38 protein-coding genes and 1 pseudogene are annotated in these 52,202 nt (G+C 48.0%); 25 read left to right on the top strand and 14 right to left on the bottom strand.

All coding sequences use genetic code 11. The features are described 5' to 3' along the window. Positions 1 to 232 precede the first annotated feature (232 nt). From Q0620_RS06340 to Q0620_RS06330, 3 genes are read right to left on the bottom strand one after another with little or no spacing between them, the layout of a single operon-like run. Positions 233 to 1,282 carry a dehypoxanthine futalosine cyclase gene (locus tag Q0620_RS06340; protein ID WP_298783839.1) on the bottom strand — a complete coding sequence of 350 codons (1,050 nt, stop codon included), beginning with the start codon at positions 1,280 to 1,282 and terminating at the stop codon, positions 233 to 235. After that, positions 1,275 to 1,817, bottom strand: coding sequence for an NfeD family protein (locus tag Q0620_RS06335; protein WP_298783837.1), 543 nt, complete (start codon positions 1,815 to 1,817; stop codon positions 1,275 to 1,277). Before Q0620_RS06335 ends, Q0620_RS06340 begins: the two co-directional genes overlap by 8 nt. Then, positions 1,814 to 2,734: a stomatin-like protein gene (locus Q0620_RS06330; protein ID WP_298783835.1), complete on the bottom strand. Its 921-nt coding sequence runs from the start codon at positions 2,732 to 2,734 to the stop codon at positions 1,814 to 1,816. Before Q0620_RS06330 ends, Q0620_RS06335 begins: the two co-directional genes overlap by 4 nt. 117 nt (positions 2,735 to 2,851) lie before the next feature. Here Q0620_RS06330 and Q0620_RS06325 point away from each other — a divergent pair, with 117 nt between their 5' ends. Next, positions 2,852 to 4,042 (top strand): MFS transporter, encoded by a 1,191-nt coding sequence (locus tag Q0620_RS06325; protein WP_298783834.1) that lies wholly within the window; start codon positions 2,852 to 2,854, stop codon positions 4,040 to 4,042. 10 nt (positions 4,043 to 4,052) lie between these two features. Here Q0620_RS06325 and Q0620_RS06320 read toward each other — a convergent pair whose 3' ends face one another. Continuing rightward, positions 4,053 to 5,204: an MFS transporter gene (locus tag Q0620_RS06320; protein ID WP_298783833.1), complete on the bottom strand. Its 1,152-nt coding sequence runs from the start codon at positions 5,202 to 5,204 to the stop codon at positions 4,053 to 4,055. A 98-nt stretch (positions 5,205 to 5,302) separates the two neighbouring features. On the opposite strand from Q0620_RS06320, the gene Q0620_RS06315 reads away from it, so the two are divergent. Then, on the top strand, positions 5,303 to 5,896 hold the full coding sequence (locus Q0620_RS06315; protein WP_298783832.1) for a hypothetical protein: 594 nt from the start codon (positions 5,303 to 5,305) through the stop codon (positions 5,894 to 5,896). A 319-nt stretch (positions 5,897 to 6,215) separates the two neighbouring features. On the opposite strand, the gene Q0620_RS06310 is transcribed toward Q0620_RS06315, so the two are convergent. The 3 genes and pseudogenes from Q0620_RS06310 to murJ form a co-directional block, all read right to left on the bottom strand. Next, on the bottom strand, positions 6,216 to 7,937 hold the full coding sequence (locus Q0620_RS06310) for an ABC transporter ATP-binding protein (RefSeq protein ID WP_298783831.1): 1,722 nt from the start codon (positions 7,935 to 7,937) through the stop codon (positions 6,216 to 6,218). 1,081 nt (positions 7,938 to 9,018) lie between these two features. After that, positions 9,019 to 10,470: pseudogene (gene cysS / locus Q0620_RS06305) on the bottom strand (cysteine--tRNA ligase); the annotation flags it as partial. After that, positions 10,457 to 11,854 (bottom strand): murein biosynthesis integral membrane protein MurJ, encoded by a 1,398-nt coding sequence (murJ, locus tag Q0620_RS06300; RefSeq protein ID WP_298783830.1) that lies wholly within the window; start codon positions 11,852 to 11,854, stop codon positions 10,457 to 10,459. The gene murJ and the pseudogene cysS, both read right to left, overlap by 14 nt. Positions 11,855 to 11,934: 80 nt before the next feature. Between murJ and Q0620_RS06295 the strand changes: the two genes are divergently transcribed. From Q0620_RS06295 to upp, 14 genes are all read left to right on the top strand, one after another. Further along, the gene (locus Q0620_RS06295) at positions 11,935 to 13,038 is read left to right on the top strand and encodes an ABC transporter permease (RefSeq protein WP_298783829.1); all 1,104 of its coding nucleotides are present in this window, start codon (positions 11,935 to 11,937) and stop codon (positions 13,036 to 13,038) included. Continuing rightward, positions 13,035 to 13,805, top strand: a complete 771-nt coding sequence (locus Q0620_RS06290) for an ATP-binding cassette domain-containing protein (RefSeq protein ID WP_298783828.1) — start codon at positions 13,035 to 13,037, stop codon at positions 13,803 to 13,805. Before Q0620_RS06295 ends, Q0620_RS06290 begins: the two co-directional genes overlap by 4 nt. 476 nt (positions 13,806 to 14,281) lie before the next feature. Then, positions 14,282 to 15,211: an MlaD family protein gene (locus Q0620_RS06285; protein WP_298027139.1), complete on the top strand. Its 930-nt coding sequence runs from the start codon at positions 14,282 to 14,284 to the stop codon at positions 15,209 to 15,211. 2 nt (positions 15,212 to 15,213) lie between these two features. Next, positions 15,214 to 15,777, top strand: a complete 564-nt coding sequence (locus tag Q0620_RS06280; RefSeq protein WP_297943510.1) for a hypothetical protein — start codon at positions 15,214 to 15,216, stop codon at positions 15,775 to 15,777. Next, on the top strand, positions 15,774 to 16,328 hold the full coding sequence (ruvA, locus tag Q0620_RS06275) for a Holliday junction branch migration protein RuvA (RefSeq protein ID WP_298020223.1): 555 nt from the start codon (positions 15,774 to 15,776) through the stop codon (positions 16,326 to 16,328). Before Q0620_RS06280 ends, ruvA begins: the two co-directional genes overlap by 4 nt. Positions 16,329 to 16,351: 23 nt before the next feature. Then, positions 16,352 to 17,383: a D-alanine--D-alanine ligase gene (locus tag Q0620_RS06270; RefSeq protein WP_297881318.1), complete on the top strand. Its 1,032-nt coding sequence runs from the start codon at positions 16,352 to 16,354 to the stop codon at positions 17,381 to 17,383. A gap of 60 nt (positions 17,384 to 17,443) precedes the next feature. Then, on the top strand, positions 17,444 to 17,662 hold the full coding sequence (locus Q0620_RS06265; protein ID WP_177389042.1) for a type II toxin-antitoxin system Phd/YefM family antitoxin: 219 nt from the start codon (positions 17,444 to 17,446) through the stop codon (positions 17,660 to 17,662). Continuing rightward, a complete protein-coding gene (locus Q0620_RS06260; protein WP_298783825.1) occupies positions 17,652 to 18,383 on the top strand; it encodes an alpha/beta fold hydrolase in 732 nt (243 codons plus the stop codon). Before Q0620_RS06265 ends, Q0620_RS06260 begins: the two co-directional genes overlap by 11 nt. A gap of 677 nt (positions 18,384 to 19,060) precedes the next feature. Then, positions 19,061 to 20,857 carry a Mur ligase family protein gene (locus tag Q0620_RS06255; RefSeq protein ID WP_298783823.1) on the top strand — a complete coding sequence of 599 codons (1,797 nt, stop codon included), beginning with the start codon at positions 19,061 to 19,063 and terminating at the stop codon, positions 20,855 to 20,857. A 242-nt stretch (positions 20,858 to 21,099) separates the two neighbouring features. Continuing rightward, positions 21,100 to 21,780 (top strand): DNA alkylation repair protein, encoded by a 681-nt coding sequence (locus tag Q0620_RS06250; protein ID WP_298783821.1) that lies wholly within the window; start codon positions 21,100 to 21,102, stop codon positions 21,778 to 21,780. 98 nt (positions 21,781 to 21,878) lie between these two features. Next, positions 21,879 to 22,247 (top strand): pyridoxamine 5'-phosphate oxidase family protein, encoded by a 369-nt coding sequence (locus tag Q0620_RS06245; RefSeq protein ID WP_177389050.1) that lies wholly within the window; start codon positions 21,879 to 21,881, stop codon positions 22,245 to 22,247. Between the two features lie 275 nt (positions 22,248 to 22,522). Beyond that, the gene (locus Q0620_RS06240; RefSeq protein WP_298783818.1) at positions 22,523 to 23,296 is read left to right on the top strand and encodes an SDR family oxidoreductase; all 774 of its coding nucleotides are present in this window, start codon (positions 22,523 to 22,525) and stop codon (positions 23,294 to 23,296) included. 375 nt (positions 23,297 to 23,671) lie between these two features. Further along, entirely contained in the window at positions 23,672 to 24,265 is a 594-nt protein-coding gene (locus Q0620_RS06235) for a BON domain-containing protein (RefSeq protein ID WP_298783816.1), read from the top strand. 573 nt (positions 24,266 to 24,838) lie between these two features. After that, positions 24,839 to 25,465 (top strand): uracil phosphoribosyltransferase, encoded by a 627-nt coding sequence (upp, locus tag Q0620_RS06230; RefSeq protein WP_298783841.1) that lies wholly within the window; start codon positions 24,839 to 24,841, stop codon positions 25,463 to 25,465. A 1,230-nt stretch (positions 25,466 to 26,695) separates the two neighbouring features. Here the strand turns inward: upp and Q0620_RS06225 are convergent. Continuing rightward, positions 26,696 to 28,750 carry an ATP-dependent helicase gene (locus Q0620_RS06225; RefSeq protein ID WP_298783814.1) on the bottom strand — a complete coding sequence of 685 codons (2,055 nt, stop codon included), beginning with the start codon at positions 28,748 to 28,750 and terminating at the stop codon, positions 26,696 to 26,698. A 41-nt stretch (positions 28,751 to 28,791) separates the two neighbouring features. Here Q0620_RS06225 and Q0620_RS06220 point away from each other — a divergent pair, with 41 nt between their 5' ends. The 3 genes from Q0620_RS06220 (at position 28,792) to Q0620_RS06210 (ending at position 39,419) form a co-directional block, all read left to right on the top strand. Beyond that, a complete protein-coding gene (locus Q0620_RS06220; protein WP_298783813.1) occupies positions 28,792 to 32,382 on the top strand; it encodes a transglycosylase domain-containing protein in 3,591 nt (1,196 codons plus the stop codon). 47 nt (positions 32,383 to 32,429) lie between these two features. Beyond that, a complete protein-coding gene (locus Q0620_RS06215; protein ID WP_298783811.1) occupies positions 32,430 to 37,595 on the top strand; it encodes an alpha-2-macroglobulin family protein in 5,166 nt (1,721 codons plus the stop codon). Between the two features lie 273 nt (positions 37,596 to 37,868). Beyond that, positions 37,869 to 39,419 (top strand): flavocytochrome c, encoded by a 1,551-nt coding sequence (locus Q0620_RS06210; protein WP_298783809.1) that lies wholly within the window; start codon positions 37,869 to 37,871, stop codon positions 39,417 to 39,419. Positions 39,420 to 39,528: 109 nt separating this feature from the next. Here the strand turns inward: Q0620_RS06210 and Q0620_RS06205 are convergent, their stop codons facing one another. Beyond that, positions 39,529 to 39,798, bottom strand: coding sequence for a hypothetical protein (locus tag Q0620_RS06205; RefSeq protein ID WP_298783807.1), 270 nt, complete (start codon positions 39,796 to 39,798; stop codon positions 39,529 to 39,531). Positions 39,799 to 39,969: 171 nt separating this feature from the next. On the opposite strand from Q0620_RS06205, the gene Q0620_RS06200 reads away from it, so the two are divergent. Beyond that, the gene (locus Q0620_RS06200; protein ID WP_298783804.1) at positions 39,970 to 40,731 is read left to right on the top strand and encodes an EFR1 family ferrodoxin; all 762 of its coding nucleotides are present in this window, start codon (positions 39,970 to 39,972) and stop codon (positions 40,729 to 40,731) included. A 141-nt stretch (positions 40,732 to 40,872) separates the two neighbouring features. Continuing rightward, a complete protein-coding gene (locus tag Q0620_RS06195; protein ID WP_298783802.1) occupies positions 40,873 to 41,031 on the top strand; it encodes a hypothetical protein in 159 nt (52 codons plus the stop codon). A 559-nt stretch (positions 41,032 to 41,590) separates the two neighbouring features. Here the strand turns inward: Q0620_RS06195 and Q0620_RS06190 are convergent. The 4 genes from Q0620_RS06190 to Q0620_RS06175 all read right to left on the bottom strand — a co-directional run bounded on the left by Q0620_RS06190 (position 41,591) and on the right by Q0620_RS06175 (position 45,193). Further along, entirely contained in the window at positions 41,591 to 43,288 is a 1,698-nt protein-coding gene (locus Q0620_RS06190; protein WP_298783801.1) for a sensor histidine kinase, read from the bottom strand. Beyond that, complete coding sequence (locus Q0620_RS06185; RefSeq protein ID WP_298783799.1) at positions 43,272 to 43,934, bottom strand: response regulator transcription factor; 663 nt, start codon at positions 43,932 to 43,934, stop codon at positions 43,272 to 43,274. The genes Q0620_RS06190 and Q0620_RS06185 overlap by 17 nt, the downstream gene beginning before the upstream one ends. A gap of 325 nt (positions 43,935 to 44,259) precedes the next feature. Continuing rightward, on the bottom strand, positions 44,260 to 44,676 hold the full coding sequence (locus Q0620_RS06180; protein WP_298783797.1) for a hypothetical protein: 417 nt from the start codon (positions 44,674 to 44,676) through the stop codon (positions 44,260 to 44,262). Between the two features lie 13 nt (positions 44,677 to 44,689). After that, positions 44,690 to 45,193, bottom strand: coding sequence for a PepSY domain-containing protein (locus tag Q0620_RS06175; protein ID WP_298783796.1), 504 nt, complete (start codon positions 45,191 to 45,193; stop codon positions 44,690 to 44,692). Positions 45,194 to 45,400: 207 nt separating this feature from the next. Between Q0620_RS06175 and Q0620_RS06170 the strand changes: the two genes are divergently transcribed. Next, positions 45,401 to 47,017: a phosphoethanolamine--lipid A transferase gene (locus Q0620_RS06170; RefSeq protein ID WP_298783795.1), complete on the top strand. Its 1,617-nt coding sequence runs from the start codon at positions 45,401 to 45,403 to the stop codon at positions 47,015 to 47,017. Positions 47,018 to 47,219: 202 nt separating this feature from the next. On the opposite strand, the gene Q0620_RS06165 is transcribed toward Q0620_RS06170, so the two are convergent. Further along, complete coding sequence (locus tag Q0620_RS06165; protein ID WP_298783793.1) at positions 47,220 to 48,125, bottom strand: LysR family transcriptional regulator; 906 nt, start codon at positions 48,123 to 48,125, stop codon at positions 47,220 to 47,222. A 141-nt stretch (positions 48,126 to 48,266) separates the two neighbouring features. Here Q0620_RS06165 and sdhA point away from each other — a divergent pair, with 141 nt between their 5' ends. Genes sdhA through sdhE form a run of 3 tightly spaced genes read left to right on the top strand, consistent with a single transcriptional unit; the run spans position 48,267 to position 51,986 of the window. Beyond that, positions 48,267 to 50,147 (top strand): 8-methylmenaquinol:fumarate reductase flavoprotein subunit, encoded by a 1,881-nt coding sequence (sdhA, locus tag Q0620_RS06160; RefSeq protein ID WP_298783791.1) that lies wholly within the window; start codon positions 48,267 to 48,269, stop codon positions 50,145 to 50,147. Then, a complete protein-coding gene (gene sdhB, locus Q0620_RS06155; protein WP_298783790.1) occupies positions 50,144 to 51,118 on the top strand; it encodes an 8-methylmenaquinol:fumarate reductase iron-sulfur subunit in 975 nt (324 codons plus the stop codon). The genes sdhA and sdhB overlap by 4 nt, the downstream gene beginning before the upstream one ends. Positions 51,119 to 51,128: 10 nt before the next feature. Then, positions 51,129 to 51,986 (top strand): 8-methylmenaquinol:fumarate reductase membrane anchor subunit, encoded by an 858-nt coding sequence (gene sdhE / locus Q0620_RS06150; protein ID WP_298783788.1) that lies wholly within the window; start codon positions 51,129 to 51,131, stop codon positions 51,984 to 51,986. The last annotated feature ends 216 nt before the right edge of the window (positions 51,987 to 52,202 follow it).

Raw genomic sequence — 52,202 nt, 5'->3', positions numbered from 1 at the left:
CCGAAACGCCGCGCCACGGAATTTCGCGTCCGTAAAATTTTAAGGCGAAATTCCACAGCAAAATGAAATTTTACCGTGCAAATTCCGCTTGCGCCAGTAAATTTAAACCTATCCGATATCAAATTTTAAATTTCGTTCGAGAAAATTCGCTATCTGTTTTAAGGCAAAATTCTACCGCTAAATTCTAGCCGTAAGCGCATAAATTTCTGCCGCAAACACGCAAAACCCGCGCCTAAGCGTACGTCTCCAAAATATCGTAGTTGGTGTTGCGCTTGGCGGGTATTTCGCCTATGTCGCGGATCAGCGCTATCATCTCGTCCTTGCTCATCCGAAAGCTCGCGCCTGCCGCCTTTACGACGTTTTCCTCCATCATCGTGCTTCCAAGATCGTTCGCGCCGAATTTCAGCGCCAGCTGCCCGATGTAGCTGCCCTGCGTGACCCAGCTGCTTTGGATGTTTTTGAAATTATCCAAAAATAGCCGCGAAACGGCGAGCAGGCGCAGGTAGCGGTTCGGGCTTTGTTTTTTGATCTCGGGATGCTCGCGCAAAAGGCGGGTGTTTTGCCCCTGGAAGCTCCATAAAATGAACGCTCGAAAGCCGCCCGTGCGGTCTTGCAGCTCGCGGATTTTATCCCAGTGCTCTACGATCTCGCGCGTGCTTTCCAGCGTGCCGAACATCATCGTGGCGGTCGTTTTCATGCCGATGCTGTGCGCCTCCTCGTGTACTCTAAGCCACGTGGCGCTATCGCTTTTGCGCGGCGCTACTAGCTCTCGCACGCGGTCGCTTAAAATTTCGGCTCCGGCTCCGGGCATCGAGTAGAGCCCCTTGGCTTGCAGCCTGCGAAGCACTTCGAGCGTGCTGATGCCGCTAAGGCGCGCGATATAATCGATCTCGATCGCCGAGAAGCCGTGGATCGTGATGCTCGGATAATTTTTGCGAATGAACTCCACCAGATCCTCGTACCATTCGATTTTCAGCTTCGGATGGACGCCGCCTTGAAATAAAATTTGCGTGCCGCCCACGGCGATGAGCTCCTCGATCTTTTCACTAATCTGCTCAAAGCTCAGCACATAGGCGTCCGCGTCGCTTGCGTGGCGATAAAATGCGCAAAATTTGCAATCTATCATGCAGGCGTTGGTGTAGTTTATGTTTCGATCGATGATGAAGGTCGTGACGCGGTCCGGGTGCAGCTCGCGCTTGCGCGCAAACGCCGCGCGCCCAAGCTCGTTTAGATCGGCATGCTCGATCAGCTCTAGCGCCTCATCGGCGCTCATTCTAGCCATTGGCTCCCTTTAAATTTACATCGCTCGCGGCGGCGTTAGATTTTTTATCGTCGGCACTCGTGCCGTCCGCGTCGCCTAAATTTGCACCGCCGTCATTTAAATTTACGCTGTCTGCGCCGCTAGAATTTCGACTGTTATCTTTTTTAATCACGATTTGGCCGTTTTTTACGCCTAAAATTTCGACGCGGTCACCTTCGTCAAACTCTGAAATTTCATCGCTTTTCCAAAACGTGCCTTTGAAATAGACCATGCCGTTTTTGACGGTGCCGGTGCCGCTTTCGTCTAAAAAGTTATCCTCATGTTTCTCTTCGGGTTTGAAAAAGCGCGATTTTAGCGGCTTTTTAAATGCGATCAGAAGCACGAAAGAAAGCACGAACGAAAGCAGAATTTGCACGTCCCAATCAAGATGAAAGCCGAAGCTCAAAAGCCCCGTGATGAAAAATCCGGCGCTGAAAAATATAAAGGTAAAATCCATCACCAAAAGCTCGACGATCGCCAAAATCACGCCGATTATGATAAAAATCAGCGCGTTCATTTGAGCTCCTTCGCGCCGTTTTTGCCGAGGAATTCTTTAAGCACGCTAAGAGAGCCGAGAAGCTCGCTTGTTTCGTAAGGGATCAAAATTTTATCCTTGCTCGAGTTTTTGGACAGCTCGCTGAAGGCGTTTACGCGACCCTGCGCGAGCAGGTATTCCGCCGCAAAGCTGGAAGCACTCATCGCTAAATTTATACTGTCCATCGCGTCCTTTTGACCTTGCGCGAGCGCGATCTGCTCATATTTTTTCGCATCCGCCATACGCTCGATCGCCTCGGCTTCGAGCACCTTCTCCTGCTTTAGCGCTTCGGCGTTTCGGATGAGAGCCGCTTTTTCAGCCTCGGCTTTAAGCTCGATCGCGCGCTTTTCGCGCTCGGCCTTCATCTGCATATTCATCGCCTCTTCGATGCCGTGCGGTACCGAAATTTCGGAAATCTCCACGCGCATGATCTTTACGCCCCAGTTATCCGCGGCGTCGCCCAGAGCGATTTGCAGCTTGGAATTTAGCTGATCGCGCGAACTAAGCGTGCTGTCTAAGCTCATCTCGCCGATCGCGCTACGTAGCGTCGTCATCGCTAAATTTGAAATTGCGCGACGATAATCCTCGACGTTGTAAAGCGCCATCTTGCCGTCGATGACTTTTAAAAACACGATACCATCTACGCTTATGTTGACGTTATCTTTAGTGATGACTTGCTGCTTGCTGATGTCCACCAGCTGCTCGCGCACGCTCATCTTCGCGCGTACCGCGTCAAAAAACGGCACGATGATGTGAAAGCCGCCGTCGAGCACCTTGTGAAAGCGACCCAGCCGCTCGATGATTAAAATTTCCGATTGTGAGACGATCTTGACCCCCATCTTTAGAATTGCCGCGATGAGGACGCAAAATACTATTACCGTAGTTACGAACCCTTCCATTTTCACTCCTGAATTAAAATTTCGCAATTATAGCATTTTTAGCTTATTTTGGCTTTTAAGGCGCGCCGTGATACAATTTCGCTAGATTTTTTATATTAAATTACGGGATAAAATTTTATGATCAGATACATCGTGCTGCTTCGACATTCACGCAACTACCGCCTGCTCTTTTCGGCGGGTTTTATATGTATGTTCGGCTTGTGGTTTTCAGTGGTGGGGGTCGCTACGCTACTGATTGAACTTGGCGCGCCGGTGTGGGCGATTACGGCGGTGGGCGTCGTTTCGTTCGTGCCGAATGTTTTTTTAGCGCCCATTAACGGCATCATCGTGGATAAATTTCAACCAAAGCCGCTGATGACGGCGATGTTTATAACCGAGATGATCAGTATTTTCATGCTGATTTTTATCGATAGTTTGAATTATCTGTGGCTACTGCTTCTGATCGTGGTCGTGCGAAGCGTCGCAGGCACGCTGTTTTTTCAGACCGAATCTTCCACGCTGCCGAAATTTCTAAGCCGCCCTTATCTCAAGCTTGCTAACGAGATGACGGGCATTATCTGGACGATCACATATACCTTCGGAATGGCGAGTGCAGGCATTTTTATCCACTATTTCGGCGTGCGAGCGGCATTTATTTTGGACTTTTGTTTATACATTTTTGCATTTTTCATCCTGCTGCGGCTAAATTTTAAAGACCTTGCAAAAAACGCGCCAGGGCCCGTGTTTAAGATGCTCAAAGAGGGGTTTTCTTACCTGCGCTCGCATCCTTTGGTCGTGCATCTCATCGTCCTTCACGCCTTCGTCGCCGTCACCACCTACGACAATCTCATCGCGCTTCTTGCGAAGTATAAATACAAAGAAATTTTAAGCGCCTCGCTAGTCATCGGGCTTATGAATATGTCGCGCTCGGCGGCTGCGTTTTTCGGACAGATATGGTTAAGCAAGATCGTTAATAAACATACGTTTTTTTGGCTATTGCTGGGGCAGTTTGCGGGCATTGCGCTGTGGGCTGTGCTGGAGTTTAACTACTGGCTTTCGTTTGCGGGCATGATCGCAGCGGGATTTTTCATCACGACGGTGTGGTCATATTCTTTTACGCAGCTGCAAAGCCACGTCGACAGGGAGTTTTTCGGGCGCGTCATCGCCTACAACGACATGGCGTATTTCATCGTCGCGACGCTCGTGTCGGCTGCGATCGGATTTTTTTTCGAGCTTGGATTTTCGCTTTCGCAAATCACCTTCGGCATGGGCTTTATGTTTGCAATCGCGGCATTTTATTATAAATTTTTGATCTACGAAAAAATTTAAAATTTTAAAGCTATCTTTTCGGCGCGATCTCGGGGCGGAAGATAGCAAATATAAATAAAAAGCTCATCGCTGCGAAAAACACCCAAATAAAGCCGTTTGCGCCCAAAAATTTCATCATCGCGCCGATTATCAAAGGCGAGCAGAGCGACGCGCTCGAATAGATAAAGAGCATTGCCGCTGAAATTTGCACGCGAGATGCGCCCTCGCCGGTGATGGAGTCGTTTGCGCGCGCTATGGCAAGCGAATACAAAGGGAAAGCGCCAAATCCCAACATCAACGCAAGCGCGCACGTTAGGATGAAGCTTTTAGCAAAAAATAGCGCCACGCAGGAAATAAGACCTACGGCGCAAACTATCATTATGGCGCGTTTGCGACCAAACTTATCTGAAATAGTGCCACAGACGAGCTGCGCTAAGAAGCCTCCTGCCATCGCCGATCCCATAAATGCCCCCACCGAGCCGACTCCAAGCCCCGCGCTTAACACGAAAACGCTCGCCATCGAAAAAAAGCCGTTAATCAAAATGCCCGCGCAAACCACCGTCGCAAACGCAAGCGGCGGCACGATCGAGATTTGCGGCATCGAGACGCGCATGCGAGCGGGAACTCTAGGAGGGTTGAAGCGGATTAAATTTACCGGTAGCAGCGCCAGGATGATGAAAAATGCGCTTAGCACGAAGACCTTCATCGTTCCGAAATTTAGCGCCAAGATTATAACTCCTATCGCAAACGCGCCGTAAAAAACCGCTTCGTAGATCGCCAGCACGCGGGAGCGGATGGAGTTTGTGATCTTTGAGTTTATCCAGCTTTCGATTATCATCAAAAGCGCGTAGTAGCAAAAGCCCAAAATGAAGCGCAAAATTGCCCAATATACGAGGTTTGAGCCAAGATCGTGCAGCATCGCCGCGATGCCGAAAAGTGCCGTAAAGACCGCATACGCTCGCACGTATGAGAGTGCGCCGATTATCGAAGGCACAAAAAAGCCGCTAAAGATCGCACCTAAAAAGAAAAACGCCGAAATCGCTCCGATCTCAAGCTCGCTGTGGCCGGATTCTTTTAGCATGATGCCCGCGCTTGCGATGACTAGCGCGTCGCCGATAAACATAAAGAAAATCCCCAGAAATAGGGGGCTTAGCGAGCGTGCCGCGCGCATAGATTCAAACAATGACTTTCCCTTGGAATTAAATTTGGCGTATTGTAGCCTTTTATTGATTAAAGCTCGGTTTTTATGGCAAAATATCTGAAAAATTTTAAGGATCATGTATGAGATTAAAAATTCTAATCGCATTTTTACTAACGGCGATATTTGGTGGGTGTGCGGCGTTTCAAGGTAAGGCGTATAGATCGGAAACCCCCGAAGTAAAGAAAGCGTATAGCACAATCGAACTACCACAAAGCATTATGATAGATGGAGAAACTTTTACTCAAAAGTATAAAAATCTCGTGGCGGCATATTATTATTTAAGCGATGAGGAGGAATATAAATGGAGTAAGCTCGTGTCCATATCGTACTACGGCGATGTAAAAAGTATCGATGGGTATATATACGGGATATATGAAACGATAGCGAAGTCCAATGAAGTGAGAAAAAAAGATGAGTGGCGCTCCCTTGATATCATAAAAACTAGCCCTACGCAAGCCGTAATAGCGATCCTTAATCCGCCTGCCCCCGGAGATCCTAATTTCAATAAATATGAAGTCGATCTAATGGTTGCAGATATGCAAAGTTGTGGACTTATACTTGTGCAATACGCGAAAAATTTCGATTCGGATAGAGATTTTAAAAAGATGCGAAAATTTATAAAGGAAAATCAAGCCAAAATTTTATCGCAGATGCCTAAGATCAAGTGCAGGTAGTGCGCCGAAAAGCCCAGCGTACGATAAAATTTTACCGCAGCGGTTTTAAAACAGCGCGAGCGTTTAAATTTAGAGGCGGGCTCGCAACGAAGCGCTGAAATTTTAAGATAAAATTTTAATCCAAACGTTAAAGCTCTGGCAGTCGTGCCTCGTCGCATCAAAGAGACGAGTTTTATCAAAAAGCCCTGCAGCCAAAACCGCAATCCGCGTGGCAAAATTTCAATCTTTGCGGATAAATTTATGCGGTTTGCTTCAAAGATAAAATTTTAAAATTTCGTAGGGCAAAACCGGGGAGCAAAAGGCGCAGAATTTTAAAACTCTAACCGTTTTGCATTATCCCCTTTAGGCTGCGATACTCCTCGCATTCGCCCGTCAGCTTCACGTCGGTGCCGATGGCGAGAATGCGGCCGTTTTTCATCACGGCGATATTATCGGCGCGCTCGATCGTGGAGAGGCGGTGAGCGATTACAAAGACGATTTTGCTTTGTTTGATCTTTTCGATGACGTTTGAGATCTCCTTTTCGCTTGCGTTATCCAGCGCCGAAGTCGCCTCGTCGAATATTAAAATTTGCGGGTCCTTATACAGCGCGCGCGCGATGGCGATACGCTGGCGCTGTCCGCCGCTAAGATTTGCGCCGAACTCGCTAAGCACGGTGTAAATTCCATCCTTCATCGAGCTTACGAACTCATAGGCGTTGGCGAGCTTGAGTGCCTCTATGACGCGCTGCTCGTTAAATTCCGCTCCGTAGCTTACGTTTTGTGCGATCGTGTCGTTGAAAATATAGACGCGCTGGCTTACGAGACCGATATTTTCGCGCAGGCTAGGGATGCTAAACTCGCCGATCTCGTCGTTGCCGTTGAATAAAATTTTACCGCTGCTTGCGTCGTAAAAGCGCATCAGAAGGTTCACGACCGAGCTTTTGCCGCCGCCGCTGTTTCCCACGAGCGCTAAAATTTCGCCCTTTTTGACGCTAAAGCTTATGTCTTTCAGCGCCGCCTTGTCGCCGTAGTTTAGCGACACGTCGCAAAAGCTCACCGAGCCTATCTCGCCCATCTGCTTGCCGCCTCCGACGATCGTAGGCTCCAAGTCTATGAGCTCAAACGTCCGCTCGCTCGCCGCGATGGCGTCTTGCATATTGTTGTAGAGCGATGAGACCTTTTTTATCGGCGTGTAAACCATAAAAAGCGCCGTAAGGAAGCTGAAAAAGCTGCCGATGCTCATCTGGCCCGCGATGACCTCCTGTCCTCCGACGATGATCACCACGGCGATGCCCACGGCGCCTAGCATCTCCATGATCGGGCTTACCAGGCACGTCGTTACGACCGCCTTTAAATTTAGACCGAAAAATTTCTTGTTTTCGGCGTTAAATTTCTCCACTTCAAAGCTCTCGGCGTTGCTTGCCTTGACGATTTCGATGTTGGAGTAAATTTGGCTGAGCGCCGAGGAGATATCGGATGTTTTCTCTTGAGACTCGCGCGAAATTTTCTTCATCCGCTTTGCAAGGCGCGAGAGTGGATATATCGCGCACGGAAAGACCACGAGCGCGAAAAAAGAGAGCTTTGGGCTCTGATAGATCACGACGCCCAAAAGCCCCAAAATCGTAATGATCTGCGTGAAAAAATCGGGGATCATATTCGAAACCACGACGCGGATACGCTCGATGTCGTTGATCGTGCGGCTGATGAGCTCGCCCGTGCGGAATCGGTTGAAAAAATCCACGTCCAGCCGCACGAGGCTTGCGACGAGCCTATCGCGGAAGCGGCGCACCGTGTCTTGACCGATGAAGGCGGTGAAGTAGTTTTGCATAAACGCACCGCCGCTTTTCATCGCAAAAACCACGATGATCGCGATCGGAAGCGTGTAGAGATACGGCTCGTTTTTTTCGACGAAAATTTTATTTAAAACGGGCTCGACCAGCTTCGCGCTCGCAGCAGTCGCCACGCTCGTCATCACCATACCCAAAATCGCCAATGCAAACTGCGGCTTATAATCCCTAAAATAGGGCTTAAAGCGCGATAGTAAAGTTTTAAAGCCGTTCAAATGCTATCCTTTTTTATAAAATTTTTAAAATTTAAAATCCAAAAATTCATGAAATTTCAAAATTCATGAAATTTCAAAATTCTTGAAATTTTAGAATTTCCAACCCCAAAATTCTTGAAATTTTAAAATTTCGGCCGCGAGGCAGCACGAAATTTATGGGGCGGCGCGGGACTAATTTGCGCTTCGCAAGCTCGCTAAATCAACTCGCTCGCATGCGGCGACCGTGCGGACGACGCCGAGATTTAGCTTTTTTTGTTTGCCGCTTTTAAAGCGTTAAACGCTTAAAGCGAGCGAGTTTTTTATTCATCGCGATCTTTCGCTTTCGCACGCCATAAGCGTTAAATGCTTTGAGGCGCTACAAAAACGCTACAAAGTGCCGTATCGTAATTATATCGCGACTTCGCATCGCCGCGCCGCATTGCGCTTTTACTCACCGCGCTACCTAATAAAATCGCAGCCTGCCTTGTGGTTTTGCCGCTGCGTCAGCCGTATCACCAAATGAAATCGTGACTTTCATCGCTGCGCACACTATGTACGATATCGCCGAATAAAAATCGCGCCGAAATTTGCACGTCGCGGAGCGCATTCCATTATACCAGCCGTGTTAAAATTTACGCACAGGTGCGCTGCAGTGCTGCTTCCACTGCGCTACGGCACAACCCTGCATCGCCAATTGCCGATAAAAATCGCACTGAAATTTACGCACAGTCAGACACGTAGTGCTACCGCTGTACCGCGCTATATCACGCCGCCGCATCGTCCATTGCCGATAAAACGCGGTAAATACGCGCAGACACCGTAGCGTTACTCCATTTTGCCACGGCTATATCGCACCGCTGTATCGCGATACCACAAATAAAATTGTTCCAAAATTGCGCGCGGATTAGCGTTCGGATTTACGCTTCGCTTCATAAAAATCATAAAATTTAGCGTAAAATTTTATGCTAAATTTTATGGTCTACTCCGCTGCGACCTCCCAAACGGTGCCGCTAGGCGTATCCATCACTTCGATCTTCATATCAGCAAGGCACGCCCTGATGGCATCTGCGCTCGCAAAGTCCTTTTCCGCTTTCGCCTGCGCGCGCTGTTTTATCAGCTCCTCGATCTGCGCTCTTTGCTGCTCGCTCACGCCGAAGCGAAAGTATTCGGTCTCATCCTCATATAAAATTCCAAGGGTCTGCTTCGCAAACTCCAAATTTGCGGCGATCTGAGCCTTTAGCGCCTTGTCTTTTGGTGCGCGATCGATAGCTTCGTTCGCGCTTGCTACGAAGCTATCAAGCACCGCAAGCGCGCCTGAAGTATTGAGATCATCGCTTAAAAACTCCATCATCTCCGATCTAAATTTAGCCTCCGCAGCAGGCAGTTCAGACGCAGAATTTTTAGGCTTGGAATTCGGCGCCGTGTTTGGGCTTAAACTTTGAGATCCGTTCGAAGCTAAATTTTGCCCCGCAGCTCCGCAAGCCCGCGCAGAGCTTGCGGATGAAATTTGCGCGGTATGTTCAGATACGCATGTCGCGGAATTTTGCCCCGCAGCGGGAGTTAAAACGTCACGGACACGCTTTTTAAGGCGGTAAATTTTATCGAGCCTCTTTTTACTCGCAAGCAGATCGGTCACCGAATAATTAAAATTTGCCCTGTAATGCGAGCTTAAGAGATAAAATCTCAGCGCCTCGCCGGGTGCGATTTTTAGGGCGTCTCCTACAAAAAAGGAGTTGCCGAGGCTCTTGCTCATCTTTTCGTTATTTACCTGCACGAAGCCATTGTGAAGCCAGTATTTGCTTAGCGCTCTATGGCGGGCGCAGCGGCACTGCGCGGCTTCGTTTTCGTGATGAGGGAAGAGCAGATCGGCGCCGCCTGCGTGAATGTCGATGCAAAATTTCGGATCGCCGCTATCAAGGTGCGCTAAAATCATCGCTACGCACTCGCTGTGCCAGCCCGGGCGCCCTTTGCCAAACGGGCTATCAAACCAATTCTCGTCAAATTTCCACAGCACGAAGTCCTTCTCGTCGTGCTTGGCATCGTTTGAGGCGACGCGGGCAATGTTTTTGCAGGCACCCTCTTTTTTGCCGCTAAGGCTTAGATAATCCCCGTCCTTGCGCGTGTCGAAGTAGATACCATCCCCTGCGATCTCGTAGGCAAAGCCTTTTTGAAGAAGCGAGGATATGAGCTCGCAGATCGCGGCGATATTTTCGGTCGCTTTGGGCGAAATGCTCGCGTCCGCGACGTTTAGCGCGCTCATATCCTGCAAATATCTGCTGGTATAAAATTCCGTGATCTCCCCCAGACTCTTGCCTGTTTCCGCCATCTTTTTTAAAATTTTATCGTCTATATCGGTGAAATTTCGCGCAAATTTAACCTTATAGCCCTCGGCTTGCAGTACGCGGCGCAGCAGATCGAAGCTCACGGCGCTTTTTGCGTGCCCCAGATGCGCGTCGTCATAGACGGTCGGGCCGCAGGCGTAAATGCGCGCTAACCCCTCGCTAATGGGCTTAAAAGGGAGCTTCTTTTTGCTCAAACTATCATAAATTACCATAATACAAGCCTTTTAAAATGTATAAAATCGCCGCTTCGCCCGCACAAAGCGCCGCGATCGCAATAATTTTTTTTGCGCGGATTATAGCCAAAAAGTTATTAAATCCAAAAAAATAGAGGTTGAAGCCGAACAGAAACGCTCCCGTTATCGTGCTTGCAAACGCAAGCCCCACCGCACCGAAGGGTTTAAAAAACAGCGCGCACAAAGCGACGTTTATAAAGACGCACCAGATCGAAATTTTCGCGCTTAGCTTCTGCTTCATATTCGCATACAGCCAGTGCGAAAAAATCCTAGACAGCCCGAACGGCACGAGCCCCACCATATATGCGCCGAGAACTGCGGCGCATTCGATAGAATTTTGGCGGGTAAATTCTCCGCGCTCAAACAGCAGCTGCGTGATCTCGTTTCGCAGCATCACGCCGCCTATCGCAGAGAGCCCGAGTAGCGCCAAAAGGAAGTAAAATCCGCGCTCGACAAGCGCCAGAGCTTGCGCGTCGTCGCGAGCTTTTACAAATTTGCTCATGCGCGGAAAGATCGCCGTGCTAAGCGCGATCGCAAAAAGCGCGAGCGGCAGCTGAAATATGCGGTTGGCGTAGTATAGATAGCTGATACTGCCGCTAGCAAGGAAGCTCGCAAAGAAGGTATCTATAAACGAGCTTAGCTGAAGTGCCGACGCACCGAGCACGCCTGCGAAAAAATTTTTATAAAAGCCCTGCGTCTGCGGTTTATCGCCTCGCGCAAGCCGCGCAAAGCCGCCGGCTAAGACGCGCAGCATGCCGGTGAGCTTCAGCGCATAAACATGCACCGCAAGCTGCAAAAGTCCGCCTGCTACGACGCCGAAGCTAAGATAGAGCACCGCCGTGGCGCCGTCTTTGCCGCGAGCTAGCAGAAGCGCCGCGATCATCGCTAAATTTAAAAGCGCGGTCGAAAACGCCGTCGTAGCGAAGTGGTCGCGATACTGAAGCAGCGAGGCAAAGAGCGTAACGACGAAGATAAACGTAAGGTAGAAAAAATTTATCCGCACGTATGGCACCGCAAGACCGATCTGCTCGGCGCTAAATCCGTATGCCAAAACTTTAGTAAAAACGGGCGCGGCAAGCAGCACGAGCGCCGTTAAAAGCGCGATGAAAATGCTAAATTTAATAAGCACCGCTGCGGCAAAAATTCCTTTTTTGCGCGCGGCGGTAAAACTAGGCAAAAACGCCTGCGTAAAGGCTCCCTCGCCGAATAGTCTGCGGAAAAGATTGGGCAGTTTAAACGCTACGAAAAATAGATCGCTATAAATCCCCGCGCCCAAAACCGATGCGGTAAGCAGGTCGCGCACGAAACCCAAAACTCGCGAAACCAGCGTGCCTGCGCTATTTGTAAAAAAGCCTCTGAGCATAAATCTCCATTAAATTTTATAAAATGCCAAGGTTGATTATATTATAATTTCCCCTATTTTTTGATTTTGGAGAGAAATTTTTGCGGAATTTAGCCTTTTCGCTCGAAAGCTCGGGCGGGAAAAACACCTTATCGCTACGCGGGCAGTGGAACTACAAAAGCTCGCGCTCGCAGTTACTTGCACTAAAAAAAGCGGTAAAAAATTTAAACGAGCTGGAGCTAAGCTTAAGCGAAATTTCAAATTTAGACTACTTCATGGCGTTGATGATCAAAAACGCCCTTGCCGGCAAGCGGGTTAGCCTTGTGGAGGATAGCAGTAAAGCCGCCAAAATTCTAAGCTTTATGGATGATAAAACGATCGATTTTAGCTACGTACCCGAATCTCGCAGGCTAAATTTTTTAGCGCAGATCGGACTTTATTGCCATCTTGGAATTCTAGGCTTGCTAAGCCTTGCAAGCTTTTTAGGCGAGTTTTTTTCTAAACTCGCGGCTTTTGTAATTCATCCGATGAAATTCCGTTTCAAAGAAATCGTAAATTTCATCAAAGATAGCGGTATAGACGCGCTTTTCATCGTCTCATTGACGGCATTTTTGATCGGCATCGTGCTTGCTTACATCGGCTCGGATATGCTTTCTAAATTTGGTGCCAGCATCTATATCATTGATATAATGGGTGCTTTGACGCTTCGCGAGGTAGCACCTCTAATCGCCGCTATCGTTATCGCGGGTCGTTCGGCTTCGAGCTTTACGGCGCAGATTGGCGTGATGAAGATCACAGAAGAGATTGATGCGATGAGGACGATGGGCTTTGATCCGTTTTATTTTCTTGCGATGCCGCGCATTATCGCGATGGTACTAATCATGCCGCTAGTTATTTTTATCGCAGACGGCGTGAGTATCCTTGCGCAGATGATTGTGTGTGACGCGTATTTAGACATAGCCTTTAGCGATTATTTGGATAGATTTAAGGCTTCTGTAGAGCTTAGGCATTTTTTAGTAGGTATGATTAAAGCGCCGTTTTTCGGGGCATTCATTGCTATCATCGGCTGCATGCGGGGTTTCGAAGTAAAAGGAAATACCCAAAGCATCGGCGAATACACCACGATCAGCGTCGTAAATGCGATATTTTGGGTCATCGCGATCGACGCGGTATTTGCGGTTTTGTTTTCGGAAATCGGGCTATGAGCGAGCAAATGCAATCCAGCGAAAGCGCTAAAATTATCGTCGCGCGCGACGTTACTACCGCGTACGGATCGCGCGTTATGCACGATTGCGTGAGTTTTAGCGTCAAAAAGGGCGAAATTTACGGCTTTTTAGGCGGCAGCGGCAGCGGTAAAACGACGTTAATGAAAACCCTCATATTTTTAAAACGCCCGCAAAGCGGCGAGATTAAAATTTTCGGGCGCGATATTTGGCGCGCGAGCGAGGCGGAGCAAAACGAGATCCGCCTAAAATGCGGCGTGATGTTTCAGTTCGGCGCGCTTTACAGCTCAATGAGCGTGCTCGAAAACGTAGGTGTGCTACTGCGCGAATACTCTAAATTTAGTGAGCGCGAGATAGATGAGCTATCGATGTTTTGGATCCAAAAGGTGGGGCTTAAGAAGGAGGCCGCCGCGCTTAGACCAAACGAGCTTAGCGGCGGTATGAAAAAGCGCGTGGCGCTGGCTCGCGCGCTAGCACTTAGCCCTGAAATTTTATTTTTGGACGAGCCAAACTCAGGGCTTGATCCGCTCAGCGCCAGAGCCCTTGATAGGCTTGTTTGCGAGCTTAGAGACAGCCTTGGCGTCACGGTCGTGATGGTCACGCACGACGTGGATAGTATCTTTGACATTTTGGATAGGTTTTTGATCGTGGATAATCAAAAAATCGCCTTTGAAGGAAGCATCGAGGAGATTTCAGGCTTAAAGAATAACCCGCTTGAAGAGCTATTTAAGATGCGGCAAAGGGATTGAGCTTTGAAATTTACCGAGCTAAAATACAGCTCGCGGCGAGTAAAATTTAGATAGGTAGGAGCTGAAATTTTAAAATAGCAGCGGAAGAATTTTAAATTTTAAACCTAGCGAGGAATTCCTGGCTTCGCAGGGCTTAAATTTTAAAATTTAGACTTTAGCGGCTCAATCGAAATTTTAAAATTTAGGCGGGTCGTATTTAAGGGCGCATTTATTGGATAGTGCATTAAATTTTAAAAATTTAAACGAGCAAATGGCGCTAAATTAAATCGGGGCGGTAGAATTTTACGCTAAAATACGGCGCGGCGATATTTTGAAATTTCAAAATGCACGCTAAGCTTTAAAATTTAAACTCAGATGATTCTGCAAATTTTGCGACTATTTGAGAAAAGGCTAAGTTTTAAAATTTAAGCTTAAACGGCTATTTTTAAGGCATATCGCAGGGCTTAAATTTTACACTCTGAAATTAGGAGAAAAGATTGGAAAATAGAACTTCATACACGATAGTAGGCGCATTTGTTATGATCTGCGTCGCGGCTCTTACGGCATTTATGTGGTGGATGCTTACTAAGACCGACCGCAGCGAGAGCTACCGCTCCTACTATATCCACACAAAAGAGCTTCCCGTAGGCATTAAGGAGAATTCCGAAGTTAAATTTATCGGCGTAAATGCGGGCATCATCAAAAGTATCGACTTTGCCGATATCGAAAATGCGATTATTGAGATTGAAATTTCGGTAAAAAGCAAGCTACCGATCTCGCAAGATAGCGTCGCCAAGGTAGAATCTCAAGGCATCAGCGGAATCGCGTTTATAAATATCACGAAAGGAAGCGGCAAGCTTTTCCCGCCGAATGATAAAAAGCCGATAATTGCGCTGGATAAAACGCTTCTTGATAAAATCGGCTCTAAAGCTGAAGTCATCACCGATAGCGTGAGCGAGATGATCTTTAAGATTAATGGGCTGTTGTCTAAACAAAATACTGATAAAGTGGATAGAATTCTATCTTCGATGGATAAATTTAGCGCTGAGCTAAGCGATGAAAAAAAATTCCAAAGCCTAGACGCACTGCTTGCTAATGTAAATACTCTCATAGCAAATTTAAACGAGCGCGAGAAGGAGCTAGACGCGCTGCTAGATAATCTAAACGCCTTTGCCGTGAGTGCTGCCAATCTATCGAATTCACTGGATAAAACCGCAGGTATCATCACTAAGCGTATCGATCGCGGCGAGTACAATCTAAAAGCGATCTTGGATCCTACGCTTGAGGAGGCAAAAAACACTCTTGGCGAGCTGAAAAAATCGCTTAGAGAATTCCAAGGCGCGATGTTTAGGCTAGAGGACAATCCTTATGATTTCTTTTTTAAAGACACTTCTAAAAGCGCGGATCGCGACGATAAAAAGGAATAAAGATGAAAAATTTTATAAAGTTTACGCTTGCTGCGACGCTGGCGGCGATATTTTTAGGCGGCTGCTTAGCTAAGCAGGCTAAGCCATACACCTACTACGAGCTGCGTTATGATCAAAAGCGTTGCGTAAATCCTAGCGGTACGCGCAAAAATATCTTTATCGACACCATCACGGCGACCGATCTCGTCGATAGGCGGGATATTTTAATAGTAGATTTTAGAAACCGAACGCGGTTCGCAAGCGACGCCAAATTTATCACGATGCCTAGCGAGATGGTATATAAGGCGCTGCTTGATGCGGCATTTTCCACCTGCTCGCTAAATCCGATATTTGTGCCAAAAGAGCGGGATTTGCGCCTAAAAACCAGTATCGTAGCGCTTCAGGTCAATAACGATCAAGCAACTGTCACGATGGGGTATGAAATTTTGAATTCTTTAGAAAGCATAAAATCAGGCATCGTCACTAAGCGCGTTTTTGTGCCTGATCCTAGCTCGCAAAGCATTTATAATGCTCTAAATTTAGCGCTTAATGAGAGCATAAACGAAATTTTAAAGGCTCTTAGATGATAGCGGCAATCGAAGGAATTATCACGCGCAAGGAGCCCACTGCTTGCGTCATTAAATGCGCTAGCGGCGTAAGCTACGCCCTTTCATTGTCATTAAATACCTCCGCGAAGCTCACGCAGGGCAGGCTGACCGAGCTTGCGTGCGTACAAATTCTGCGCGAGGATGCCGATTCGCTGTATGGGTTTTTAGACGAGAGTGAAAAAAGGATGTTTGAAACTCTAATCAAGCTTAGCGGTGTAGGTGCAAGCACGGCGATGGCGGTTTGTTCGACGCTCGCTCCGCAGGATTTCGCGCGTTGCGTAGCTACGGGGGATGCTGCGACGCTAACTTCAGTTCCGGGCATCGGCCCAAAGACCGCTAGACGGATCATTGCCGAACTAGGCGATGCGAAGCTAATGGAATTCGGTCCTAGCGAGACTTATAAAAATGAAGCGGCGTCCGCGCTACAAAGCCTTGGATTTAAGCGCGATAAGATCAATCAAATTTTAGCGGGCTGCAGCAGCACGAATACGTCAGATCTTGTCAAAGAGGCGTTAAAAAAATTAGCGTAGAAAATAAAATTTGAAGGAAAGCAATGAAATTTGGCATAGTTTTTGGAGCTCAAAGCTACGAGCACGAAGTAAGTATCATCTCGGCAATTGCCGTCAAAAATGCCCTAAAAGGCTGGGACTTGGAGTTTGTATTTTGCGATAAAAATCGTAAATTTTACCGCATTGAGGATAAAAATATGCGCGCGGCGTATTTTAAGCAGGGCGGCTATGCTAAAGCAAAAGAGCTTAGCATCGGTGCGGGCGGATTTTTTGAGAGCGGAATGTTTAGCAAAAGCATGCTAGAAGTCGGCACATATATCAATCTAATCCACGGCTGCGACGGCGAGGATGGCAAAATGGCAGCGCTATTTGAGTTTTTTGGCATCCCTTATATCGGACCTCGCATAGAAGCTAGCGTGCTAAGCTATAATAAAATTTTAACCAAGCACCTAGCTGCAATCGCAAATGTAAAAACCCTGCCGTATGAGATCGTAAATCGTACTAGTCTGCCTAATTTTAATTTTCCGATCATCGTTAAACCCGCTCATTTGGGCTCTAGCATCGGAATTTCGATAGCCAAGAACGAAAGCGAGTTTAGCTACGCGCTAGATCAGGCTTTTGAGCTGGACGACAGCGCGATCGTAGAGCCATACTGGGAAAACGTAAAGGAATTCAATCTCGCAGGCGCTAAAATAGACGGCAAAATCGTATTTTCGAATATCGAAGAGCCGAAAAAAGAGGGCTATTTAAATTTCGATCGTAAGTATTTGGATTTTTCGCGTAGTGGCGCGATCGAGCCCGCTCGTCCTGGCGCTTTGCTAGAGGGTAAGATGAAAGACGCCTTTACGCGGCTTTATAACGCAGGATCATTCGATGGCGCGCTCATTCGCTGCGATTTTTTTGAAAAAGAGGGCGAAATTTATCTAAATGAAATAAATCCGAACCCAGGCAGCCTCGCAAACTACCTATTTGATGATTTCTCCGAGGTTTTAGCAGCTCTTGCTTCGTCGCTGCCGCCGATGAGGCAGATCCCTGTAAGCTACGAGCTGATCACCAAAATCACCGCTAATAAATAGCCAATCGTTTAAAATTTTACGCTAAATTTTGCGTAAAATTTTACTCCAAAAGGTCGAGTTATGATAAATCAAGACGAAATTTACACCGCTACCGAGATCGTGCGCAACTTCAGCACCGTTTTAAACAAGATCAAAAACCAAGAGATTAAAAAAGCCCTGATCGTCAAAAATAACAAATTCGAAGCCGTGATGATCAGTATGAGCGAGTTTGAGCGGCTCGAAAAAGCAGTCGAGCTACTCAAGGCCGTTTACGCCAAAAGGAGCGGCGGTGGCGAGTAAGGAGCTCGTCTGCGGCGGCGAAAGCTACAAGATCAGCTACGAAATTTCAAACCTGCAGCGCACCGAATATATTTTGGTGTTGCACGGCTGGGGTGCAAACAAAGCGCTTATGTCTAGAGTTTTTGCGGATAAATTCCGCCGTTACGCGTTAGTGTGCATCGATCTGCCGGGATTCGGCGCCAGCTCGCAGCCCGCGCGCGCCCTTGGCAGCGAGGATTACGCGGAGATTATGCGCGCCTTTATCGCAGCTTTTGGCAAGCAGCCCGCAGCGATTATGGGGCACAGCTTCGGCGGCAAGATCGCTGCATTGCTAGCTCCACGCAATCTCATACTGCTAAGCAGCGCCGGTATCATCGAACCCAAGCCCTTTGCCGTGCGCGCCAAAATCGCGATTTTTAAAATTTTAAAAAGATTTGGCCTGGCGGGGCTTTGGCGTGCGTTTGCGAGCAAGGATGCCGCAGGTATGAGCAAGACGATGTATGAGACGCTAAAAAACGTCGTAAATGAGGACTTTCGCGATATTTTTTCCGCGCTAAGCCCGCAAAATGCGCTCATCTTTTGGGGCAAGGACGATCGCGCCACTAGCCTAAAAAGCGGCGAGCTGATCCACTCGCTCATTAAAAACAGCAAATTTTATCCGCTGGCGGGGGATCACTTTTTCTTTTTGCAGAGCGCGGATTTTATCGGCGAGCAGATCGAAAAGGAGCTTGGCGGCAGCTAAATTTAACGATTTGGCGCCGCGCGTTTTAAAATTTTGCAATCTGTTTGCGCCAAAGATCGCAAACCGAAGCGTAAATTTAAACATAAAAGCCGCGAAGTATGCGGCATATATTTAAAATTTAGCGACGCAAAATACGCTCTTTGGGCGCGTAGTTCAAAACGCAAAGCTCAAATTGCAGCGTGCCGCGTTAAATTTTAAAATTTTAACGCAGCAGCGGGTCATTTCCACTCTGTGCTTGCGGTTGCGGCAGCCGTATAAATGAGGCGAAACCGCGTGTGTGCACCGAAAAGCGGACGATTATTTGGTCGCATAGCTGCGTCATGTATTTGTCGCGATACAAGGCCTATATTCCGCAAATAATACAAACATCGCGCGAGGTGGGGCTAGATATCGTAAGATATACAGCATGCGAAAATTTCAGGTCGCAAGAGATGAGTGCGGCACAGTATCAATAACGAAAGAGCCGCGCGGCAGCGTAAATTTATCTAGCGCGGCTCGTGCAGCTTTTGCGAGAGCGTGAATTTGCGAGCTAGCGAAGTTTGTAAAATAGAATTTGCAAAGCGAGAATTCGTAAAAGTTGCAAATGAAGTCGAATGCCTGTTAGTCCGAACTCGCCGCGTTTGCCCGCACAGGCTCGCAAAGCGGGCGCGTAAATTTATAAAAAGGAATTTTAAAAGATGAATATAATATTTTTGATCGCGCACGCGGCATTCGTCCTACTGCTGGGCTTTTATCTGATCACCTGCCTGCAGTGGTTTTCGTACAAGCCCGCGCGCATCATCTTTCACTTCACCAAGCCTGCGTGGCACCTCTATTTTTTGATTTTGCCGTTAGCGGCGTATCTTGGCTGCGAGGTCGCGGCGAGCCTCTGCGCGGCTAAATTCGGCGCCGCGTCCCTCTATGCTCTGCACGCCGCTAAAATTCTAATCGTCGCGGTCTATGCGCTAGCGCTTTATTTTTGGCAAAGAGGGCTTGATAAAAAGCTCGTCTTTACGCCGCGCGTGAAGCGATTTTTTGCGATTTTGGCGGTTTGTGTGTTTAGCTTTAACGCCGCGTTTTATGCCGCGGGGGGCCCAATTTTGCCGATATTTTTACCGCTTGGCGCCGCTCTTGCGGCGAGCTTTGCTTACGAGCGGGCGCAGGCTGCGAAATTTAAGGCCGCCGCGCGCAAAAAACTAGCCCAGATGCCCTCCCTTACGATCATTCAGATCACCGCAAGCTACGGCAAGACGAGCATTAAAAACTTCTTGTATCAAATTTTAAAAAACGACTTTCGCTGCTACAAGACGCCGCGCTCGGTAAATACGCTAGCGGGGCTAGTGCGCGACATAAACGAGGCGCTACCCGCAGATACGCAGATCTACATCGCCGAAGCAGGCGCCAGGCTAAGCGGCGACATCGCCGAGATCACCGAGTTTTTGGCGCCGCAGATCGTCGTCGTGGGCGAGATCGGCGCGCAACACATCGAGTATTTCAAAAGCATCGAAAACATCCGCAAAACCAAGCTTGAAGCGCTAACAAGCGCGCGGCTAAAGCATGCGTTTTTGCACAGCTGCACGCAAAAAAGCCCGAGCGAGTGCGTCACTATCTACGACGAGGGGCTGGAAATTTACGATGCGGATATGGACGGAATAAAATTTAGCCTTAGCTTGAGCGAGGATGAAAGCGGTGCGAGCGGCGAAAATTCCGCGCCGCATGCAGACACATCTGCCGCAGGTGGCGAAGGGCAGGGCGATTTGAGCTTAGACGCAAGCAGTGCGGCATGCGCGGAAAAAGACAAAAATTCTAAAAATTACGGCGCCGATTTTGACGATGCAAATTCCATGTCCCGCGCCGAACGGAGCGAGCAAGAATTTTGCAAACAAGCCGTCCGCGCCGCTAGCGACGATAAAATTTGCAGCGACAAAGAGCAGGGCTCGCAAGAAGCTTTGAGTGAGCGTAAAATTTTAAACGGGCGGAGAGAACTATGCGAGAGACATGAGTTTTTTGCGCCGATTTTGGGTAAATTTAACGCCGCAAATCTCGCCGCGTGTATAAAGATCGCGCGATTTTTAGGGCTTAGCGTTGATAAGATCAAAAGCCGCGTCGAGCGCGTCAGCGCCGTCGAGCACAGGCTCGCGCGTCTCGATGCGGGCGGCAAAATCATCATCGACGATAGCTTCAACGGCAATCTAAGCGGCATGCTGCAAAGCTACGAGCTGATGCGAAGCTACGGCGGGCGCAAGGTCATCATCACGCCGGGCATCGTTGAGAGCACGCGCGAGGACAACGAGACGCTCGCTGCTAAAATCGATGAAATTTTTGATCTCGCGATCATTACGGGCGAGTTAAATTCCGAGGTTTTGCAAAGAAAGATCGATCCGGCAAAAACTATCGTTTTGAAGGACAAGCGCGATCTGCAGCGGGTTTTGAGCGAAAATACGCACAGCGGCGATCTAATTTTGTTTTCAAACGACGCGCCGAGTTTCATTTAAGCGGCTTTGGCGATACGGCTTGCTCTGCTTAGCGGCATATGGCGCGATTTAGCAGGCGTATTTTTGAGCAAAAGGCTTTAAGTGGGTGCGGCGAGCGATTTAAACGCGATCTATCGAGCGATTAGTTTGAGCTGCATCGCGATCCGTTTAAATAAATAATCTGGTGCGGCTAAATTTCGGCGCGCCGAGATCAGCTTGCGCCTGGTGAGTTAAAATTTGAAATAAAAATTTAAAGGAAAGCTATGGATTTACGAGAAAATATGCTAGGACAGTTGCGAGCGCTAAGCGAGGAGAAGTTGGCGCAATTTTCGCAGCGCCTGATACCGGCGCCGCAGATTTTAGGCGTGCGCACTCTCGCACTGCGTGCGCTTGCTCGCAAAAGCTTCGCTGCTTTGGGCGGGGCGGATGAAGCGCGTCGCAAGCTGCAAAATTATGAGCCGGTTTTTCACGAGGAGTTCGTGCTAAAAGGCTTTTTTATAATGCTTTTTAAGCAGGATGAGACGAAATTCGCGCTTGCGAGTAGTTTTATCAAAACGATGCCTAATTGGGCGGTTTGCGATATGTTCGCTCCGAAATTCAGAGACGCCGCTTTTGCGGACGCGCTGCTAAAGCAGGCTAAAAACGGCGCGGACGAGTTTGAGAGGCGATTTTTCTACGTTTATTTTATGCGAAATATGGACGCGATCTCGCCCGAGGAATTTTTTGAAATTTGCGCCGCCGAAAGCGACGAGCGGTATTACGTGCAGATGAGCGCGGCGTGGGCGATAGCGGAGATGTTTATCAAGCAGCGCGAGACCACGCTTGCGTTTTTAGAGAGCAAGCGGGCGGTTAAATTTATCCAAAACAAGGCGATATCGAAGATCCGCGATAGCTTTCGCGTAAGCAAGGCCGAAAAAGACGCGCTTTTGAAGTATAAAATTTAACCGCGGCGGAAAGTGGCGGAGGTAGTTAAAATTTCAGTTGCGCGCGGGGCTTGTCAGCCAAAATCGCGAGCTTTAAAATGTAAATTTAAGGAGAGAAAATGTTTAGCAAGGAATTTTTGGAGATTTTGAATTATGAATGCGCCGTGGGTATCGCTACCTGCGCGCAGGGCGAGGCTCATATCAGCAATACGTGGAACAGATATCTCGTCATTAAGGGTGATCGCATCCTTATCCCCGCTGCGGGTATGAAAAAGACGCAAAGCAACGTGGAGGCTAATCCGAACGTCGAGCTTAGCGTCGCAACGAAGGAGCTAGCAGGCAGGTTCGGAGCGGGGCGTGGCTTTGTAGTGAAGGGCACAGCGCGTTTTATTGATAGCGGTGCGGAGTTTGAAGAAACGAAGGCGAAATTTCCATTTGCTACGAGGCTACTTGAAATCACGGCTAGTAGCGTAAAACAGGTGCTGTAAGCCAAGCGGCGCAGTTTGGGTGGAATTTACGGATGAAATTCCCGATGAAATTCCGCTGCGAGCTTTACGATGGAATTTTGCCGTGAAATTTTATCGATGGAATTTTAAAATTAGTAAAATTTTATCGACGAAATTTCGCTTCGCCGTAAAATTTTAAAGCGAGCGAAATTTTAAAGCGGGTAAAATTTCAAAGCCCGCAAAATTTCAAAGTTTGCAAGATCCGTAAGTCTCGCTCAAATTTTTAGAGCATAAATTTACGCATTAAAAGGAAAAGTATGAAACGATTAGAGGGAAAAACTGCCGTAATTACGGGCGGAAGCGACGGAATAGGGCTTGGCATCGCAAAGTGTTTCGCCGAAGAGGGCGCAAATTTGATCCTGCTCGGCAGAAGCGAGGAGAAATTAAAAATCGCGCAGGAGACCTTGGACGGTTACGGCGTGAAAGCTTACGCGGTAGAGGCGGATTTGGCGCAAAGCAAAACGATAAAAGGGCTTTGCGAGCGCATTTTAGCACTACCCCTTAAGATAGATATCCTTGTAAATAACGCCGGGTTGGGAAAATTCGTACCGTTTGAGGCGACCGACGAAGCGCTGCTGGACGCTCATCTAAACCTAAACGTCAAAGCGCCCTATCTGCTTACTCAGGGGCTTTTGGGCGCGCTTGCGGCTAGCAAGGGCTGCGTGATCAATATCTCGTCGTATTTCGCAAACAGAATGCTCGTGGGACGCACCACGACGGCGTATTCGATCACCAAAGGCGCGCTAAATTCTTTTACCAAATCGCTTGCCTTCGAGGTCGGCAAACTCGGCATTCGCATTAATGCCATAGCGCCCGGAAGCGTGCTAACGTCGCAGTTTGAGCGAAATTTAAGCGCGCTTAGCCCGCAGGGACGCGAGGCGTTCGAGCAGATGGTGCAAAATATCTACCCGCTCGGCAAAATCGGCAGCGCGCAGGACATCGGCGATGCGGCGGTGTTTTTGGCGTCGGATGCGGCGAAATGGGTCAGCGGCGCGATATTTGCGATAGACGGTGGACTCACGACGAATTAGCCCCGACCGGGCGGATTTTGGGCGCGGATTTTGAAATATAAAATTTTACAGAGGCGAATTTCGCCGCGAGAAATTTACCCAGTAGAATTTCGCAGCGGCAAATTTGCAATTAAATTTAGCCACGTAGAATTTTACGGCGACGAATACTGCGCGTGAAATTCCGCCGTGGCGAAAGCGCAAAATTCTGCAAGCCGTGCGAATTACAACGTAAATTTTAAAATTTGCGTTGTAAAATTTTACAGCGTGCGGTTTGGATGAAATCTCACGACGCAAAATTTGAAGCTGCGATAAAACGGTGCCTGCGGGGTTAAATTTAAAAAGCGGCGCCGGCAGCTGGCTTGAGATAATTAGAAATTAAACGAGATTGGAGAGGGTTTGAGGGTTTTGTTTCTGGCATTTTTGTCGGTGTTTTTGCTCTCTTGCGCGGCGCTATTTAGCTCGTGCGCGGCTCCGCTGGCGCCCGCTGGCAACGCGCTTAGCGTATACGACATCTACTCCGTAGCGCGCGACCGCCGCAGCGTAAGCGAGGTCGCTAGCGACAAGCTCATCCAGACTAAAATCCAAAGCAAAATTCTATTTACCAAAGGCCTTAGCAGCTGGGATCTGGAGGTCGAGTGCTTCTACGGCGAGGTCTATCTCATCGGGCTGCTTGAGAGCGAAGCGATGCGCGAGCCGCTGCTTGCTTTGGCTCGGCAAACCGAAGGCGTGCGGCGCGTGCATACCTATCTGCGCGTCAAAAAGCCCGAGTATCCGTGCAATTCGTTTGAAATTTTTGCAAATTTAAAGAAAAATCTCTTTTCCGACACCGACGTTTCGGGCACTGCGGTGCGCGTGGCGATTGTGGGTTGCGACGTGGTATTTAGCGGCGTGGTGAGCGACATCGAGCATGAAAAGCACGCGATCTGGTACGCGACGCACGCACCCGGGGTGCAGGACGTGTATTCCTTTCTGCGCGTGGTGAAGGAGTAGGGCTGTTAAATTTGATTGCCCGCGGCACGTTAAAATTTAACAACTTGCGGCGAGTTAAATTAAAATATACGCGCTCGGTTTGTTTTAGCTTGCTTGCGCAGCGCCCGCATGCATGAAATTAAAATTTTATCGGCGCGCAAGATAGCGGGGAATTTTAAAATTTGGATCACGAGCGCGAGCATTAAGTAAATTTAAAGCCGCCTCAGACGATAATTTCGCAGATAAAATTTACATCGCAAGCGCTCACCGAAAAGTAGCGCCAGCGTGCCGATAGAAAGCGCGCCCTGTTTAAATAGCGACCAAATCAGAGGCGGCTCAAGTGAGCTAAATTTAAAGCGCTGAATTTAAAGCGAGTCACCGAGCTAAATTTTGAGCGTCAAAACGCACATATCGTAGGCAAAGACGCTTTAAATTTAAAATCGTGTTGCCATTATCGGCGAAATTTCAGCGACGTGACGCAAAAGCTCGCGCTAAAATATACGATCAAAATGCCCTAAAGGGCGCAAAATTCAGTAAATTTAAGGAGAGAAAATGAGCCAAAGCCAAAAATGTATATACCAAACTGCGTGCGAGCTGCCTAACGTGAGGCTGATCAAGCACCCGCTGATCGAGCATAAGCTCACGATCCTGCGCGATCGAGAGACCGATCCGTTTCAGTTCCGCATGCTCGTCGATGAGATCAGCTACCTGATGATGTTCGAGGCCACGCGCGATCTGGCGCTGCGCGAGGTAAGCGTGCACACGCCCGTGGCGCAAACCAGCGCGTATAAGCTCGCCACAAAGATCATGATCTGTCCGATTTTACGCGCCGCTCTGGGGATGCTAGATAGCGTATTTAAGCTCATGCCAGACGCCAGCGTGGGATTTTTAGGCTTTCAGCGCGACGAAAAGACCGCGCAGGCGGAGTTTTTTTACGCCAAACTGCCCGCAGACGCCGCAGAGCGCACCGCAATCATCATCGATCCGATGTTTGCGACCGGCGGCACAGCGATCGATGCGGTGGAATTTCTGCTGAAAAACGGCGTTAAAAAGATCAAATTTATCTCCATCATCGCAGCGCCCGAGGGACTTCATAAATTTAGCGAGATCTACCCGCAGGTCGAGGTTTTTACCGCGGCGATCGACGAGAGATTAAACGAGCAAAAATATATCGTGCCGGGTCTCGGAGACGCGGGAGATAGGGTGTTTAATACGATGTGAATTGCCTGGCAAAGGACTTTGTGAGGCGTTAAATTTGCGTGGGATAGTATATTTGTGCGGCGATAAATTCATCGGTAGCAAGCTTTAACTGCAATGGAATTTTACGCGACGCGAAATCTATTTATAAATATGCGAGTTGTCGCCGCTCGGAATTCCGTCGCGCCAATAAATTTGGCAGGGCGCGTATTTTTACAGTGTGCGCAATACGTAGTGAAATTTTAAATTTCGCAGCGCCGTAAATTTGATGCGCTTTAAAATTTTAACTCGTCGTAGAATTTGCGGCATTTTTGGAATTTATCAAATAAATTTTAGCTCCGCGATGTATAAAACACGTAAATTTCAAAGTAAGAGAAAGATGAAATAGGGCGGCGGAATTTTATTGCCGTCGAATTCTGCTGCAAAATTCTAGCCGTGCGAGATTTCACGGGGAATTTACCGCATCAAAACTCTACGGCAGAGCGGGAGCTAAATTTTAAAATTTGGCTCGCATTTGCGGCGTAAAATTTTGCAACCGCCCGCGCCGCAAATATCACCATTTTAAACCGCCTTTGATTGCACTGCCACATAGCTCGCGCGCAGCTCGCAAAAAAATTCCGAGCAGTCACGCTTTTCATAGCAGCTTAAAACCCAGCCGTCGCCTACAAAATTTATCGAGCCGCAAAAATAACAAGTTTAAAGCCGCTGTATTTTGCGACCAAGAGCGATTTTACGCTTGCGAGCCGTGGAAATTTTGCGCCGCTATGTCGTTTTAAGCGCGATTCCGCCCTACTGCCGCCCAGTGCGAGCGCGACGAGCGCGAAATCTTACAACTCGCAGTGAGCTATCGGTAAAATTTCAAGTAAGAGTAAAATTTCGCCGCTATAAAGTTAAAATCGTCCTTAGGCTCGGGAGAAATTCTAAAATGGCGGACGGGGGTAAAATTTTATCGCTAGGCCGTATGTCGGGCTCGAATTTGGGCAAAATGTCGATAAATTTTGGCTCGCAAAAGAGCCTGCCACTTCGCAATTCTAACTACGCAAAATCACGCTCATATTGGCGTCGTAGCGCCCGCACCACAAAAATTTACAAATCGCAAAATTTACAAAAATCGCGCGGCGAAATTCTTGCCCTAACGATCCGATAAAGAAGCCGGGGCAGCGGCGCGCCAGACGTATGCGAGGAGTAAAATTCTTACTCAAGCGATCCGCCCGCGCTAAAAATAAAATTTAAAATTTAGCGAGCAAATTTCGCTTACTTCACCAGCCCCGCTTCCCTTAAAAAGCAGCTCGGCTCGTAATTAATCTTTCTGATCTTATCAAATTTCGCGTAGCTTAGCACCAGCTCGTCGCGCGCTCTGGTGACCGCCACGTAAAAGAGCCGCCGCTCCTCCTCCAGGCTGCCGCCCATCGCCATTAGCTTGAGGTTCGGGAAGCGGTTTTGCGCCAGGTCAATGAGATAGACGCTGCAAAACTCAAGCCCCTTGCTTGCGTGCACGCTGAGCAGATTCACCCCCTCGCCCTCGCTCATCTCCTTTGCGCCCAGGGTTATGAAGTTATAAAAGCTCTGCGGATCCGCGTATTTGCCCGCGATCTGCTCTAAAATGCCGCATTTATCGTAGATGCGCGCGGTCTCGTCCTTTTTGCGCTCGTCGTCTATCTTGCCGTTTTTTAGCGTCGCGCGTTTCGTCGCGATAAAGTCCGCTACGAGGGCAAAAAGGCGCGAGTTTTTGATCTGCGAGATCAGCGTAGCAGACCTTGCAACGGAGCCGCTTTTTTTGAAAATTTTATAAATTTCGTGCAAAAACACTGCACCGCCTTCGGTGATTTTATTATGTTTTAGCACCGGATGCGAGCGAAAAAACTCGTCAAATTCCAAAGCCTCAAAGCGCGATACCGAGCCGATTATATCGACATCGTCAAAAAGCCCGAGCTGATAGTTTTTCCTCTTTTTTTCAAAAATTTTAACGCTCTCGTCGGGGCGCAAAAGTCCTGCGTGAATGCTTCCGTGCCCAAGCGCGATTAGCGCGTCGAAAAGCTCCTTGCTTAGCGCGCTGCCGACGCCTCTTGCGTATTCGCACGTGCTCATAAATGCCATCATATCTTTTGGATTTATTATCATCGCGAAAATGTCCGTAAAGGCCTTGATCTCGCGGCTTTCAAAAAAGCTCACGCCGCCTTTTCGCTTCGCGCCGATGCCGAGCTCCTTAAGCGCAACCTCGACGCCGTCGGCGCTGGAGTTGTTGCGAAAGATGACGGCGATCTTTTCGCGCGGAGTGCTGCTTTGCGCGATCTGTGCGGCTACGTGGGCGTATTGCGCCGCCGTATCGTCGTAAACATGCAGCCTAGGCGCGCTAAATTTTCCCTCGCGACCCACGATCAGCTTCTTTTCGTAAAGGCGCGGATTGTTCGCGATAACGCGATTTGCAAGCGCTAAAATCGCCGAGCTTGAGCGGTAGTTGATATTCAGCGCGTAAATTTTGGCGTCCGCAAAGCGCTTGCCGAAGCTGCCGATGATATCGATGTTTGCGCCGTTGAAGGCATAGATGCTCTGATCGAAATCGCCGACGCAAAAAAGGCTTTTCGTCGCGAAGGCATCGATGAGGCTTCCTTGCAGCGAGTTCGTGTCCTGATACTCGTCCACTAAAATTTCATCAAACCGCAGCGGCGCGCCCTTTTGCAGCTCGCGGCGCATCTTTAGCAATACGTCGTTGAAATCGGCGTAGTTAAATTTTGCCTTTTCCTCTTCAAACTCGCGCAAAATATCTGCGTAAATTTCGGCGAATTCCGCCTGATCCTCGTAGTTTTTGCTAAACCAAGTCCCAAAATCCGCGCTCATCTCCTTGTTTTGATACAGTGAGTACACGTCGTACAAATATGCCCCGCCGTAGGGGCGCGCATCGCTTACGTGATAAAATTTGCGCTTTTCTACGAGGCTTTTTAGCAGCGTCTTTAGCTCGGCGGGCTGCTTTAAAATCACGCCTTTGCCCAGCTCGCGAAGTAGGGCGTAGGATACGGCGTGGAAGGTGCCCGCGACGATTGCGGAGGTGATTTTTTTATCAAAATGCCGCTGCAAGCGCGCTATCATCTCACTCGCGGCCTTGTTCGTAAAAGTAAGAAGCAAAATTTTTCTAGGGCTCGTGCCGAGATTTAGCAGATGAGCGATGCGCGCGACGATGGTGCTGGTTTTGCCCGTGCCTGCGCTTGCGATTATCAGATTGTGCCCCGCAGGAGCGGTTGCAGCGGCGTATTGTTCGGTGTTTAGCTTAGCTAGAGCGTCCAAGATTATTCCTTTGCAAAAAGGCGCCATTATAGCCTAAAATCATTAAAATTCTTTGATATAATTGCGCGATGAAATTTCTAAAATTTACGTTAAAAATCGCGCTATTTTGCGCATTTGCATTCGCTCTGTTTTTGATCCTGGACGCGCTTTATCCGCTAAATTTGGATATGCTAAATAAGCAGAAAAGTAGAATTTTATATGACCGAAACGGCGAAATTTTGAATATGCAGATCAGCGACGATCAAATTTGGCGCTTCTACGCAGCCGCGGACGAGATACCGCCGCGGCTGAAACAAAGCGCGATCTACTTCGAAGATCGCTATTTTTACTACCATTTTGGCGTCAATCCAGCCTCGATCCTGCGCGCGGCTACGTATAATTTTACGCAAAATTTTACTAAAAAAAGCGAGGGTAACGTCGAGCGCGTCGGAGCCTCGACGATTACGATGCAGGTTGCGCGTATGATGCGCCCCAAACAGCGCAGCTACAAGAACAAAATCATCGAAATTTTCAACGCCTTTCAGCTGGAGTGGCACTTCAGCAAGGATGAAATTTTAGGAATGTATTTCAACCTCGCCCCATACGGCGGCAACATCGAGGGAGTCAAGACCGCGGCGTATTTTTACTTCAAAAAGGACCTGCGCGAGCTTAGCAACGCTCAAATCGCGCTTCTTAGCGTGATCCCAAAAAACCCGAACAAAAACCGCCTAGACCGCAGATCAAACATCAACGCGCTTAAAAACCGCCTAATTTCGCAGCTGCGAGAGGGCGGCGTGATCTCGCAGAGCGAGTACGAGCGCGCTCTTGCCGAGCCGTTTTCGCCCAGGCGCTACGCAGCGCCCAATTATGCGCCGCATTATGCGCTGTTAGCGTTTAGCAATTATAAAATGCAGAATTTTACCGCCAAAGATGATGCAAATTTCACTCAAAATTTTGATTCTAACGGAGCGCCCGGCGGAGCAGCGGGGCAAGCAGGCTCGTCTGCGTACAGAGCCGCGGCGGCGGTAGAATCAAAATTTTCGGACGCGGCTGGTGCCGAATCAAATTTTACGGCTGCGGCGAAGGTTGGGCTGAATTTATCTAGCGCCGCAAACACGCAGACGGGAGTGGATTTAAAAGAAATGAATCCCAAAGAGGCGGATTTTAAAACGGATGCTCCGAAGAGTTTAAATTTAGGCGGAACGAGCTTAAATTTAAACGAGCGCGAAGGCGCAGAATCACAGGCGGGCGCAAAACCGAATGAACCGAAAAATGTAAAACCAAATGAACGAGAGGGCGCAAACTTGGATGAGAGGCAAGATTTAATTAATGCCGCCCATCCGTCGCAAAATACTCAAAGTCCAAATTTAAACGAGCAACGAGGCGCTACGTATTCGCCGCAGAATTATAACGCAGATGCAAATTCAAATAAAGGGCAAACCGAGTATTCGCCGCAAAATCCGAGTGCGGATATAAATTTAAACAAGCGGCAGAATGTCGTCGGTACCGCACATCCGCATCAAAACTCGCAAAATCGGCAAAATCTAAATTTAAATAGTCGGCAAGATACCGCGCATCCGCCGCAAAATCCGCAGGCAGACGCAAGCTCTAGCGAGCGGTCGAGCGCAAATTTTAGTGCGCAGACAAACTCCGTTTCAGACGCTAGTACGCAGGCGGATTTCGCTTCGTCGGACGCTAGTACTCAGACAGATTCTACTCCGGGCGCCAAAATACAGACGGGTTCCGCTTCAGGCGCTAGGGCGCAGACAAATTCTTCTTTGAGCGCCAAAGCGCAGATAAATTCCTATCCGAACGCTAAAACGCAGGAAAATTCCGCAAACTCTAAAGCGGGCTCGCAGCCCAAGGAGCAAACTGCGCGAGCACAGGAGCTTGCGCGTCTAAACGAGGGTAAAATTTATTCGAGCTTGGATCTTAAAACTCAGATCGCGCTTGAGGTTTTTTTGAAAAGCGAGATCCTCTCTCTACGCGATAAGGGCGTTAGAAACGGCGCTGCGGTGCTGATCGACAACGAAAGCATGAGCGTGATCGCCTATGTCGGCAGCCACGATTTTAGCGCCAATGAGGGGCAAAACGACGGCGTGCGCTCGCAAAAAAACGTAGGCTCGACGCTCAAGCCCTTCATCTACGCCAAAGCCCTTGAGTACGGGCTCATCACCCCTTCAAAGAAGCTGATCGACGCGCCGATAACCTTCGCGGGCTACGTGCCGCGCAACTACAACCAGAGCTTCATGGGTGCAGTGAGTGCGACTGACGCGCTAAGTCTGAGCCTAAATATCCCTGCGGTAAAGCTAAATTTAATGCTTGGTGACGACGGGCTGTATGAGATGCTTAGCGGCGTGCATCTGGCGGAGTTTAGCAAGGATTATTACGGCGCAGGTATCGCGCTTGGCAGTATTTCGATGAGCCTAATGGATCTTGCTCGCCTATACAGCGCGTTTGCAAACGGCGGCAAGCTGCGGAAGCTCGAAATAGCGGGCGCAAAGATCGGCGACGATGCCAAAATTTTAACCCCGCAAAGTGCCTACATCGTAACGCAGATGTTAAGAAACGCGCCGCGCTCCTACCTCGGCTCGGTGTGGCAAAACACCCTAAATGCGCCGCCTCTGATGTTTAAAACGGGTACAAGCGCCGATGCGCGCGATCTCTACACCGTCGCGCTCACGCCGAAATTTACCCTCGGCGTCTGGCTGGGAAATTTCGACGGCTCCAAAACTAGGGATCTTAGCGGCGGCGTCAGCGCGGCAAAAGTGGCGTTTAATATGTTTGCCTTCCTCGATAAATCGGGCATGCTGGGCGAGGTGGAGTTTGCGCGCCCCGCGGGCGTGAGCTTGCGGCGAGTATGCACCGACGCGTACCGCGAAAAGGAGTGCGCGCAAAGCGCCGAGGATCTTACGATCGATGGGATTGAGCCCAACGAGGAGTGCGAAATTTACGGCACGAGCGAGCTTTTTTATCTGCTAAAACACGGTCTAGTCGATCCGCAAAAGGTACGCGCAGGAAGGTGCGCAGCTAAATTTGCCGCCGTAAAGCCCGTGTTAAACGACATCAACGCCAAAACCTACGAGACCGGCGCGGACGGTACGCTGCGGCTAAAGGTGCAGTGCACGGCGGTTTTCGGCGAGCGGGTATATATCAGGCTAAGCGGCGGTTCGCGGGAGTTTATAGCGCTAAATTCCACCGCGTTTACGAGGGAGAATTCCGCGGATTTGGATTTCGAGCATTCTAGCACGGCGCAGCAAGATAATTTAAAGCAAAATTTTACAGCACAAAATTCTATGCGACAAAATTTAGCGCCACAGAATTTAAAATCACAAAATCTTACGAAGCAAAATTCTGCGGGATTGAATTTTATAGCTGAAAATCTAGCCACACGAAATTTGGCGTCGCAAAATTCTATCTTGCAAAATTCTACAGAGCAAAATTCGGAAGTTCAAAATTTCACAGATCAAAATTTCTCGCAACAAAATTCTGCGGCACGAGATTTCACCACGCAAAGCCTAGCGCCTGCAAATTCTAAAGTTAAAACGGGAGAATATTTTGCGCGCACTAACGGTGAGGCTTTTACGCTAAGTCTTGGCGCAGGGGATTTCGAGCTTGGCTGCTTGGACGAAAATGCAAATTTCGCTAAAGCAAATTTTAGAGTAAATGAAAGAAAATAAAAGGTTAATTTGTATATAATTTCGTAAAATTTTTGCAAAGGAATTTTATGAAGACAAAACTACTAAGCGCAGCGCTATTTTGCGCTTTGGCTAGCTTTGCCGCGGGCGTAGAGATCAAATACGCTAGCGGGGCTTACGAGATTAGCGGGGTGGACGGCAGTGGATTTAGTGTCACGCAAAAGCAGATCTTAAAATGCACTCCCAAAATCACGGGCACCTACGAAAGCGTGAGCGAGAGCTCAATCAGGCTCTATCCTAAGCCGATGCTTAGCGCCGGGGTTAATTATTCGTGCGAGGCGCGCGGGGTGCGCTTTGAGTTCGAGACAGAGCCTTTTAGCACCGAGCATATCGCGATTCTGCGTCCGGGGCTAGTGGCAATTAAATTTAACGATGCGGTTAGCAAGGACGCGCTACAGCAAGCGACTAGAATTTACCGCGCGCAGAATTTAGCCCAAAACGATATATCCTACGAGCTTAGCTCGCACGATGATCGGAATTTTTTATTCAGCTTCGATCCTAAGGCGCAAAACGTCGTATTGCAAATAGAATCCCTCACCTCAAAAGCGGGCGCAAAGCTACAAAATCCGGTGGAGTTACGCACGGACGAGGAGCCTTTTAATGATAGCATTAACGCTTCAAATTTAAGTGGCGTGCAGATCCGCTCCGCGGCTCTAAAAGATGGCTCACTCGCAGCTAGAGTGTGTTTTCCTAACTATATGGACGAGCTGTCCGCCAAATACGTAAGAATCGCAGGCGTGAGTAAATTTAGCCTCACTCAGCCGCGATATTATTATTACGACGAAGATGAAGAGGGCGGCGAAAGCGACGATCCTTCATGCTACTACTATGCAGATATAGTAAGCGACGAGTTTATGCCGAATAAAAGCTACGAGATTAGGCTGCTAAAGGGCTTCGGAGATAGCTCATATATTTTGCGTGACGAGATAAAACAAAGCGTAAAAATGGGCGACAGGCTGCCTTTCGTAGCCTTTAGCGACGAGAAAAATTTCATCCCAAAATCCGCTTCGTTGGCATTTAAAAGCTCAAACGTAAATGAGGTTAAAATTTCGATTGCCAAAGTCCCTGAGCAAAATTTTAGGTATTTTTTAAACTTTGAAAGCAACGAAGATAGTGTAGGTGGGCTAGCTAGCGAGATCGCAGTTAAGAGCTTTGATATAGGAGGCGCTAAAAACGCCGTCGCGGAGCATAAAATCGCGATGGATTTTAAAGGCTATGAGGATGGAATTTATAAAATCACGGCGTTTTACAAAGTGGGCGAAAAGATGCAAGAGATTTCGCGCGTAGCCTATCTTAGCGACATTACGGCTCAAGTGGTGCTGCTTGAGCGCGGTGCGCTAATTTATACTTCTAGGCTTAGTAATGGCGAGGAGCTAAGCAGAGCGAAGGTTAAAATTTACAGCGATAAAAACGAGCTAATTGCAGAGGATAAAACGGACGGAGATGGAATTTTGCGATTAGAAAATATGGAAATTCTAGCCAAAAATCCGCGCTCTATCGAGATTAGCAAGGGGGATGAGCATGCGTTCGTGCTGTTTAATAACGCCGTAGCAAGCGTCGAGAAAACGATTACTGCAAAGCGTCCGTTCGTTTATCTTGCAAGCGAGCTGATAAGTCCGAACGAGCGGCTTTTAGGCACGATCGTGATGAAAAATCGCGATTTTAGCTCTTTAAAAAATACGCCGATTAAATTTAAAATTTACGATCCTAGCGGCACTGTGGTCATCACGCGCGCGCAAAACACCGATGAGTTCGGCAGCGTTAAAATCGACGAGCTGATAGGCGAGAAAAGCGGCACTTACCGCCTGGATCTCATCTATGAGGACAAAATCATCGCTTCTAAAAGCTTCAGCGTAGAAAATTTCCTCCCAAACCGCATTAAAAATGAAATTCTCACTGCTAAAGACGAATATGGCGCGGATGAAATCATAACTTTAAAGCTAAGCTCAAACTATCTTGCAGGCGCGCCGGCTGGAGATTTGAAAGGCTCGCTGGAAGCAAACGCCTATGAAAAAGAGCTAAAAATTAAAGGCTACGAGGGCTTTTCGTTTCTAAACGATCGCTTAAAGAAAAAGGGCGCTACGCAGCTTCGCAGGGCAGAATTTACGCTAAGCCCCGCCGGTAAAAAGGAGCTTGCACTCTCGCCGGCAGCAGCTGATCTTAATGTCTCTAACGCCATAAATATTCTACTAAATTTCAGCGTAACCGAGGAGGGTAAAAACGTAAGTGCATATCGCAACCTAAGCTATCTGCCTTATGATCGTATCGTAGGAATTCGCGCGAACAAGGATTTTATTTCAAGCGGAGATAGCGTAAAATTCGGCTTTGCGCTACTAGATTCCAAAACTAAAACCGACGTCAAAGGCAAGATCGACGTTGAAATTTACCGAGACGATTTTACTTACGTTTATGACGGCAACAGATACGTCGAGCAAGAAAGCTTTAATCTCGTAAGCGCCGTTAGCACCGATGCGCGCGAGTTTGAGTATAAATTCCAAAACGGCGGCAATTATCTAATCGTCGCAAACGATTACTCAAGCGGCGCGAGTGCTGGCGTGCGCGTGGACGTAAGCGGCTGGGGATATTATGGACGGGTAAACGCTAAAGACGTGCAAAGCGCTAAAATTAAACTCGCAAGCGACAAGGTTAAAGCTGGAGATAAAATTAAAGGCGTCATCAATTCGCCAGTAGAAAGCGGCGTGCTAAATATCTCGCTCGTAGGCGAGCAGGTTTACGACTATAAAATTCTATCCATAAAAGGCGGTAGCGCGGAATTTGAGCTTAGCGTGCCGGATAATTTCGTTGGCGGACACATCAACGCTGTAATCGCGCGCGCCGCGACACCCGCTGCAATGCCGCTTAGAGCCTATGCAAACGTGCCGGTGGCGCTAGATGCGAGCTCGCACAAGGCTAACGTGCAAATTTTAGCCGAGAAAAGCTATAAAAACGGGCAAAATGCGCAGATCAGCGTAAAAAGCGAGCCGAATTCCAAAGTGGTGCTCTACGCAGTCGATCTTGGAATTTTAGATATCGTCTCACAAGAGGAGCTTGATGCATTTAAGGCGTTTGACGTTAGCGCGTATTTTGCACTACGGTACTTTGATATTTACGATGATCTTAGCGTGTATCAAACTACTGCTAAAGAGCTAAGCTTCGGCGGCGACGGCGTGATGGCGAAGGCTAAACGAAATTTAAGCCCGGTCGAAAACAAAAAGCAGAAAAAATTTATCAAAATGCTGATCGCAAAAGCGGATGCAAACGGCGAGGCGAAATTTGAGCTTGCGATGCCGAAAAATTTTAACTCCACGATCCGACTAAGCGCCATGGCTATCGGGGAGACGGCTACGATCGGCTCTGCAAACGTCGAAGCCAAGGTCCGAGACGACGTGATCATAAAGCCCGCCGATCTAACCTACATGGTGCGCGGCGATGAAATTTCCGTGCCGCTAACGCTCATCAATACGACTGATAAAGAGCAAAAGGCGGTCTTAAAAATCAGCTCATCTCCTTCGGTCGCTATAAGCGGTGGTGAGGCAAATTTCACGCTCAAACCGCTTGAGGTCAAGCATACGAACTTCACCGCGAGCGCACTTGATATTGCGGATGCGAACATTAAATTTGATCTTGACGCAAACGGGCAAAAATTTAGCAACGACGTGGAATTTGACATAATCAGCCAGTTCCCGCGCTCGAAGCTATTTCACGTAAGCTATGGCAATAAGCCGGTAACGCTCAAAATCGATCCGAGTTATAAAGAAATTTATACTCACATCAGCGCTACGCCTAATGCTTTTAGCCTAGCGGACGAGCTATATCTCTATCCTTACGGTTGCACCGAGCAGCTTACTTCAAAGATGGTAGCGGTTGATTATGTCGCACGCAAAGACTCCAATAAAACCTTAACCAACCGCGTAAACGAGTATGCAAGTAGAATTTTATCTCGCCTCAAACCTAGCGGCAGTTTCGGCTACTGGAGTGCTCACGGCGTTACTAATTACTACGCTTCGATTTACGCAAGCGACGTTTTATTAGAGCTTGATGCGCGCTATAAATTCCTTAGCAATAAGCAAAGATCGCTGATATTTAGCGCCTTAAAATCAGACTACGAAGATCAAGCGACGCTTCGAGTATATGCGGATTTCGTGCTAGATCAATACGGCAAGCTGGATGACGATGAGATAAATTTCATTTACGACAATGGCCTTTATGACAACTCGCCGATGGCTCGCATCGCTATGGCTGCGATACTTAAAAAGCACAATATGACGACCGAGTTTAACTTCATGCGTGAAAAAATAAACCAAATGGATTATGATTACGCCGAAGACGGAGCGGGCTTGACGTTTGCTAGCGACATAAGAGACGCCGCCTTTAAGCTCTACGCATTCGGCAAGGCGGGCATCAAAGATGATAGCACGGCTCGCACGGTCGATGCGATCATTCGCGATCTAAAAAATATAAACAACACGCAGGAGCGAGCGAGCATCATACGCGGATTTGATGAGTATTTTAAGGATTCGAAAAAAGAAGCCCATTTTGCATTAAAATACGACGGCGAGACGAAAAATTTCAATTCGCCGTTAGATACCAAACTCGCGGTTAAAGACGGCGCGATAGAATTTACGCCGATGAGCGGCAATGGCGAGCTATTTTTTACCGCTCTTGGCTTTGGATATGAAAGCGCTGCGGTCAAACACAATCCGCTTAGCATAAATAGACCGTTTGATAACGACCGAGATAAGAAGGTTGAAATTTATCGCGAGTTTCTCGATGCTCGCGGCAACATCGTCGATCTAAACAAACTCAAAGTAGGGCAGAAAATTTACTCTAAGATCAGCTGGCGAGCGAATCATTATCTGTATAATTTTGCAATCGACGAGGCGATGCCTAGCTGCTTTGAGGCGGTAAATGAGCGCCTGGGCTCGGCCGCACAGGCTCGCCCGGAAGGCTTTGTGGATAGCGTAGCGATCGAGTATACGGAGTATCTGTACGACCGAGTACTTCACTTCCCGAAAAGCGGTTATTTTTACTACGATCCGCAAGAGGGCTATAATAGTACCGGCGTCATCTACACGCCGATAAACGTGATTATGGCTGGCTCGTGCGCGCTTCCTGCGATCTCTATCGAGGATATGCAATACGAGCGAGTAAATAATTACGATCTGCAAACGCTTAAATTTAAAGTCGCTCGCTAAGGGCGTAGCGATTTTAAGGCTCGGTGCGAATTTTGCATTCATTGCGATTTTCGTGCCGAGTGCGCTTTTGCGTTCACAAGCATTTTGCAAACGAGCGCCTGATAAAATTTTAAAATTTTAATTCCGCTCGCCCGCCGAATTTCAAAATTTTATATCAATGCCTATATTTCATAGCTTTTTACTATCTATTTATAAAGTTATTCTATTTGACTTACATTTAAATTCAAGTTATCATTTCTTTTAAATATACACTTTCAATTAAAGGAGTTGCAAATGCAAGACGTATCAAGACGTAGTTTTTTAAAGATTAGCGCAGTGGGCGCCGGAGCGCTTGCGCTAGGGGCTAGTAGCGCAAGTGCGGCGCAAAACGCTAAGGATGTCAAATTTGACGAGGAATACGATATCGTCATCATCGGCACCGGTTTTGCGGGACTTGCTGCGGCGATTAAAGCTAGCGGGCGCGGTAAAAAGGTGCTTATCTTAGAAAAGATGGGTCGCGCGGGCGGAAATTCCGTCATCAACGGCGGAAATATGGCCGCTCCGATGAATAAATTTCAAGTCGCACAAGGCATCAAGGATAGCAAGGAGCTTTTTATCGCCGATGCCGTAAAAGACGGACTCGGACTCAATCATACCGATCTTTTGGGCGTGATGTTTGATCGCGCAAACGACGCCGTGGATCTTTTAACTAGCTGCGGAGCGGAATTTAGCGATAAGCTGATCTTTGAAAGCGGCCATAGCGTCGCAAGAAGCTTACAATCGACCAACGGCTCTGGCTCGGGTTATATCCAACCGATGATGGGTAAACTTCAAAACGATCCTAACGTCACGATCAAGACCCGCACGAAATTTGATGATTTCATCGTGGATGACAGCGGACGCGTCGTGGGCGTAGAAGCGCGCGAGGAGTATAAATTTGATCCGAAGCTCTTTAGCGACGATCTGGAAAATAAAAGCGGCGAGAAAAAGAGCTATAAAGCTAAAGACGGCGTTTTGCTAGCCTCGGGCGGATACGGACGCGATCTATGGTACCGCCAGATCCAAGATCCGCGCGTAGTGCCTAGCATAGACAGCACCAACCATCCGGGAAGCTCGGCAGGAGCGATGCTAGCGGCAAACAGAATCGGCGCATTTACCCTTTTAACGTCATGGATTCAGTTCCTTCCGTATTGCTCGCCCGACGAAAAGGGCTTCGGCGCTGCGGTAAACTTCACCAACCACTGCTGCAACACCTACGGTCTAACCGTCGATCCAAAGACCGGCAAACGCTTTATGGATGAGCACGCAGGGCGCAAGATCAAGGCGGACGCCTGCTTTAAGGTTATCGGCGAGAGTGAGAAAAACGACAACTATCCGGTAAACGTCTGCGACTCCCAAGCCGTCGCCGCGCGTAACCCGGTCTATACTTCAAGGCCACTGGAAGCGGGCGTCGTGAAGAAATTTGACACGCTAGAGGAGCTTGCGAAGGCTTACAATCTGCCGCTGGAGCCGTTTTTAAAGACCGTCGCGGATTATAACTCTTACGTCAAAGCGGGCAAAGACCCCGAATTCGGCAAAGTGGTCGATAAGCTAGACGGCATCGACGTTTCCAAACCGCCGTTTTACGCAAGCCGCACGATGCCGAAGGTGCACCACACGATGGGCGGACTCGAGATCAACACCAAAGCTCAGGTAATCTCGAGCCTTACTCACGAGCCGATCCCGGGACTCTGGGCTGCGGGCGAAGTAACCGGCGGCGTGCACGGCGCGAGCAGGCTCGGAACCTACGCGATCCTTGATTGTATGGTTTTCGGAATGATCGCGGGCGAAACAATCGGGGCTTAAATTTAGCGCCCGCGAAATTTCGGCACGAAGTAGCGGTGCGTGCTTTGCGCCGAAACGCTTGATGTACGAAGGACTCACGCGAAGTAGGACACAGCACAATCCGTAAATCCTACGTAGAGCGGCGGCAGGGTCTGTAGCGGTTTACAAGGCTAGGTACGTGAAGCAGTAAAATGCGTACAGCATAAAAGGCTTTGTTGCCCAAGTCGTAACGCCTAAGGACGAGAGTGCGTTCGCCGCCCGCGGCGGCGCGACGGTAAAATTTCAAATCATAAAATTTTAAAATTTCATAACGCGGGAGTTTTAAATTTTGTAGCGCCAAAACTCTGCGGCGTCGCCCGAGTCTGCGCTGCGTAAGCCCTGTTTTGTGCGTATCGCGCACACTAGGTAAAAGCTAAATTTAAACGCCGCTTTTATGACGCCGTAGCGGCATGAGTGCACGATCAAATTTTAAAATTTCATGCGCATTTTGCGTAAAATTTCATCTATTTAGCAATCAACGATGCTAAATTTCGCTAAAATTCGTCACACGAAGCAACTTGGGGAGACACGCATGATAGCGATCTATTTTAGCGCCACGGGCAACACGAAGCACTGCGTGGATAGGCTCATCGCTCATCTTGGCGGCGTTTGCGTCTCGATCGAGAGCAAGGCTTGCAATGAGCTTTTAAAGCACCACAATGACGTTATCTTGGCATATCCCGTCTATTTTAGCGACCTACCGCGTATCGTGCGCGACTTCCTCTACCGAAACGGCGCGAGCTTTAGCGGCAAAAACGTATTCATCCTCGCTACGATGGAGATTTTCAGCGGCGACGGGGCAGGGTGCGCGGCTAGAGTTTTAAAACAATTCGGCGCAAACATAACGGGCGGCGCTCATATCAAAATGCCCGCGTTCATCCTCGACGTGGCGATTTTTGGCTACTCGCAAGCGAAAAACGAGCGCATAATCAAAGAGGCGGATGCTAAAGTCAGACGCGTTGCGGAGGCGCTTAGCACAAATCGTCCGCCGCAAGAGGGGCTGAGCGCGCTTTGTCGTATCGCAGGGTTTTTAGGACAGCGGCTTTGGATGAAAATTTGGGACAAAAGCCCCTTTGCTAAGCGCAAGCCGAGCCTCGATCCATCGCGATGCATCGGCTGCGGAGCCTGCGTCAAACCCTGCCCGATGCGAAACATAAAGCTTGCTTGCAAAAAGGCGCAATTCGGCGATGAGTGCACGCTTTGCTACAGGTGCGTAAATATATGCGAGCACAAGGCGATTACGATCCTAGGCAGGGCGAAAAATTTAGAAAAGTCCATCGCCGCAGACTTATGAGGACGAGCTCATGCCTCACAAGTTCGCAATCAAATGCGTAAAAACGGGCGAGGAAATTTTAATTTTTGATAGCACTGCGTACGGCTAAAGCGCGACGTTTCGCGACAAGCTCGATGCAGAAAAGTAGCCCGTCACTATATAGTGAAATTTAATCTACCGCCGTGCAAGACCCGCGTAAAATTTGGCTACAGCACCCGCTACGGATACGAGACAGACGAGCGTGGTAGGGTCATACTGATAAACGACGGGGCTGCCTCATGGGGCGAGGTAAGGCAAATGGTTTTGATTATATCGCCGTAAGCTACGAGGACGAAGCGGGCAAAAATACAAAATTTCGCTTATGTAGGCGGTCTTAAATCTCAGTCTGTCTTTTTTTGCTCCGTATTTAAATTTTTACTCGGTCGCTAGATACTCCTAAATTTAAATTCCCTAGAGCCGAATGTAGCGTCTTAGAATTTTAGCAAAGGTTTATCCTGTAATACTGCGCCGTGAAATTTCAGCGAAGGCTTATTTTGCCGCATACCTCAAAATTCTTAAATTACCCGCGCCGGCCTACTTAAGCTCTAAAGCGCTTGCCTTATCACTTCGCCTAAGGGCGAAATGCCGCGCCTTGTCTTATTAATTCGCCGTGGAATTTCGCGGTAAAACTAAATTTTAAAATTTGGCCCATTTAAATTTAAAAGCGCACGACTATCACAAAAATCATCCGATATTATTGGCGACGCCGGCCTAATTTTAAAATTACACCATCGCCCCTATATACGGCTATGGCCGTTAAATTTTAAGCAACAATAGGCGATAAAATTTTAAGAATTTCGCCGCCCAGCATTTCTTTACGCCGCCAAGCCCACAAAACCGCCTAAACCTTCTTAAAATTTACGCTAAATTTGCTTCCGCGTCCTACTTCGCTACGTAGTGAAACCTGCGCATTATGGATCTTTGCGATTTGTGAGGCGATGGCTAGCCCGAGCCCTGCGCCGCTATTTTGCTCGCGATTTCTGGAGTGCTCTATTTGATAGAGCTTGTCCCAAATTTTATTTTGCAAAGCAGGCTCGATGCCCTCTCCATCGTCGCTTATGCTAAGTTCGCACGCGTCTGCGCTCACGCAAAGCTCTAAAACGACGCAGCTGCGCGCAAATTTTAAAGCATTGCTTAAAAGGTTGTTAATCAGCCTGATCAAAAGCAGCTCATCGCCGTTTACGCGCACGCCCTCGGCTATCTGCGAGCTAAAGCTTAGCCCTTTTTGTGCGCACAAAAGTTGAAAGTCTTGCGCACACTCGCTTGCGATTCTGCTTAAGCTTACGGGTGCCAAACGCGCGCCGCGCTGCAAGCGAGCAAGCTCTAAAATCTGCTCTATTAACGCTGAAATTTTACGCGCTTGATTATTGATGACCGCGAAACTCTCCCTCGCCTCGCTCGCGTCTTGCTCGTAGGCTAGGGCATAGTCGCTTTGAGCCAGTATGACGGCAGCGGGCGTACGCAGCTCATGCGAAAGGTCGGCGCTTAGCTGCCGCTCGCGCTCAAACGCGCTTTGCAGTGATGCTAGCATTTCATTAAACGTAGCTGCGAGCGCGCTTAGTTCATCCTTGCCTCGCGGTAGTTCTATTCGTCGCGTAAAATCGCCGCTAGCTCCGATCTCGCTAGCTGTACGCGACATAGTGCGCACGGGCTTAAACGCTCTTTTTATGATCGCGTAGCCGCCGTAGATGACGAGCACCACAAATAGCGGCGATAGGATAAGAGCGATCAGCATCACGCGCTTCATCGCAAGCTCAAACTCGCTAACTGCGATGACGCCGCGTATCCATGCACTGCGCCCTTTGATCTGCGCGTCGTAATAGAAAAACTCGTCGTCATCAAGCTCCACCTCGCGCGCGCCTTGAGGCGAGAGCGGCATCGCAGGCTCGAAGCCTTTAGGCACAAACCCTGCGATCACGCCGCCTTGTCCGTCATGCTCGTAGAAAAATACACCGTCATCAAAGCTTTTTAGCTTGTCATCGCGCGCGGCTTTTTGCACTAAGCGGGCAAGCTTTTTTTGGCTGACGGAGCTTCCTGATACTTCGTCTAAAATATAGCCGCAAATGCCGATAATAGCGCCTGCAAGTGCCAAAATAAATACGCTGTAATAAAGCGTCACGCGCAGGCTGATAGGTAGCGCGCGTGAGCTAAAATTCTCCTTAGCGATTGTAAATACTCTAGATAAGACTTGAGCAAAATTTTGTATTGTGATTTTAGACGCGAAATTTTGTTCTTGACTTTGCGCGAGAACGCTATTAGAATTTTGCGCTAGATCAGGCGTTGCGCTTGTAGCAGCAAAATTCGGCGCGGAATTTGATGCCGGATTTTGCGTGGAATTCCATTTAAAATTTGACGCCCGGTTTAACTCAATATTTTGCGTGGGATTTTTCTTGCGGCTTTTCTTTAAACACGCAAAATTATGCGTAAAATTCTGTTTAAAATTTCGCACGAATTTTAATATGAAAAGCGCCGTAGCGGCAAAAATCTGCTTCGCAATCGCCGAAATTTTAATCCAAATCTTGCTATTTTGCCACGACATAGCCAAGCCCTCGCTTCGTTTCTATTATATCGCCGTGCTCGCCTAGCTTTTTGCGGATATTTTTGATTAAAACATCGATAACATTTGAGCTTGTTTCGTCGCCAAAATCCCAAATGCTCTCACCGATTTGTTCTCGGCTTAAAATCGCACCGCGATTTAGCATTAAAAGCTCTAAAATTCTATATTCCTTACCCGTTAGCTCCACTACCTCGCCCGCGCAGACGACCGATTTTTTACTTAGATTTAGGCACACTTGCCTTATGATAATTTCGTTATCCGCAGTAGCGTTTTTACGCCTGATAATTACGCGAAGTCGCGCCAAAAGCTCACGAAAATCAAAGGGCTTAACCATATAATCGTCTGCGCCCAGATCAAGCCCTGCGATGATATCTTCTTTGGCGTTCCGCGCAGTTAAAAATAAAACCGGCGTTCCCAGTCCGCGCGCCCGCGCCGCCTTCAAAAACTCAAAGCCGTCCATCACGGGCATCATCGCATCAAGCACGATAGCGTCATATTTTGCGACATCCAAAAACTCTAGCGCTTCCTTGCCGCAAAAGGCGCAATCTACGCTGTAGTCGTCCTTTTTCAGAAATTTTGCGATTATTTGATTTAGATCTTTTTCATCCTCGACAAGTAAAATTTTCAAAGTGCTCCTTTAAAATTTTGCTAATTCTAATCCGCCATTTTAGCCAAAAACGCATAAATTTTGCGGTGCTTTGGATGTGTAAACCTGCTCGCTTTATGCACCGCCAAATTTCAGTAGCGTTGGGAGCTGCGCTAATTCGCAGGCGCCTTTTGTCTAGCTCTAATCTCGCTTGCCTTTTTATCCGCTACGCTTCCTAATCTCCCTAAAAATTTAGCGCACCTGCTGCGATATTTAACGCAAAAAGCCCAAATCCTACGTAGTCACGCTTGAAATTTGCTTAGCGATTTCGCGTTTGCAGCGGCTACAAAGCACTTGCTTGCAAGAATTACAAACCTCCGCGAAGCTTGCTGCGCTGGCAGAAATTGCTTGTATATAAAAAATTTTGCGTATCAGCGAAATTTTGCTCGCTAGTGGAATTTTGCGCACTTGATAAGCCTTGCGTCTGCGAAGAACTCCACTCGCTCTCACAATCTTTCGCATCCGCAGAAATTTTTTGATTTTCGCAACATTCCATGCTAGAAAAATCTTTAGAATTTTTCTCGCAGGACGCGAGATTCCGCTCGCTTGTTTCGCTTGCTAAATTTGCCGAAAAATCCTGCGCATTTTCATCTAAATTTTTAGCCGCGTCTGCATTTTGGGCGCCATAGTCAGCGTTTTCGTTTATGCTAAAATCCCTAGCGTCCAAAGCCTCACTAGTTTGGGCGGAGTTATCTGCTCCACCCTTTAAGCTTTGATTTTTCATCTCACGCCTTTGCTTATTTTTGATGCTGCAAGATCTGCTCGCCCGTAGCGGCGTCGATTAGCACCTCTTTTTTGCTCATGCCTTGGCGCAGTTTGACTTCGTATGCAGGCTTACCGCCGTTACTTTTTAAATCAACCTCGCGAAAATCCCAGCCGGTGTTTACGCTAAGTGCTTTGGCGCGAGCGTCTGTGGCACTGATTTTGACCTGCGAATAATCAATTTTACTAGGCTTTAGCTTCTTTTGCGTTTGAGTCTTTAAAATTTCGCCGCTTTGAGCGTCGATTTTGATCTCGCTTTCGCTACCTTCTTTATACGACTCGATCTCATAGATGAGCCTTCCGTGCTCATCGTCGATTTCTACGCTTTTTATAGTCGCGTCACCAAAGTTTTGTTGCGCGATCCCTATTGCTTGATCGAATGAAACTTTAGCATCCTTTTCGATAAAACTTCCTGCGTTTAATGCGCCTGCAAGGGCGAATGTAGCGGCGAGTGCGCCTAAAGCTTTAAGATTTTTCATCTTTAATCCTTTTGATTTTATTTCCAAATTTTATTTTGGATGGCGCAATTTTAAAATTCCAAGATGAAGCTAAGATGAATACGCGCGGAATTTTAAAATTTCACAAAAATTTTGCTGCGATTTGTGAGATACGAAGCGCGGAATTTCCGAGCATTTACCAAAACGCCGTAAAATTTCAACTTGAAATTTTATCTCAAGGAACGCTTCGTGCCTAGTTTTTTCAAAAATCCGTCGCAGCAGAAGCTTATTTTTCTAAGCTCGCTTGCTTTTGTGGCATTTTTTAACTTCTCGTTTTTCAAAAATATCATAAATGCCTACGGAATTTCAGGGCTAAATTTTATCTATTTTGTCTGCGACATGGCAGCTTTGATCGCTTTTTTGACGCTATTTTTTACGATTTTTAGCTCGCGCTATACGACTAAGCCGATTTTGATGATCTGCTTTTTTATTTCGTCGTTTACGGCGTATTTCATGGATAGCTATAACGTCGTAATCGATTCGGAGATGATCCGTAACGCAGCCCAGACGAACTTTGCCGAGTCAGCGGATCTTTTCAGTCTGCGACTGGCGATTTACGTGCTGGTGCTGGGCGTCTTACCCTGCGTGCTGATTGCTCGCTCGCGCGTTAGCTACCGTCCGCTTCGATTTGAAATTTTAGCTAAGCTCAAAGCGGCGGGCATTTGCATAATAATCATCGCGGCGCTGCTTTTTGGATTTAGCAAATACTACGCGTCGTTTTTCAGAGAACATAAAATTTTACGCAGCTACGCAAATCCCGGATATTGGATCTACAGCGGCGTTAAATTTGCTGCAAAATCTAAAAAGCAGGGTTCGCAGCCTCTGATGCAAATCGCTACGGACGCGCATATCGATGAAAATTCTACAAGCTCAAAAAAGCTCGTCGTCGTAGTCGTGGGCGAAGCGACAAGAGCGGATAGATTTTCGCTAAACGGATACGAGCGAGATACTAATCCGCTACTAGCCAAAGAGCAGGGTGTCGTAAGCCTAAGCAATACCCATTCTTGCGGCACTTCGACGGCGCAAAGCGTGCCGTGCATGTTTTCGCTGCTAAATCGCGAGGAATTTAGCGTCGAAAAGGCTGCAGAGGAGCAAAACGTATTAGACATACTAAACCGCGCTGATGACATGGCGATTTTATGGCGCGATAACAATTCCGATTCCAAAGGTGTGGCGCTGCGCGTAAAATATCAGGATTTTAAAATTCCGCAAAATAATCCGATCTGCGACGTAGAGTGCAGGGACGAGGGGATGCTTGCGGGGCTTGATAAATTTATCGCCGAAAACGCGGGCAAAGATGTATTAATCGTGCTGCATCAGATGGGCAATCACGGGCCTGCGTATTTTAAGCGCTATAAGAAAGAATTTGAAAAATTTAGCCCCGTTTGCCGCGATAACGAGCTTGAAAACTGCTCGCAGCAAGAAATTTCAAATGCCTACGATAACGCGATTTTATACACGGATTATTTTTTAAGTAGGGTTATAAATTTTTTAAAACCGTATTCTAAGACGCACGAAACAGCGATGATCTATATGAGCGATCACGGCGAGAGCCTCGGCGAGGGCGGCGTTTATCTGCACGGTATGCCCTATCTTTTCGCTCCCGAGGCGCAAAAGCATATCGGCGCTATCGTTTGGCTAGGTGAGGGAAAAATGCGCGAAAGATATGATCTAAGCGCGCTTAAATCGCATAAGGATGACGCTTTTTCGCACGATAATCTTTTTCACACGCTGCTTGGAATTTTTGAAGTAAATACCAAGGTGTATAACAAGGATTTGGATATTTTAAATGGAGTGAAAAATTAGAATTTTGCGCTAAATTTCGTCGTAAATTGTGAGTGAAATTTTAGCAGCAAAAATTCTATTGGCAAAATTCTAATTTAAGCTTAGTTTAAAATTTTCCTAAGCTCGGGCGAAATCTACTATAAAAATTTTTGTGCAAAAGCCAATAAAGAGGCAAAGTGCCGCAAAAGCTTAATCTCTCATTTATCGTTGCGAGCTATGAATTTTAAATTTCATTAGAAATTTTACGTGCAGTTTTAATAAACGCCTGTGCTAGATGGTTTAGATGTTTACCTTTTTTATAGGCTATTATCAGCGTATTATCGAGCTCGCGCGCGCCTACGTCAAAGAGCTTTATCCTGCTCGCCTTATCTTCTTTTATCATCTGCGGTATGCTAAAGCACGCTCCTGCGCCGCTTGCGACGATAGCATTGGCGATATCAAAGGTCTCCGTACGGCATAGCACTTTCGGCGCAAAGCCTGCAGCGGCAAAAAATGCATCTATCTGCTCGGCGCTTCTTAGGCTTTGATTAGGCAGGATGAATCTTTCCTCTTTTAAGTGCGAAATGTCAATTTTGGGAATAGATTCGTTTTTAAACTCAAGCGAGAGCGGATGGATGGAGCTTAGAGCGACATAGGTTTTTTGCGTTAGAATTTTGACCCCGTCAAGCCCGCTCATATCGATGGGCAGTATCAGCATACCGACATCAAGATCACCTTGAAGTAGCATTTCGCGAATGCTAAGCGCAGAAGAAAACTGCGTGATTTGTAGATCCGAATCCTTAAATTTCTTGCAAAACATCGGCAGTAGCGACGGCAGTAGATTATAACCGTTTTGCGAAAAACCAATGCGAATTTTATCATTTTTTACGCCGCTTATTTCAGAGATATCGTTTTTTAGGTCGTTTATGGCATCAAAAATGACTTTGACTTTACTAGCATAAATTTTTCCCGCGTGCGTAAGCGAAATGGGATTACTCGTGCGGTTAAAAAGCTGCGTTCCAAGCTCGCGCTCCAGCGATAAAATGCTCTGCGATAGCGACGGCTGCGGGATTTTAAGTGCTTCGGCAGCCTTAGTAAAGCTGCGGAATTCTGCTACTTTTAATACTAGCTCCATGCGATGCAAATTCATTTAGCCTCTCCAATTGATAATTTGATTCTTATGAAATGATACACTAAATAATATTTGACTTATGTTAAAAATGAAACTAAAATTACGTTTTTAGTTTAGAACTTTAAACTTAAGCTAAGAATTTCTCAAATGGAGAGGAAAATGAGTGAATCAAATTTCAACAGACGCGATTTCTTAAAATCCGCCTGTATCAGCGTCGGCGCGCTTAGCCTTAGCGGCTGCGTGGATACCGACAAAAGTAAAAGCGCAGACGGCGGCAACGAAGGCGGCCTTCCTAGTGTGGACGTACTCGTTATCGGCTCGGGAGGCGCGGGTCTACGTGCAGCCGTAGCGGTAAGAAAGAGTAATCCAAATCTCAGCGTAGTCGTGGCTACGAAGATGATGCCTTCGCGCAACGCCACCTGTATGGCGGAAGGCGGTATCAACGGCGTTACGAGTTTTAGTGGCGGCGATTCATATAAGCTTCACGCCTACGACACCGTAAAGGGCGGCGCATATCTCGTAGATCAGGACGCCGCGATTAAATTTTGCGAGCTTGCGGGCCCTACGATTGCCGAGATGGATTACATCGGCACGCTATTTTCCAGAAACGCCAGCGGCGGCGTGGATGGCAAAGAAAGCGGCGTCCCGGGCGGCGTAGCGCAGCGTTTTATGGGCGGCGCGTCTAAAAAACGATGCAACTACTCCGCCGATAAGACGGGTCATATCTTGATGCACGCCTGTTTTGACGATGCGGTTAGCAACGGAGTGAAATTTTTAATCGATCACGAGTTACTTGAGATCAGCGCGCCTGACGGCAAATGCGAGGGCGTCGTGCTTCGAAATATCCAAACCGGCGATTTTTATCCGGTGCTTTGCAAAGCCTTAGTAATAGCAACGGGCGGATATACGAGGATGTTTTACAACCGCACCTCGGTTCCTTATATCGCTACTGGCGACGGTATCGCGGCTGCACTGCGCGCGGGTCTTGGATTTAGCGATCCGGAGATGGTGCAGTTTCATCCGACCGGTATCAAAAGCGGCGGCGCGCTCATTACCGAAGCTGCGCGCGGCGAGGGTGGATATCTGCTCAATAATAAAGGCGAGCGCTTTATGAAAAACTACCACGAAAAGATGGAGCTTGCGCCGCGCGATGTCGTAGCTCGCGCGATCGAAACCGAAATCCGCGAGGGCAGGGGATACGGTGAGGGGCTCGGCGCATACGTACTGCTTGACGTAAGGCACCTCGGAAAAGATAAAATTTTAAAAGCCCTTCCTAAGATCAGACACACCGCCATTTTGTTTGAGGGTATCGATCTAATCGAACAGCCTATTCCGATTCGTCCGACCGCGCACTATTCTATGGGCGGCATCGAAGTGTCTAAATTTGACGATATGAGCACTAAAATTTCGGGGCTTTACACCGCGGGCGAAGCATCTTGTATCTCGATTCATGGCGCAAACCGCTTGGGCGGAAATTCTTTGACCGACGCCGTCGTAACGGGCAAGCTCGCAGGACTCGGCGCAGCGGATTATGCCGCGAAGCAAGAGGGATTCGGCTCTGGTAAAAGAGCGAGCGAGCTCGCGCAAAAATGGCAGGCTAAATTTAAGCAGATCGCAAACGGCTCGGGCAAGGCAAACGAGATGTATGAGTTGCGCGAAGAGCTAGGCGCGCAGCTTTGGGATAATATGGGCATCTTTAGAACCGGCGAAAAGCTCGATCTGCTTTCGCAAAATTTAGAGGGTATCAAAGCGCGTTACGACGAGCTGCATGTCGCGGATGCAAATCCCGTTATGAATACCGCATTTACCGACTACGTCGAGCTTGGAAATTTGATCCTGCTTGCGCGCTGTGCGTGTTTGGCTGCGCAAAAGAGGCTGGAAAGCCGCGGCGCGCATACCAGAGAGGATTATCCTAAGCGCGACGATAAAAATTTCTTAAAGCACAGTATCGTGACGATGAACGACGCAGGAGAGCTAAGCTTGGGCTACAAAGAGGTCGTCGTTACGGAATTCTCTCTTGACGGAAGGAAACCTCAATGAAATTTATCATAGACCGCTTCGACGGAAGCAAAAATTATAAGCAAGCCTATGAGCTTAGTTTAGAGCAGATCAAAGGAAAGACCCTGCTTGGAGTTTTGCAGTTTATAAAGCAAAATTTAGACATCACTTTAAATTTTACCGCAGCGTGCCGTATGGCGATATGCGGAGCCTGTGCCGTAAGGGTAAATGGACACTCATATCTTGCCTGCGATACCAAGATGGAGGCTCTGCTTGCGGAGTATGAAAATCCTGATAGCTTTACGATCTCGCCGCTAAATAACTTCCGAGTGATTTCGGATCTAGTGGTGGACTGGGAGCCTAGTATAGAGAATTTAAGAAAGATCAAACCGACCATTACGCCTAAGAAAGAATTTAGCGCCGATAAGGGCTGTAAGCAAAGCCCCGAGCAGATGGAGCGCGTCAAAAAGCAGTGGGATTGCATACTTTGCGGCTGCTGCGCTAGCGAATGCAATAAGCTTGGAGCGGACGCAAGCGATTATATGCAACCTTTTGTTTTTACGCATGCTAACCGCGCCGCGTTTGATTCAAGAAGCAGGGACGCTATGCCTCATCTAAAGCCTGCGGTGCTAAACGGATTATGGCTATGCGTGCACTGCCAAGAGTGCGCCGATCGCTGCCCTAAAGGCATAAGCGCCCAAAGCGACATCACCGCGCTTCGCGCCTTAGCTATGAAAAAAGGACTTACCGCAGGAAGCGGTCCGGGACATGCGGAGGCGTTCCTACTAGATATCGTAGAGGGAAGCGGAAGATTAAACGAGATCAAGCTTGCTTTAAGAAGCGAAGGAGTATTTGCAAATATGGGCAAGATGGATGTAGCGGCAAATTTAATGGCTGCGGGCAAGATGAATCCTTTGCACGTATTCGGAGGCGAGGAGATTGAAGGACATGCAGGACTCGTTAAGATGATAGAGGCCGCGCGTAAGGCTCAGGCTAGTGGCGAGATAGAATAAGGAGAAGAGGATGAATAACGAATTTGCATTTTTCCCGGGTTGCGTTTTAAGTCAAGCCGCAAAGGAATCTAAAATTTCACTTGAAGCGATCGCTCCGGTGTTGGGTATTAAACTTCACGAGATAAAAGGCTGGAGCTGCTGCGGGGCTAGTCAAGCTCAATGCGTCGATCCTATGGCAAGCCTAGTAGCCAATGCCAGAAACATCGCGCTAGCCGAGGGTATGAATATGCCTCTGCTAACTACCTGCTCCACCTGTATGCTAACTCTAACTAAAGCAAAGCTAACCTTGGATAAGGGTGCTAAAAGCTATATCAATACCTTTTTAAAAGAGGGCGGTATGCAGTATCAGGGAAGTACCGAGATTACGAGCCTGCTTTGGGTGCTATATCAAAGCTTAGACACGTTAAAAGCCAAGGTTGTTAGACCGCTAACAAATTTAAAGGTAGCGCTATTTTACGGCTGCCACTCATTAAGACCGGAGCGCGAGCTTAAAAAAGAAAGCTCAACCAATCCGAAAAGCTTTGAAGCGGTAGTTAGCGCACTTGGCGCTCAGATCGTGCCTTTTGAAAAACGCCTTGATTGCTGCGGCTTTCACGCTAGCTATCCTGCGGTAAAGTCGGTTCAAAAGATGTCAAGCGAGATTGTAAATAATGCGGGCGAAAACGGAGCGGACGTAGTAGTTACCCCTTGTCCGCTATGCCAGATGCAGCTAGATATCTATCAGGAGCGATACCAAGAAGCAACAAATTCTAAAGCAAGAAAGCCGATCATCCACTTATCTCAGCTGGTAGGTCTTGCTCTTGGGCTAAGCAACGAGCAGCTTGGACTAAATATCAATATCCAAGATGCAACGAGATTGGTAAGCTGATCTTTGGGAAATTTTCTAAAGATTTAACGGATGATTTTACAAAAATACTTCGCTGCGGCGCACATATAGTGCGCCTTGCGAGTATTTCACAAAATCATCCGACCTACGTTTACTTTATCCTAAAATACTTTCCGCTACTATAAAATTCTTGGATGAAACTTCATTGATTCGTAAATTTAACGCTTCATAAAATTTAATGTTTTCTCCGCCGTAATT

Origin of the sequence: uncultured Campylobacter sp. (assembly GCF_938017615.1) — a bacterium.
Lineage (GTDB): Bacteria > Campylobacterota > Campylobacteria > Campylobacterales > Campylobacteraceae > Campylobacter_B.
This window is presented reverse-complemented; position numbering and strand designations above follow the sequence as displayed.

Coding starts and splice junctions, on each gene's coding strand:
- Q0620_RS06175 (WP_298783796.1), bottom strand. CDS start 45,193: ATGAAAAATCTTAAAGCTTTAGGCGCACTCGCCGCTACATTCGCCCTT.
- Q0620_RS06325 (WP_298783834.1), top strand. CDS start 2,852: ATGATCAGATACATCGTGCTGCTTCGACATTCACGCAACTACCGCCTG.
- Q0620_RS06255 (WP_298783823.1), top strand. CDS start 19,061: ATGAATATAATATTTTTGATCGCGCACGCGGCATTCGTCCTACTGCTG.
- Q0620_RS06280 (WP_297943510.1), top strand. CDS start 15,214: ATGAAAAATTTTATAAAGTTTACGCTTGCTGCGACGCTGGCGGCGATA.
- murJ (WP_298783830.1), bottom strand. CDS start 11,854: ATGCTCAGAGGCTTTTTTACAAATAGCGCAGGCACGCTGGTTTCGCGA.
- Q0620_RS06265 (WP_177389042.1), top strand. CDS start 17,444: ATGATAAATCAAGACGAAATTTACACCGCTACCGAGATCGTGCGCAAC.
- sdhE (WP_298783788.1), top strand. CDS start 51,129: ATGAATAACGAATTTGCATTTTTCCCGGGTTGCGTTTTAAGTCAAGCC.
- Q0620_RS06270 (WP_297881318.1), top strand. CDS start 16,352: ATGAAATTTGGCATAGTTTTTGGAGCTCAAAGCTACGAGCACGAAGTA.
- sdhB (WP_298783790.1), top strand. CDS start 50,144: ATGAAATTTATCATAGACCGCTTCGACGGAAGCAAAAATTATAAGCAA.
- Q0620_RS06165 (WP_298783793.1), bottom strand. CDS start 48,125: ATGAATTTGCATCGCATGGAGCTAGTATTAAAAGTAGCAGAATTCCGC.
- Q0620_RS06245 (WP_177389050.1), top strand. CDS start 21,879: ATGTTTAGCAAGGAATTTTTGGAGATTTTGAATTATGAATGCGCCGTG.
- Q0620_RS06290 (WP_298783828.1), top strand. CDS start 13,035: ATGAGCGAGCAAATGCAATCCAGCGAAAGCGCTAAAATTATCGTCGCG.
- sdhA (WP_298783791.1), top strand. CDS start 48,267: ATGAGTGAATCAAATTTCAACAGACGCGATTTCTTAAAATCCGCCTGT.
- Q0620_RS06340 (WP_298783839.1), bottom strand. CDS start 1,282: ATGGCTAGAATGAGCGCCGATGAGGCGCTAGAGCTGATCGAGCATGCC.
- Q0620_RS06335 (WP_298783837.1), bottom strand. CDS start 1,817: ATGAACGCGCTGATTTTTATCATAATCGGCGTGATTTTGGCGATCGTC.
- Q0620_RS06180 (WP_298783797.1), bottom strand. CDS start 44,676: ATGAAAAATCAAAGCTTAAAGGGTGGAGCAGATAACTCCGCCCAAACT.
- Q0620_RS06250 (WP_298783821.1), top strand. CDS start 21,100: ATGGATTTACGAGAAAATATGCTAGGACAGTTGCGAGCGCTAAGCGAG.
- ruvA (WP_298020223.1), top strand. CDS start 15,774: ATGATAGCGGCAATCGAAGGAATTATCACGCGCAAGGAGCCCACTGCT.
- Q0620_RS06200 (WP_298783804.1), top strand. CDS start 39,970: ATGATAGCGATCTATTTTAGCGCCACGGGCAACACGAAGCACTGCGTG.
- Q0620_RS06330 (WP_298783835.1), bottom strand. CDS start 2,734: ATGGAAGGGTTCGTAACTACGGTAATAGTATTTTGCGTCCTCATCGCG.
- Q0620_RS06225 (WP_298783814.1), bottom strand. CDS start 28,750: ATGGCGCCTTTTTGCAAAGGAATAATCTTGGACGCTCTAGCTAAGCTA.
- Q0620_RS06240 (WP_298783818.1), top strand. CDS start 22,523: ATGAAACGATTAGAGGGAAAAACTGCCGTAATTACGGGCGGAAGCGAC.
- Q0620_RS06220 (WP_298783813.1), top strand. CDS start 28,792: ATGAAATTTCTAAAATTTACGTTAAAAATCGCGCTATTTTGCGCATTT.
- Q0620_RS06190 (WP_298783801.1), bottom strand. CDS start 43,288: ATGTCGTGGCAAAATAGCAAGATTTGGATTAAAATTTCGGCGATTGCG.
- Q0620_RS06215 (WP_298783811.1), top strand. CDS start 32,430: ATGAAGACAAAACTACTAAGCGCAGCGCTATTTTGCGCTTTGGCTAGC.
- Q0620_RS06210 (WP_298783809.1), top strand. CDS start 37,869: ATGCAAGACGTATCAAGACGTAGTTTTTTAAAGATTAGCGCAGTGGGC.
- Q0620_RS06315 (WP_298783832.1), top strand. CDS start 5,303: ATGAGATTAAAAATTCTAATCGCATTTTTACTAACGGCGATATTTGGT.